Raw genomic sequence first — 57,671 nt, forward strand, 5'->3', positions numbered from 1 at the left:
AAAAAGATGACTCCCGTACAGTACAGGAATCATCTCCTTGAATCAGCATAAGTTTTTTTATTATTGTCCTTTACAAGGGGTACAGATTATGACCATGTCCGCTTTTTTTGTGCAAAATGTGTTGAATTGTGCGTGAACGGTTAAAAATTCGGGAAGTAAATAAGACTTGTAAAGCGTCGATATTGTTAATCATGCTCAAATGTGAACATTTTGCGAACTCAAGCATTGAGACATTACAGCGCTATATAAAATCATTATGATAAGGGTATCCAAGGGAAATCATCTGTGATGTTGCGCGATAGACATTGGTTTAAAGCGCTAGAGAGAGATAGGAGGTAATCAATAGATGTTTCAAGATCCTGTCCTGATGAGCCGGGCGTTAACGGCACTCACGTTGGGTTTCCACGTGATTTTTGCCACAATCGGCGTCGGGGTTCCACTTTTAATTTTATTGGCAGAGTTTCTAGGCATTAAAAAGAAAGATCCGAAATATACCTTGATGGCCCGTCGTTGGTCACGGGGCTATGTTGTCACAGTAGCGGTCGGTGTTGTGACGGGTACGGCAATCGGGCTTCAGCTGTCCTTACTTTGGCCGAACTTGATGCGGGTCGCCGGTCAAACGATCGCACTCCCATTGTTCATGGAAACGTTCGCGTTCTTCTTTGAAGCGATCTTCCTCGGGATTTATTTGTACACGTGGGATCGATTTAAAAACCCGTGGCACCATATGCTTCTCGGGATTCCGGTCGCGGTCGGTGCCTTGTTCTCAGGTTTCTTCATTACGACCGTGAACAGCTTCATGAACCAACCGGTCGGATTTGATATCGTCGACGGACGGCTTGCCAACGTGAGCCCGCTTGAAGCGATGTTCAGCCCAGCGATGCCAACGAAAATGGCGCACGTCTTGACGTCAGCTATCTTGACGTCGGCGTTCATCCTTGCGGCGATCGCGGCCGTCCAGTTGCTCCGTCAGCGACGGAACCAGCTCGACAAGTTGTCAATCGAGTATCACAAAAAAGGACTTCGCTTGACGATGACCGTCGCACTCATCTTTGCAATCGCGACTGCTCTTGTCGGGGACTTCTCAGGGAAATACTTGGCGAAGTACCAGCCGGATAAATTGGCGGCTGCGGAGTGGCACTTTGAAACCTCCTCGGAAGCTGAGCTTATCCTAGGCGGCTGGCTCGAGGAAGACGGGGAAGGCGGTTACGAAGTACGTGGCGCTTTGAAGATTCCATACGCCTTGTCCATCTTAGCTGGCGGCGTACCGAACTACGAGGTAACAGGTCTTGATGAATTCGCGAAAGAAGACCAGCCACCGCTATTCATCCACTATCTGTTTGATGCGATGGTCGGGATCGGGATGCTCCTCGCACTGATTTCGTTCTTGTTCGTCCTCGGACGTTATATCAAGCGGCTACCGCAATTCAGTAAACCGATGCTCATCGCCATCGCAGCGGGTGGTCCGCTCGCGATGATGGCCATCGAGTTCGGCTGGTTCTTCGCCGAGTTCGGTCGTCAACCTTGGGCGCTTTATGATTTGATGCGCACGAGTGAAGCGGCCACGACATCAGCGAACGTCGGTTGGATGCTTATCGCCTTTGCGATCCTGTATGCAGTTCTTGGCGTAGTCACGGTGCTCGTCTTGACTCGTCTGTTCAAGGACAACCCAGTAGGGAAAGAACTAAAACAATCGGAGCATCGCGGTGAAGCGATGTTCGCGGATGAAGTGTGATCGGAGGGTATGACATGCAGATTCAAGAACTAGGGATTGCCGTACTATGGACGTTTTTGTACGGCTATCTCATCGTCGCATCGATTGATTTCGGTGCCGGCTTCTTCGCTTTCTATAGTAAGTACACGAAGCGTGACCACATGATCAACCGTCTGATTCAGCGGTACTTGTCACCGACTTGGGAAGTGACGAACGTCTTCTTCGTCTTCTTCTTCGTTGGAATCGTCGGGTTCTTCCCGGATACGGCCTACTATTACGGGACAGCACTTCTCGTTCCGGCTTCGGTCGTCTTGATTTTGTTGGCGATTCGCGGGAGCTTCTATGCGTTCGCCAACTACGGTTCAAAAGAGAGCACGTTTTACATGTTCTTGTACGGGGCAACCGGCCTCTTGATCCCAGCCTCGATGTCGACCGTCCTCACGGTCAGTCAAGGCGGGTTCATCAATGAGACCGAGTCCGGCGTCTTCTTTGACGGCATGAAGTTGTTCACCAACTTCTACTCATGGACCGTTGTCTTCTTGGCAATCGTGTCGGTGCTCTACATCAGTGCTATGTTCCTTTTATTCTACGCGGACAAAGCGCGTGACGTTCAAGCGGTCCCGCTCGTTCGGAAGTGGGCCTTGTTCTGGAGCGTGCCGACGATTATTGCCTCGGGCCTCGTCTTCTTCGGGTTGAAGTCGCAGGCGGCTTGGCATTATGAGAGCATTTTGGCAGGCAACTGGTGGTGGTTCGCCGCAAGTTTCATCTTCTTCGTCGTAGCGGTTTCATTCGTCTACTTGAAGCGGAACTACGGCCTCGCTTTCTTGATGGTCATGGGTCAATTCTTCATGGCTTGGTTCGGATATGGTTATACGCACTTGCCATATATCCTTTATCCGTACATCGACATCAACGGAAGCGTCGTCAACGAATCGATGGCGGTCGCACTCGTCGTCGTCTTCATCCTCGGATTGCTCCTCCTCGTACCGGCGCTGTATCTCTTACTTCGCCTGTTCTTGTTCGACAATGACTATGTACGCGGAAAGCGTTCGAGTGGTAAAGCATAAGACCGGATGATTCCGGTCTTTTTTTGTATAGTTTTTTTGGAGGGAATCGGTTACACTGTACGAAGAATCGGGAACAGAAACAGCGTAGGAAAGGGATGTATGAAATTATGACAGGTGAATTTGCAGTCATCGGATTAGGTCGATTTGGCGGCTCAATCGTTCGTGAATTGTCGGCGAACGGGTATGATGTGTTGGCCATCGATGCCGATGAAGAACGCGTCAACGAATTTATGGGACTGGCGACACATGCGGTCATCGCGGATACGACAGACGAGAACGTATTGAAGAGTCTCGGCATTCGTAACTTTGAGCACGTCATCGTGGCGATCGGGGAAAACATTCAAGCCTCGATTTTGACGACGCTCATTTTGAAAGAGCTTGGCGTTCAAATCATTACCGTGAAGGCGACGAACGATTATCACGAGAAAGTGTTGCGCCGCATCGGAGCTGATAACATCGTCCACCCGGAACGCGACATGGGTGTTCGGATCGCGAACGGGTTGATGAGTCAAAGCATCCTCGACTACCTCGAACTCTCGAACGAGCACTCGATCGTTGAAATCAAAGCGTCGGATAAGTTGTCGAACAAGTCGCTCATCGACTTGGACCTCCGTGCTAAATACGGCGTCAACATCGTCGCCGTTCGCCGCGACGACGACGTCATCATCTCCCCGCAAGCCGACGAGATGATTCTGCCAGAAGATATCTTGATTATTATCGGCAAAGATACAGACTTGGACCGACTCGAACGTACCCTTCGGTCTAGATAAAAACGAGAGGCGCGCGCCTCTCGTTTTTTTTAGATGAGCTTCATTTGTTTTAAGCCGTACTCGATGCCATCCTCGAGAATCGACTTTGTGACAAAGTCCGCAACTTCTTTCGCCTCGGTCCGGGCGTTGCCCATCGCGATACCGGTCCCGACGTATTCGAGCATTGCCAAGTCGTTCAAGGCGTCGCCGAACGCATACGTGTTTTCGAGCCTGTACCCGTTCGCCTCGATGAAGTGGCGAATGCCATCGGCCTTGCTCGCCCCGCGATTGATGACGTCCATGGCGTGGGGGTGCCAACGGATGAAATCAAATTCGCCGTACGCGTCCAAGTAGTGATGCTCTTCTTCTGGTGTACAGTAAAGTAACGTCTGGTAGACGGCTTGTTCGATATGGAAGTTCGGTTCGTAAGTCGGGATCGGCATATCGAGTTCTCCAAGCGACTGTTCGACGACATGGTCGTTTGCTTTCGTCGCTCCGCCCCGATCTTGGCCTAGGTAGACGAGCGTGTGGTCGTTCGAGCCCGCATGCGTTGTCAGACGGTGGAGAGCATCTGTCGGTAAGGCATTTCGGTAGACGACCTCACCTTGATGGACGACGATTTGTCCGTTGTAACAGACGAAACTCTCAATCCCGACTTGTGCGGGGATGTCCGACAACATCGCCGGACCGCGACCGGTCGCGATAAACGTCTCGACGCCGTTCGCGCGGAGTTGTTCGATGGCTTTGATTGTCGAAGGTGGAATGTACGACCCTTCGTGGAGCAACGTCCCATCGATATCAAAAAAGACTACTTTCTTATCTTCCATGTTGTTTCACCATGCTTTCTCTGTCTTTATGAAGTCAGTTTTATACTAAAAAGCATAACATGAAATTGAGAAACCGCCCTCAATCTAACGTCATTAGTGAAATATTGTCACAATATAAGCTATAATGAAGAAAGAATCTTACGGAGACATAATTTTAATAGCGAGAATCACTTATGTATCACATAGATGAACATCAACTACTTGTAGTAAGGAGAGATTAAATGAAGTTTGTAAAGAACCACCAAACAGCTGTGTTTGCCTTAGGCGGACTCGGAGAAATCGGGAAGAACACGTACGTCGTTCAATTCCAAGATGAGATTATCGTCATCGATGCGGGCATCATGTTCCCGGAGGATGACTTGCTTGGAATCGATTACGTGATCCCTGATTACTCGTACTTGATTAAAAACAAAGATAAAGTCAAAGGGGTGTTCATCACCCACGGTCACGAAGACCACATCGGCGGTATCCCGTTCCTGTTGAAACAAGTGAAATTGCCGATCTACGCGACGAAGCTCGCGCTCGGCTTGATTAAAGTGAAGTTAGAGGAGCATGGATTGCTCCGCGAAGCGGAACTTCACGAAATCGATGAGGATACGATCGTTAAATTCCGTAAGACGAGCATCTCGTTCTTCCGGACGACCCACTCGATCCCGAACTCACTCGGTGTCGTCGTCAAGACACCACAAGGAAATATCGTTCATACGGGTGACTTCAAATTTGACTTCACACCGGTCGGCGAACCGGCTGACATCGCGAAGATGGCGGACATCGGGAAAGAAGGCGTGCTCTGTCTCTTGTCGGATTCGACGAACGCAGAAGTCGAAGGTTTCACGATGAGTGAGAAAGTCGTCGGCGGGACGATCAGCGAGACGTTCCGGAAAGCGGAAGGCCGCATCATCTTCGCCACGTTCGCCTCGAACATTTATCGTCTGCAACAAGTCGTCGATGCGTGTGCCGAGACAGGCCGCCATTTGGCTATCTTCGGTCGATCGATGGACAAAGTCATGACGATCGGGCAAGAGCTCGGCTTCATCAACGTGCCAAAAGGCATGATCATCGAAGCGAATCAAATGCGGAACTATGAGCCGCACGAAGTGGCAATCCTTTGTACTGGTTCGCAAGGCGAGCCGATGGCAGCGCTCAGCCGCATCGCCAACGGGACACACCGCCAAGTATCAGTTATTCCTGGCGATACGGTCATCTTCTCGTCGTCACCGATTCCGGGGAACGCCATCTCGGTCGGGAAGACGATCGACCAATTGTATAAAGCCGGCGCGGACGTCGTCTACGGCAAGTTGACGAACATCCACACGTCGGGCCACGGTTCGCAACAAGAGCAATTACTCATGATCCGTTTGCTGAACCCGAAATTCTTTATGCCGATTCACGGCGAGTACCGCATGTTGGTGAAACACGCTGAACTCGCAGAGTCGGTCGGCATCCCGAAAGAAAACAGCTTCATCATGGATAACGGAGAAGTGCTCGCCGTCGACGCCGACTCGGCCGCCATCACGGGTAAAATCTCGGCTAACGCGGTTTATGTGGACGGGAACGGCATCGGGGACATCGGCAATATCGTCTTGCGCGATCGCCGCATCCTTTCAGAGGACGGACTCGTCGTCGTCGTCATCAGCATCGACGGCAAGACGCGTAAACTCGTCTCCGGTCCAGACATCATTTCACGTGGCTTCGTCTATATGCGCGAATCGGGCAGCTTGATTCGTGACGGCGAGCGCTTGCTCAAGAAGACGGTCGAGCAAGGGTTGTCGAACAAACAGATGAAGTGGTCGGAGTTGAAACAACTCGTCTCGGATACACTCACGCCATACTTGGCACAAAAAACACGAAGACACCCAATGGTTCTTCCGATCATCATGGAAGTATGACCGAGCGGGCTGTAGGGGACTACAGCCCGTTTTTTAGAGGACTACAATATAAGGAGATGGTGCCTGATGGAACGCAAGAAACGGAAGAAAGGTTGGTTGAAATGGGGCCTGGCCGCATTTGCCTTACTTTTCCTCATCACGATGGTATACCATCAAGTCAAACCGTTGCCGGACGGCGTGTCGCGTGCGTCGGAACCGGTCGCGATTTCGGATGACCAAATCGATTTTTTATTTGATTTGACGTATCAAGGGGAAGACACGGAAGTGAACGAGCAAGAGATCTTTCAAGACGTCGAGCGGTCAATCCGCGAGGCGCGGGAATATATCGTCATGGACTTTTTCTTATTCAACCCATATTCGAATGAAGACCGACAATATCCAGACATCACGGTCAGTCTATCATCGGCCTTGCTCGAACAGATGAAAGCCTATCCGGACATGAACGTCGTCTTGATCACCGATGAGATCAATACGACGTATAACGGTCATGCGTCCGATCATCTCGACGTCTTGAAGGAAGCGGGCGCCGAGATCGTTTACACGAACCTCGATGCGCTCCGCGACCCGAACATCTTATACTCGACGCTGTATCGGATCGGGTTCCAATGGTTCGGGGACAGCCAGAACGGCTGGTTGCCGAACCCGATGGCAAAATCGGCACCGGACATCACGATCCGGTCGTATTTACGGCTGTTGAACGTGAAAGCGAACCACCGCAAAGTGATGGTGACCGAGAATGACGGCTTCGTCTTATCGGCCAACCCACACGATGCGAGCGGGTATCATTCAAACGTCGGGGTGCGGCTCGATGGCCCGATTTTAGCGGACATCCTCGAAGGGGAGGAAGCGATCGCGACGTTCTCGAAAGGGGATGCCGAACGTTTCCCGAGCGAGGAGAAACTCGCGAATCTGCGCGACGAGCCTTCGGAAGGCCCGATGCAAATCCGCTACGTCACGGAATCCAAGATTCAGGACGCCGTCATCAAGGCGATGGAAGAAGCGGAATCAGGTGAGACGATTTGGATCGGCATGTTCTACTTGGCCGACCGAAACATCATTCAAGCCATTCATGAGGCCGCCGAGCGCGGCGTCTTCGTCAAACTGATTCTTGACCCGAATACGAACGCGTTCGGGCGCGACAAGTCAGGATTGCCGAACTTGCCGATCGCCGCGGAATTGAACACGGTGAACCCGGAGCAAATCGAGATTCGGTGGTACGAAGTCGGCGAAGAGCAGTACCACCCGAAGATGCTGTACGTGGAAGGGGACCGTCGAGTCGTCGTCATCGGGTCGGGCAACTATACGACCCGGAACATGAACGACTATAACCTCGAAGCGGACGTTGAAGTCGTCACGACCGAGGAGACAGCGTTCATCCGCGAGGTCGACGGGTACTTCAAGCGTCTCTGGAACAACGAGCAAGGAACATATACGCTCGCCTATGATGAGATTCAGACCGACTTGCCAATCGGAAAGTATGTGATTTATTGGATCCAGAAACTCACTTGGACGATGACCTACTGACACAAGCCCGCCTTCCTGTGAAGGTGGACTTTGTTGTGGACGGGCTACCATCGACATGACGACGAACAAAACCCGCTCTCACAAAGAGAGCGGGTTTTCATCATTTCGTTTCGACTGGATTGAATTCGTTCGTGAACTCGTAAAGGAACCGGCCCGTGTCGCGGAGGACGTCTGTCTTCCGGTGGAGCGAGAAGTGATCGTATGGGACGGTTTTCGTCTCGATGTTGTTCGTATATTCTTCGAGCAAGAGCGAACTCGCTGGCTCAATCAAGTTGAACTCGCCACCGCGTCCCGAGAAGGAGAACACTTGGACGGAGCGTGGCCACGTCTCAAGTTTTTCTTGGAACGCCTGCAACCCGTCAGAACTCGGGGACAAGTCCCGGATGGCAGGACTGCCGGTATTGATCCCGAAATTACTGGCGGACAGACCGAAGTTGGCAAGTCGTGTTCCGGCGAACGGACTATCATACGTCACGAACTTATCGACGATGTATTCGTCTTGATTCAAGATATAGTTCGCTGCCGCCACACCGCCCATGCTGTGACCGATCAAATACATCCGGTCGAACGAACGGTTTCGTTCCTGTTTATAGCGTTCGATGGCGGCGTTCAACCACTTCGTCTGGTTGTTGAGCGATGCCTCGGCATCCTCATATTCAATCCGGACAATCGGTCGGTTCGAGCTGTAGTCATTGATGACGCAATCGGCCGCGCCTTTCACCGTCACGGTACAGAGGGCACCATCTTTCGCCAGCCCACGCTGTTCCATATACTGCGAGAAGCGGAGGAATGTGCGGTCGGTCCCGAGCAAGCCGTGAACGGCGAACGTCGGGATGAACTCGTCCGTCTGCGCCGCTTGGCGAATCGCCTCAGATTTCCGTTCCGTCGTCAACTCTTCTCGAATCGTCACGATAATCAACGCGAGGGTCAAGACGAGGATGAAGCTTCCGAAGATGCGAGAACGAATCGACGTCTTGTCCGGATTACCGACATTTTGACGATATTTCCGCCAAACAAAGAAAGCGACTAGGCCAAGGACGACGATGATGACGCCTGTGATAATCCACGCCTTGACGTTCGGCACGTGGGCGACGAGCGTCATGTTGTTTTGACGGCCACCGTACACTTGCCACTCGACATGTTTCATCGACCGTACATCGAGTCCAGTACCGTCTTCGACGAACACCCCGGTCGGCACGGTCAGATTGAACCGGATATCGGCTTGACGAACGTAACGTTCGGCCAGTTGTTTCGGGGAGCCGCTTAAATTCAGACCTGGCAAATCGACGCGGTCGAGCCGCAGGTCGAGGTTCGTGTTCATGACGTATGAGTCAAACCAAATCCCATCTTCTTTGTCGACATCAAACTTCATATCAGGTGGGACGAGGATACCGGCCGGACCGGTCTTCCACTCCTCTTTAATGTTTTGGAGGTCATCGACGTTGTCGAACGTCTTCTTGAGCACCATGCCTTCATAGTCGTCTTGACTCGAGTAGTCACGTGTCGCATATCCGTTCTCATTCGCCTGTTGTTTCCATGTATCCCAATCGAGCCGCAAATTGAGCAGCTTCATGACCGGATGGTCGCGGAAAGCATACGTCGTCTCTAACGTGACCGATTGGTCGTAGTGGACGGTCGCATCATATTCGATTCGGACACATCCCCCGATTAAAAGAAACAGAAATGGGAATACTAACAACAGTGCCTTTTTCTTCAAGCTCGTCACCTCAAATCGGCTCACCGTAGGTCTCTAACGGGTTGGTCGTGTTGATGCGGTCGTAAAAGAGCACCCCATCTAAATGGTCGAGCTCATGTTGACAGACGATGGCGCGCATACCGCGGAGCCGCAATTTAATCGGGGCGCCGTCACGGTCGAACCCTTCAATCGTGATGCGTCGGTATCGGGGCACGTTGCCTTTGACGACACGGTCGACAGATAGACAGCCTTCACCGCCATTCAAGTACGTCTGTTCGACCGAGTGGCTCGTAATCTTCGGATTGAAGATGGATAGTTTGAACGTCTCTTCTTCTTCGTGGAGCAGGACCGTGAAAAAGCGGCGATTGACGCCGAGTTGTGGTGCGGCGATGCCGACACCGCCCCGAAGTTCATACTTCGCGCTCATCTCTGGATCCTGACTATTGACGAGGAACGTCTCCATCTCGTCGAGTAGTGCGAGGTCTTCTGCCGTCGGTGGGACCGGCACTTCGATTGAGCGGGCGCGGAGCCGCTCGTCTCCTTCACGAATCACATCTTTCATCGTTAACATGCAAAACTTCCTTTCCCATTGCGATATGACCAATTATATCATATTTATTAGTCATTTCGCTTAGATGGTACAGAAGGTGAAATGAAAATGATACAGAGGCGAAATAAGGGAAAAGATGTGTTGATGTAAGCGTTTTTATAGAGTGAGCATATTTTTTGCGTTATTATAACAACCCGTTTTATACTGACTAGGAAACGGCAGGATAAGTGTAACTTTCCTGAATCACGTTAATACAGATTGCTTTTTTGGACAGATACACTTAAGATTTGAGGTAGTGTTTGATCACAAAAAAGACAATTGTCTCATAGTTGAAAGGATGAGGTGAAACGAATGAACAACGTTCAGGTACTTCAAAACGTGGAAGAAAACTTCCAAACGTTCCGTATTCTCGACGAGAAGGGCGAGGTCGTCAACCAAGACGCAATGCCCGATGTAACGGACGAGCAACTTCAGGAGCTTATGCGCCGCATGGTTTATACACGAATCTGGGACCAACGTGCCATCTCGCTCAACCGTCAAGGACGCCTAGGTTTCTACGCGCCAGTGGCTGGTCAAGAAGCAACGATGATCGGGACGCAATATGCGCTCGACAAACAAGACTGGATTCTTCCAGGCTACCGTGATATCCCGCAACTCGTATTCCACGGACTTCCGCTTTATCAAGCGTTCTTGTTCTCACGTGGTCACGTCGCAGGTAACCGTATTCCTGAAGACGTTAACGTCTTGATGCCACAAATCATCATCGGGGCACAAATCATCCAAACTGCGGGTGTGGCGATGGGCCTCAAACGCAACGGCAACACAAACGTCGCCATTACTTACACGGGTGACGGTGGTTCATCACAAGGTGACTTCTACGAAGGATTGAACTTCGCAGGTGCATTCAAATCACCAGCCATCTTCGTCGTTCAAAACAACCGCTTCGCTATCTCGACACCTGTTGAGAAGCAAACTGCAGCTAAAACGATCGCGCAAAAAGCTGTCGCAGCGGGAATCAACGGAATTCAAGTTGACGGAATGGACGTTCTTGCTGTCCTCGCCGCAACACAACAAGCGCGTAAAGACGCACTTGATGGAACTCCGACGCTCATCGAAGCACTCACATACCGTTACGGACCACATACACTCGCTGGGGATGACCCAACACGTTACCGTACGAAAGAACTCGATACAGAGTACCAAGAGAAAGATCCGCTCGTACGTTTCCGCCTCTTCCTCGAAGGCAAGAAGCTTTGGAACGAAGACATGGAAAACGAAGTCATCGAGCAAGCGAAAGCAGACGTGAAAGAAGCGATCAGCCTCGCCGACAAAGAACCAAAACAAAAAGTTTCGGACTTCATCAACAACATGTACGAAACACTTCCTTCAAACTTGAAAGAGCAGCTTGAAGAATATACAGCAAAGGAGTCGAAGTAAGTTATGGCTCAAATGACAATGATCCAAGCGATTACTGATGCGATGCGCGTAGAAATGAAGCGCGACGAGAAAGTACTTCTCTTCGGAGAAGACGTTGGTAAAAACGGTGGGGTCTTCCGTGCGACGGAAGGACTTCAAGATGAGTTCGGCGAAGACCGTGTCTTCGATACGCCGCTCGCTGAGTCGGGTATCGGTGGTCTTGCAATCGGTCTTGGTCTGACAGGCTTCCGTCCAATCATGGAAGTTCAGTTCTTCGGATTCGTTTTCGAAGTCTTCGACTCGGTTGCTGCTCAAATGGCACGTATGCGTTACCGTTCAGGCGGCGCTTACAGCCAACCGGTTACAATCCGTTCACCATTCGGTGGCGGTGTTAAAACACCAGAACTTCACGCGGACAGCCTTGAAGGCTTGATGGCTCAGACACCTGGTCTTAAAGTCGTCATCCCGTCAACGCCTTACGATGCTAAAGGTCTTTTGATCGCATCGATCCGTGACAACGACCCAGTCGTATTCCTCGAGCACATGAAACTTTACCGTTCATTCCGTGGCGAAGTTCCTGAAGGCGACTACACGATCGAGCTTGGAAAAGCAGACGTGAAGCGCGAAGGAACTGACGTTTCGATCATCACTTACGGTGCAATGGTCCACACGTCACTCAAAGCGGCAGAAGAGCTTGAGAAAGAAGACATCAACGTCGAAGTCATCGACCTTATGACAGTTAGCCCGCTTGATATCGACACAATCGTCGAATCAGTCAAAAAGACTGGTCGCGCCATCGTCGTTCAAGAAGCACAACGTCAAGCAGGTATTGCGGCAAACGTCGTAACTGAAATTCAAGAACGCGCAATTCTTCACCTCGAGGCACCAGTGCTTCGTGTAACTGCACCAGACACGGTCTTCGCTTTCGCACAAGGGGAAGACGCATGGTTACCTGACCATAAAGATGTCGTTGCAAAAGTTAAGGAAGTTATCAACTTCTGATCGTGTTCAAGTAACGATGAGGGAGAATTGTCTCCCTCGTTGTGTTTACATGATGAATTGATGGGAGGAAAAACCAGTGGCAGTATTTGAATTTAAATTACCAGACATCGGTGAAGGAATTCACGAAGGTGAAATCGTCAAGTGGTTCGTAAAAGCAGGGGACACAGTAAAAGAAGATGACATTCTTCTTGAAGTTCAAAACGACAAAGCCGTCGTTGAAATCCCTGCTCCAGTTGATGGTACAGTTAAAGACGTTAAAGTCTCTGAAGGTACAGTTGCGGTCGTCGGTGACGTCCTCATCACGTTCGATATCGAAGGTGACGCGCCAGCAGGCGAAGAGGAAGCAGCTCCTGAACAGCCAAAAGCTGAAGAGAAGACGGAAGACGTGAAAGAAGACGTAAAAGAAGACGGCCCGCGTGAAGTACAACTTCACAAATCGGAGCGCGTCATCGCTATGCCTTCAATCCGCAAGTACGCTCGTGAAAAAGGCGTCGACATCCGTGAAGTCAAAGGTTCTGGCGACAACGGCCGCGTCTTGAAAGAAGACATCGATGCATTCGCAAACGGTGAAGCACCAACAGCCGAAGCTACAACAGAGAAAACAGAATCTGTAGCTCCAGCAGCTGCTAAAACGGAAATCAAGCCTTACGAGTCAGCGACGCCTGAACTCGAAACGCGCGAGAAAATCCGTGGAATCCGTAAAGCGATCTCGAAAGCAATGGTCAACTCGAAGCATACAGCTCCACACGTTACACTCATGGACGAAGTTGACGTCACGAAACTCGTCGCACTCCGTAAAGAGTTCAAACAAGTGGCTGCTGACCAAGGCGTGAAACTCACGTACTTGCCATTCGTCGTTAAAGCATTGACAGCTGCAGCGAAAGCTTACCCAGCCATCAACGCATCAATCGATGATGTCAACGAAGAGATCGTCTACAAAAACTACTACAACATCGGTATCGCTGCTGATACGGACAACGGTCTCGTTGTTCCTGTCGTCAAAGAAGCGGACCGTAAGTCAATCTACGCACTCGCTACAAACATCAATGAGCTTGCCGGTAAAGCACGTGAAGGCAAACTTGCTGGGGACGACATGAAAGGCGGATCGATCACAATCACGAACATCGGTTCTGCTGGCGGACAATGGTTCACACCTGTCATCAACCACCCAGAAGTTGCGATTCTCGGTATCGGCCGTATCGCTGAAAAAGCTGTCGTTAAAGACGGTGAGATCGTCGCGGCACCAGTCCTCGCCCTCTCATTCAGCTTTGACCACCGCCTCATCGACGGTGCGACTGCTCAAAACGCACTCAACATGGTGAAACGCTTGCTTCAAGATCCAGCACTTCTAATGATGGAGGGATAAGAACATGGTAGTAGGAGAATTCGCACAAGAAACTGATTTGCTTGTCATCGGCGCCGGTCCTGGTGGATACGTCGCAGCCATTCGTGGCGCACAACTTGGCCTCAAAGTCACAATCGTCGAAAAAGGTAACTTTGGTGGCGTTTGCTTGAACGTCGGTTGTATCCCATCAAAAGCGTTGATCACGGCTGGTCACAACTTCCAGCACGCAAAAGGTCACTCGTCAATGGGTATCACGTCTGACAACGTATCAGTCGACTTCACAAAAGTCCAAGACTGGAAACAGTCGGTCGTCAACAAATTGACTGGCGGCGTCAAAGGCCTTTTGAAAGGTAACAAGATTGACATCGTTCAAGGTGAGGCTTTCTTCGCATCTGAAGACACAGTTCGTGTTATCACAGAAGACAGCTCGACTCCTTACAAGTTCAAAAAAGCGATCATCGCGACTGGTTCGACACCAATCGAGATCCCATCGTTCAAATGGTCAAAACGCGTCCTTTCTTCAACTGGCGCATTGGCTCTTCCTGAAGTACCGAAGAAACTTGTCGTCATCGGCGGCGGTTACATCGGTATGGAGCTTGGCACAGCGTACGCGAACTTCGATACAGAAGTCGTCGTCGTTGAAGGCGCAAGCGACATCTTGTCTGGCTTCGAGCCGCAAATGACGCAAATCGTCAAGAAGAAACTCAAACAAAAAGGTAACGTCACGATTCACACGAACGCTCTTGCAAAAGGCGTCGAGGAAACAGAAGACGGCGTAACAGTTAAGTTTGAAGTGAATGGCGAAGAGCAGTCTGTTGAAGCGGACTACGTCCTCGTCACAGTCGGCCGTCGTCCAAACACTGGCGACATCGGTCTCGAAAACGCGGAAGTTAAAATCAGCGACCGCGGCATCATCGAAATCGACGACCAGTGCAAGACGTCGAATGAAAACATCTACGCAATCGGCGACATCGTACCAGGACCACCGCTCGCGCACAAAGCTTCTTACGAAGCGAAAGTTGCAGCGGAGGCAGCTGCCGGTAAGCCATCATACCTCGACTACTCAGCAATTCCAGCGGTCGTCTTCACTGACCCTGAACTTGCAACAGTCGGTTACACAGAGCCACTCGCAAAAGAAGAAGGACTTGAGATCACTGTATCGAAATTCCCATTCGCAGCGAACGGCCGTGCCCTCGCTCTCGACGAGCCAGACGGCTTCATGAAGCTCATCACGCGTAAAGAGGACGGTCTCTTGATCGGTGCTCAAATCGCGGGTACAGGCGCTTCAGATATGATTGCTGAGCTTGGTCTCGCCATCGAAGCAGGCATGACTGCAGAAGATATCGCGCTTACAATCCACGCTCACCCATCACTCGGTGAGATGGCAATGGAAGCGGCAGAAATCGCAATGGGTATGCCAATCCACGTCGTTAAATAAGTCAAAAGCTCTCTCGCTTACTCGCGAGAGAGCTTTTTCACGTAATGAACGGTCCGTTCGACTTCTTGAAAGCCAATCCGTTCATGGAATTGTTGGCTGCCGAGGTTTTCGATTTCCGTATCCGAAGCGAGCTCGTCGCATCCTTTCGACCGGGCGAACGCGGAGGCCGCTTCGACGAGGCGTGTCGCCACGTCCTGCTGCCGCGCGGCTTCGACGACGTAAATCCCTTCTATAAACGCGGTCGGGGAGGTGGAGGTGCCAGGGACATAGTCATGACGGAAGCTGAGCTGACAAAATCCGACCGGTTCATCCGTTTCCGCGATAAAATAGTGCATCTTGCCGGAGCGGATCCCGAGCCGGACCTCAGGGGTCAGTTCAGCAACGGGGGCGTCTGGCCATAGTTGTCGCATGAGAGCTACCAGGACAAGGCAATCTTGTTCATTCGCTTTTCGAATCTTCATCAGTCGTCCTCCTTATGTTTCGTACGTTCAGTATAAAGGAAAATAAAGAATGAAGTGAGAAAGGAGGGAACGATGATGGCGTTCGATGAAGAATTGTTATACACCGTCTCTGAGACGAGCCGCGTCCGATTCACGGGGATCGAGACAGAGACGTCACGTTATGATTTCGGTTTTGTGTACACACATCAATTTATGGGGAAAGTGCTCGTCGTCTGCATGCAGACCGGACAGTCTGCCCTTCTTGACGTCCATGCGCTCGAAGAACCGAGACAGCTCTATCCGATGCTCGGCATCGCCTTGCGAGACACCGGACACGTCGCCGAGTTTTTACGCCTTTGTCTAACTGAAAATGAGACTGAATCCAACCAAACTGAAAATTCACCCCTTGAAAAAATGTAAGCGTTTTCTTATAATGGAACGTAGGGGAAGCAATTCGATCATCATAAGCCACCTTTTCTTCTGATGACACAAAGCGAGCCGGTCCATTGGACCGGCTCGCTTTCGTCTTAGCGGATAGCTTTTGTTTGTTGGATGACTTTAATCATTTGGAGCGACTCGTCTTCTAGACCTTGGACCGGTAGACCGGCCTCGATGTTGGCCATAATATATTCGAGCGTCGATGTCGTGATGAGCTCTCCCGGAATAATGATTGGGATTCCTGGTGGATATACCATGATGAACTCGGCCGAGATGCGTCCGACGGCGTTCTCGAGTGGAATCGTCTCCGTTTCCTCGTAGAAGGCGTCACGCGGGCTGAGCGCGAGTGGCGGGATCTCAGGGAGCATGATCGACAACGAATCGTTTCCAGACTGGTCGTAGACCGATACGACGTCACGCATCCCGTCAATCAACGCTTGAATCGTCGACTCGTCGTCGGCGCTCGTCACGATGAACAAGACGTTCAACAGATCTGACATCTCGACTTCGATGCGGTGCGTCTCGCGCAAGTACTTCTCGACTTCAAAGCCGGTGATCCCGAGCTCGCGGACCGAGACGAGGATTTTCGTCTCGTCGAGCGCGTACGTCGACTCTGAATGGAGTTCGGCGTGACCGTAGACCGACAAGTGCGGCATGTTGTCGATGGCCGTACGAGCCGTACGTGCGAGCGTGAGGGCACGTTCGTTCATCGACTCTCCTTTTGTCGCCAATTGGCGACGGGCCGCATCGAGCGACGCGAGGAGGAGGTAAGACGTCGATGTCGTCGTGATCATCGAGAGCATCGCGTGAATCCGTTCTGATGAGACGAGTCCGCGGCGGACGTTCAAAATGGAACTCCCGGTCATCGAGCCGCCGAGTTTGTGCACACTCGTTGCCGCAACGTCCGCGCCGGCCTGCATCGCCGAGAGCGGGAGTTCGTCGTGGAACGGCAAGTGGACACCGTGTGCCTCATCGACGAGGACAGGTACGTCTTGGGCATGGGCGACGGCGACGATCCGTTCTAAATCACCAGCGATCCCGAAGTAAGTCGGGTTGATGACGAGGACGGCTTTCGTGTCAGGGTGCATCTCGAGGGCGCGTTCGACGGCACTTGCCGTGATTCCGTGGGCGATTCCGTATGTCTCATCATATTCAGGGTGAATGAAGACAGGGTGGGCCCCGGTCAAGACGAGCGCGGACATAACAGATTTATGGACGTTGCGCGGCACAATGATCTTCTCGTTTGGTCCGACGACGCCCATGATCATTGCCATGATGGCGCTTGATGTCCCTTGAACTGAGAAGAACGTCTCGTCGGCACGGAACGCTTCGGCTGCGAGGCGCTCGGCCTCGGCAATCGCCGCTTTCGGATGATGAAGGTCATCGAGCGGGGCGATGTTGATCAGGTCGATCTTCAAAGCGTTCTCGCCGATGAAGTCGCGGAACTCAGGGTCCATTCCTTTCCCGCCTTTATGGCCTGGGATGTGGAATGCGATTGGATTCGTGTCCACGTGCGTGAGCAACGTGTCAAAGAGCGGTGTCTCGAGCTGTGTAGCACCTTTAAGTTTCAATAGTAAGTCCTCCTTGATGCAGTGTGTATATGGGTTGTCGGTTTAAGTTCAATCTCATGTCATTTTAGACGTTTCGTTTTAAAAAACAATGCAACAAAAAAACTATAGTGATTTCTATCCCAACTTGCAATAGTTTTTTTTGTTGATACAATGGTTGTCGAGGTGAAGAATATGCAAATCAACTATCCGATTAATCCGGACTGGACGACGGATGAGCTCATAGAAGTCGTCGAGTTCTATAATCAAGTCGCCCTTGCCAATGAAGGCGGTGTCGACCGCGAAACGTTTTTGGATGCGTATCGGTCGTTCAAACAAATCGTGACATCGAAATCAGAAGAAAAACAACTGAGCGCCGTGCACGACGAACAGACGGGATACTCTACCTATCGTACGGTCCAAGCGGCCTTAAAATCAAATGCAAAGATTATAAAATTGTAACTGCTGGAAAGCATGGGAGAACAGAACAGTTTTCTCATGCTTTTTTTGTTATTTGTCTTTTAAATAGGGTACATATTATTAACAGTTATTTCAGGTTTAGCGTCAGTTGAAATGGGAATATACTCACTAAGATAAAAAATTCAAAATAGTCAGACAATTATCTTTCCTTTTTGAATCTCATCTGATATACTCAATTCAACTCACTAAACCGTAACTTGTAGCCCAACTAAAGGAGTGTGGCATCTCATGAAACAAGTGATCGAGGCATTTAAAAGAAAAGACGCAGAAAAACGGATTCCGGTGCTGCGCTTAGAGATTGATTATGAATTGGCAACTCTCTTCGATGCGATGGCGTCACAAGACGATGCCACTGTCCAGGCTAGCAAGCATCGGTTAGAGAAATATCGCCAAGAACTTTTGCGTCTCGAAGCCTGACCCACAACCACTCATTCAACCAGTATTCCATGCGGATACTGGTTTTTGTTTGGTACAATACATAATAGAGGTGATAAATATGTTGGAATGGTTCGCGATTGACTTGATTAAACAAGCAGGGGAATATATTCGGCAAAAAATCGATGAGAGCTATCGCATCGAACGAAAGACAGGTAAAGGGGATTTGGTCACAGAAATCGATCGAGCCGTCGAACAGTTGATTGTCGACCGTATCCGTGAAACGTACCCCGAGCATCACATTATCGGGGAAGAAGGGATCTCGACAGGACCGGACGACTTGTCCGGAACGGTCTGGTTTGTCGATCCGATCGATGGGACGTTGAACTTCATCCATCAGAAGCGCATGTTCGCCATCTCAGTGGCCGTCATGATCGATGGGGTCGTCGAATACGGCTTCGTCTATGATGTGATGGCGGATGAGCTGTTCGTGGCACGTCGCGGCGTTGGGACGACGCTGAACGGTCGTAAGCTTCCGGCCATCCAAGAACATCATGTCCGTGACGCCTTCCTGAGCATGAACGCGACTTGGGTCACACCGAATCAGCAGATCGCTCCGGAAGTACTCGCCCCAATCGTGCGCGACTCGGTCGGCACGCGGGCCCATGGCGCCGCGTCACTCGAACTTGCGTGGCTCGCCGCGGGTCGGGTCGACGGGTACATCACGATGCGGAATATGCCGTGGGATTATGCGGCTGGAAAACTGCTCGTCGAGGAAGTCGGAGGCAGAGTCGTCTCAATTTACGGGGAACCGGTCCGTTATGACGGGAAGACGTCGGTCCTTGCCGGTAGCGAGACGTTCGTCAAAGATGTCGTCAAACACTATGTCATCGCCAAAGGAGTGGCGCCGGAAGTGAGACCTGATCTTCAGATTGGGATCAACGGCTCCTACGACCGTGTCCGGGACTTGCTCGTCTTGGCCAATCCGAATGAGGCGATGGTGCGTGACCAGTATGAAGCGGGAGAGACATATGAAGCGACGCTCGGCGGAGAACGCGTCGGAGCGTATATGTTGGTGCGGCGCAGTGAAACGCTGCTCGAGCTCGTCAATATCGCCGTGAAGCCGGAGCGGCAAAACCAGACGATCGGACAACGGCTGCTCCAAGACGCGATTCGTCGGGCCGAGCAAAGCGGTGCGAAGCAGATGCTCGTCTGTACGGGCAACTCGAGCATCGTCCAGTTGCGATTTTATCAACAAGCTGGCTTCCGCTTCGACTCGGTCGAGCGCGACTACTTCCCGAGCCATGGTTATCCGCCAATCGAAGAGGACGGGCTCGCCTTGCGTGACCGCATCTGTCTGACACGCGACTTATAAGCGTGTCAGACAGAAGGACAAGCTCATAAACAAGGCCCGGGCGCTTCGCCCGGGCCTTCTGTTATGGACGTCGGTCAGAGAGGACGCGACGGCGTAAGTTGATACCGAAGAACGTGGCGATGCCGCTCAAGGCGAGACTGCCGATGATGATGGCGGCACTTCCTTCGGCCACCCCAATTCCGATGCCGACGAAACCGGCGACGACCGCGGTCGCGATTAAAACGAACATGAGTTGCATGGAGATTCCCCCTTTTTCTCTAGTCTTCTTTATTGTAGTCAAAAATGATGCGTTTGGAAACGTTAACAGTTGATAACACTCGACAAAGGTGGTGGGACGTGTGCTATACTCTTAAAGTTGAATAAAAGATGAAACTTTTTTAAATAAGAGAGGACTAACTACATGAATGTAAGAACTAACCTTCGGAACGTAGCCATCATCGCCCACGTTGACCACGGTAAAACAACGCTCGTCGATGAATTATTGAAACAGTCTGGTACTTTCCGGACAAACGAAATGGTCGCAGAACGCGCCATGGACTCGAACGACATCGAACGTGAGCGCGGAATCACGATTCTCGCGAAAAACACGGCAATCGATTATAAAGATACACGTATCAACATCGTTGATACACCAGGTCACGCCGACTTCGGTGGTGAAGTTGAGCGGATCATGCGTATGGTTGACGGCGTTATCCTCGTCGTCGATGCACGTGAAGGCTGCATGCCACAAACGCGTTTCGTATTGAAGAAAGCACTCGACCAAGGTCTCCGTCCAATCGTTGTCGTTAACAAAATCGACAAGCCGATGGTACGCCCACTCGACGTTGTCGATGAAGTTGTCGACTTGTTGATCGACCTTGGAGCAGATGAAGATCAACTTGAATTCCCTGTCGTCTACACGTCTGCTGTCAGCGGTTCAAGTTCGTTCGATCCTGATCCAGAGAAGCAAGAAGATACCATCACGTACGTGCTCGACACGATTCTTGAGAACACACCGGCACCAATCGATAACTCGGATGAGCCGCTTCAGTTCCAAGTCACGATGCTCGACTATGACAACTACCTTGGCCGGATCGGTGTCGGTCGCGTCTTCCGTGGGAAAATCAAAGTTGGCGAGTCAGTCTCACTTTGCAAAACAGACGGATCAATCAAACAATTGCGCGTCACTAAATTGTTCGGTTACTTCGGCCTCAAACGTGTTGAAATCGAAGAAGCCAAAGCTGGTGACTTGATCGCCATCGCCGGGATGGAAGACATCAACGTCGGTGAGACGGTCACGCCAGTCGGTAAAGAAGAGCCACTTCCGCTCCTTCGCATCGATGAGCCAACACTTCAAATGCGTTTCATGACGAACAACTCTCCATTCGCAGGGCGCGAAGGCGATTTCGTGACGGCACGTAAAATCGAAGAGCGTTTGATGAAACAACTTGAGACGGACGTTTCACTCCGTGTCGAGAACACAGATTCGCCTGACCAATGGATCGTATCAGGACGCGGTGAGCTTCACCTCGGGATCTTGATCGAGAACATGCGTCGTGAGGGCTACGAACTTCAAGTTTCGAAACCACAAGTTATCATCCGTGAAGACGAAGATGGTACGAAAATCGAACCGTTCGAGCGCGTCATCGTTGACGTCCCAGAAGAGTACACGGGTTCAGTCATGGAATCAATCGGTCTCCGTAAAGGTGAACTTGCCAACATGAACACGAACGACAACGGTCAAACACGTATGGAATTCATCGTTCCTTCACGTGGCCTCATCGGATATCGTAACGAGTTCTTGTCAGCGACACGCGGATACGGAATCTTGAACCACACGTTCGAAGAGTACCGTCCGTTCATCTCTGCTGACATCGGCGGCCGCCGCAGCGGTGTCATGGTTTGTATCGAACCCGGTAAGTCGACGGCTTACTCGATCGGTGCCCTTGAAGATCGTGGAACGATCTTCATCGAGCCAGGTGTAGAAGTATACGAGGGAATGATCATCGGTGAATGTAACCGCGACGTCGACCTCGCGATCAACGCTGTCAAAGGCAAACAGTTGACGAACATGCGTGCTTCAGCAAAAGACTCGACACAAGTCTTGAAACGTCCACGCGTCTTCTCACTCGAAGAGTCGCTCACGTTCTTGAACGATGACGAGTACTGTGAAATCACGCCGGAGTCAATCCGTCTCCGTAAAAAAGTCTTGAACAAGAACGAACGCGAGAAAGCTGACAAGCGTCGTAAACTTGGTAAAGAATAAGTCAGAAAAAAAGGGAGCGCCTAGGCGTTCCCTTTTGTTTTGGATAGTGTAGAATGGTTGTGAAGGAAATAAAGGGGGATTATCAGCTTGAAAGCTTCTCAAACGATGGACATCACACAAATCGATGTGCCGTGGATTGCCTCGCTACTTGGCGTCGGCAGTGACGCGAACGACTTCTCGGTCGGGTTTAACGCCTTGATCATCACGGTCATCTTATTGACGATACTCGTGTTTAAATTAGGTTTTGCCAAACAATTGACGTGGTGGAAGTCGCTCGTCGTCTATATGTTGCTCGCACTTGGGGCAGGCACGATGGCGCTCGTCTTCTTCACATGGCCGATTCCAGAAGTTCTCCTTGTCATGGCTGTCGTCTTGGCGATTTACCGGGGCCGCCTTTGGTGGAACCGTCGACAAGGCGTCGAATCACACTGAAAAAATGGACGTTTCGCCCGAGGGCGAAACGTCCATTTTTGATTACCATCTCCGTTTTTGACGGAACGATGGATATAGGTGGAATTGGCCGGTCGCGGCACGCTCCGCGGTTCGCGCGGTGATGCGTTCTTGACACGTCTGGCACATGTACGTTTTAGCAGGTTTATTACGAAGTCGTTTCGCTTCGAACGACCACGAATCAATCGTATCGATTTTGTCACAAAGAGAGCACTTTACGCGCATGGTCTCACCTTCCTCTTCGTTGATTATAGCATGATTTCAGGAGAGAAAAGCAGGGAAAGAGGTTTGTAAGGGCGAATCCATTTCGTATACCCGTTCGGGAGGAGGGGAGTATATGGCGAGCAAAGCCGCGTTCGAACTCTCAAAGGCACAACAAGGTACGTTGAATGATATGCCATTGACATTTTTAACCACATTTGACGAACCGAAACGGTGGCCGATCACCCATGCCATCAGCTGGGTGCAAGCGCCGAATGAAGTAACGATACGTTTCGCCTTGACGAAAAATTCGCATTTGATCACGTTGCTTGGGAATGAACGGACCGCAAGTCTCATCTTTATAGAAGGAGGCCTGGCTTACAGTGTGGCCTTGTCGCATGTGGCCGAGTTCGAGCCAAGCGTGAAGCCGGGATTGCACCTTTGCTTTTTTGAAGGGCACGTTGAAGAAGTCCGTAACGTCTCCTTTTACGGGGCGACATATGGACAACCGGACATCGTCAAGACGTACGATGTCGAAGCAGCAGAAAAGCTGGACCGTGAAGTCAAGGAGAGTTTGAATTCTTGATCACCATCCTATTTTCGAGGGGCGGCAAAGTCTATGAAAAAAACGTATGTGCTCGATACGAACGTACTCTTACACGATCCACTATCCTTGTTCCAATTCGATGAGCACGATGTCGTCATCCCCGCCATCGTATTAGAAGAGCTTGACGGCAAAAAACGCAATATGGACGAGGTCGGACGTAACGCCCGTGAGACGGCGCGTGTACTCGACCAACTCCGCACGACCGGGAAACTGCATGACGGGGTGCCGCTCGAGAATGGCGGTCACTTGTTTGTCGAGATCGGCCATGAACATACCGTCGATTTCCCGTTCGACGTCATGACGAACGATAACCGCATTTTGACCGTGGCGCTCGCCCTGATGAAACAATACGAGCACGACCGGACCCGTAAAGTCGTCGTCGTCTCGAAAGATATACTTGTTCGCGTCAAGGCGGACGCGATCGGTATTGAAGCCGAAGACTATTTGACCGACCATATCGTCGATACGACGAACCTATATGCCGGCTACCGGGAAATCGAGGTCGATCAAGCCGTCATCGATGAATTTTACAAAGTCCGGCAGCTGCCGCTGTCTGCGTTGACGAAAAATCAACTGTACCCGAATTCATTCGTCGTTTTAAAAAGCAACGTCTCGAAAGCGAGCGCAGTCGCGGTCGTCGATGCGCTGCAACCGATCCTTCGTCCGCTCTCCCTAGACGTCGAACACGTTTGGGGCATCCATCCGCGCAACGTCCAACAGCGGATGGCACTCGACTTGTTGCTTCGTGACGATATCCCGTTCGTGACGTTGCTCGGGAAAGCCGGAACCGGGAAGACACTTCTCGCGCTCGCGGCCGGGTTGTCTCTCGTGGAAGACGAGCGTCGTTTCAATAAGCTTGTCGTCGCCCGTCCGGTCGTCCCAATGGGGAACGATATCGGCTACTTGCCGGGGGAGATGGAAGAGAAGCTGCGGCCTTGGATGCAACCGATTTACGATAACTTAGAGTTTTTGTTTAATGCCAATTCGAAAGACGAGCTCGGGAACATCTTGGCCGGCATCAAATCGATTCAGCTCGAGGCGCTCACGTATATCCGTGGCCGCAGCATGCCGGACCAGTTCATCATCATCGATGAGGCCCAGAACTTGACGAAACACGAGATCAAGACGATCCTGACCCGCGTCGGGGAGAATTCGAAAATCGTCCTCGTCGGCGACCCGTATCAAATCGATCACCCATATTTGGATGAATATTCGAACGGTCTCACGTACGCCGTCGAACGGTTCAAAGGGCAAAACGTATTCGGCCACGTCCAACTCATCAAAGGGGAGCGCTCGTCGCTCGCCCGGTTGGCAGCCGATTTACTATAACGAAAAACGCCGAGCGGCTGCTCGGCGTTTATTTCGTATTCGGATGAAGTGCCACTTGCACGTTCGATTTTTCGAGCAAGGCGTTCGTCAACATAATCAAACCGGTCACGATGAAGAGGGCGGAGAAGCCGAAATGCGCGACGACTTGAGACCCGAACAACGGTCCGAGCAGGTTACCCATGAACTGGGCCGACTGATTATAAGAGAAGATGCGCCCGGCCGCTCGGCTCGGCGTGTGTTGTCGCAAAAGCGACTGCACGGACGGCATGAGCGCCGCGGTGGCAAAACCGAGGCCGAATCGCAACACGACGAGTTGCGTCGTCGACGTCACGAACGCCTGTGGAATCAAAAAGGCACTATAGACGATGAGCGCCCAAAACAATATGCGTTCAGCCCCGTACCGGTCCGATAGCCGCCCGAGCCGCTGTGCGGAAATGAGCGCGGCCACACCCGGTGCCGAGGCGACGATGCCGGCGATAAAGGCGAGCGATGTCGTATACGGGTTCAATTCCCGGACATACAGTGTCAGTAACGGACCGACCGACTGCGTCGAGAAGGTGATTAAAAACGTCGTTAAAAAGAGACTTAAGATCAGTTGCGGATGGCGGAGCGAGGCGATGATCGATTTGGTCGAATCTAGCCGTTCGCGCGCCACCGGGACGAAGTCCTCTTTGACGAACACGAGTGTGATGATGAACGTGATAAATAGGGCACTGCCGGTCAAGAGAAAAACGGGTCGAAGCCCAATCCAGTCGGCGAGGAGTCCTCCAATCAATGGACCGAGGAGTCCGCCGGTGATGCCACCGGTCGACAAGGTACCGAGCGCCCAGCCACTTTTCTCTTTTGGCGTTTGTGAAGCGACGAGGGTGATCCCTGCCGAGATGAACCCGGAGACGGCACCCATGAGGAGCCGAAGCCCGACGAGTTGATACACGTCTTGGACGAAACTGATGAGCGTCATCACGACAGCCATGCCGAGACTTGCCCGAATGAGCATCAGTTTGCGGCCTTTTTGGTCGGCGAGCCTTCCCCAGAGCGGGGAGACGATGGCGGCCACGAGGAATGTGGCCCCGAAAGCGACGGCTGACCAGGTGACGACGTGATCGGGATTCGTGACCCCCAGCTCTTCGATAAATAAGGGGAGGAACGGTAAGACGAGGCTCATCGAGGCCGCCGTCAAAAAGCTACCAATCCAAACGATGATTAAGTTTTTCTTCCATAAAGGATACGTAAGCGTCACGACCTTTCAAACATGAAGTTTTTCCATAACCTATATGTTACACTTTGTGAAGTAAAAAGTCCAAAAAAATGAGAAGGCGCTATGGCCTTCTCGATCAAGCTTCTGTTCGCACTGCGATATGGTGGACGCCGCGCAAAACTTGCTGATTATGCAAGACGTATACCGGGCCGTCCGTGAGCACTTTCCCGTCCTTCGAGAACTGTAGATAGACGGTGCGCGCCTCATCGATTGGTAGCGTGAGCACCGATTCCCCATAAAAGCTGACGTGTGTCGCCGTAGCGATTGGTTCAGCGTTTTGCAGGAACGGAGCGAACGGCATCGCGAACGAGTCGCGAAGCGCCGCGTCTTTATCGGCCCGAGTCATCGGTTTATTGTGGTCGACACGTGTCCCTTGTGTCAAGCCGTCGTCCCATGCCTTCCCCATCTTGGCATAATACGCTTCATTATCATTCTCAACCGCGCGGTCGAGTTCCTCGATGTTCCGCTTGCGGTCGTCGAAAATCCATACGGTCGGGTCGATCGTCAACGCGTGACGAACCGCTCCGTCTAGTGGAAAAATCATTGATACGCCCCCTTTATTCACGATACACTGTACATTATACAGCTCTTCCGGGGAAAAAGGGAAACTGCGAGAAACTCGTAGTGAATCCAGACTGTTCATTGAATTATGATGAAATATAATGTACAGTTGAGTTATGACAAACAGTCTGTCATTGTACGGAGGAGGGGTCGTAGTGGCGACAAATTTGGCTGCAGTCCAACGGGAGCAAGCGCTTCAACTATTAGAGGCAGACGCTGAAAAAATCCGTTGTTTGATTGAAGTGCAGTTAGAAAACCTAAAAATGCCGAAGTGCCCGCTTTATGAAGAGGTGCTTGATACACATATGTTCGGTCTATCACGCCAAATTGATTTTGCGGTCCGTCTTGGACTCATTTCAGACATTGAAGGTAAAGGACTGCTCGATTCATTGGAACAAAAGCTGTCCGCCCTCGCGGAAGCTTCAGATTTATGAACCTTATACTCAAACTGTGCAAGCGGCGCTGTTTGAGTATTTTTTTATAATGGGTCAAGGATTGTTGTACATAAGGAAGTGAAAACATGAAAACTCGGTTTCGGTACTTTGATTTCTCACTGTTCATTGCGGTGCTCATGCTTGTCGGAATCAGCTCGATCATGATTTACAGTGCGAGCGTATGGAATCGCGGGGATTACGCGAACAGCGGTTTGTTCTATCGGCAACTCTTCTACGCCGGACTCGGGATTGTCGTCTATTTGATTGCGACGATGTTCCGCTATGAGAACTTTCGAAAACCAAATATTTTGTACGGCCTCTATTTCGTATCGGTCGTGCTCTTGTTCATCACGTGGGCGATGATACCGCTCAACGGGGCGCGGGCGTGGCTCATCATTGGCGGATTCACGATGCAACCGGTCGAGATCGCCAAGTTCGTGTTGATTTTATTGCTCGCGAACTATTATCACCAGCTGTGGAACAATGAACTGAAAGGGTTGCCGGGACGACTCGGCCGAGCCGCGATCACGAAAAAAGGATTACGGGCCCAAGCCGGTGCCTTCTTCGTGATTCCGGTCATCTATTTCTTTCTCCCGTATGCGATTGCCATCAACGGCCAACCGGATATGGGGGGGTTGTTCGTTCTCGGCGCCATCATGTTCCTCATGTGGCTCGCTGTCGGGGCGCCGCTCCGAATCATCATCCCGTCGGTGCTCGCTGGGATTGGGGCCGTCTATTTGATGTTCACGACCATCTTCTCGGAAAACCAGCGCAGTCGAATCGAAGTCGTCTTCAATCCGTTCATGGACCCTGAAGGCTATGGTCACCAATTGCTCATGTCGATCATCTCGATTGTACATGGTGGGTTGACCGGTGTCGGTCTCGGCAACAGTTATCAGAAGTATGGGTATCTGCCCGAACCGGAGACGGACTACATCATGTCCATCATCGCGGAAGAGCTCGGTTTTGTCGGTGTCGTCGTCGTCCTCGTCCTGCTCTTTTTCATCGCGTTCCGCGCCGTCAATATCGCTAACCATAGCGATAGTCACTTCGCGATGTTCGTTTCATTCGGCATCGCTGCCCAAATCATGGTCCAAACCGGGATCAATATCGGGGCGATGTCGGGCTGGTTCCCGGGGACGGGGGTCACGCTTCCGCTCGTCAGTTACGGCGGGACGTCACTCATCATGACGATGGGCATTCTCGGAGTGCTCAGCAGCATCTCGATGCGAAACCGGCACCGGGAAGCGACAAGACGGGCTGAGATTCGTGAGAAGTCAGCCGAAAACGTGCAAGGTTCATCGTTACATGTTGTCAGGTAAGAAGGTTCGAACTACTTAAATGGGGGGATTTATGTTGAAACCAATTAGCAAATTACTTGTAGCCAACCGTGGAGAAATCGCCATTCGTGTATTTAGGGCAGCCACTGAACTAGGAATGCGCACAGTCGCCGTTTATTCACAAGAAGACAGCGGCTCGTTACACCGCTTTAAAGCGGACGAGGCATATTTGATCGGTCTCGATAAAAAGCCGATTGACGCCTATCTCGATATCGAGGACGTGATTCGAATCGCGAAACAGTCGGGGGCTGACGCGATTCACCCAGGATACGGTTTCTTATCTGAGAACATCGAGCTCGCACGTCGTTGCCGCGAAGAAGGTATCATCTTCGTCGGTCCGAATGAATCGCATCTTCATGCGTTCGGGGATAAAGTTCGGGCCCGTCAAAGTGCGATCGCGGCCGGACTCCCGGTCATTCCAGGTTCAAACGGACCGCTCACATCATACGAAGACGCGCTCGAGTTTGCGAACGAGCACGGGTTCCCACTCATGGTCAAAGCGGCGATGGGCGGAGGCGGCCGCGGGATGCGTGTCATCCGTACGGAAGCCGAGATGAAAGATTTGATTGAACGTGCCAAGTCAGAGGCGAAGCAAGCGTTCGGTTCAGACGAAGTGTACATAGAAAAATTAGTGGAGCGTCCAAAACATATCGAGGTTCAGATTCTCGGGGACGATCACGGTAACATCATTCATTTGTTCGAACGTGACTGTTCGGTCCAACGTCGACATCAAAAAGTCGTCGAGGTCGCACCGTGTGTGACGTTGTCTGAGGAATCGCGCCAAGCGATTTGTGACGCGGCGGTTAAGCTCATGCGCTACGTCGGCTACATCAACGCCGGGACGGTCGAGTTCCTCGTCACGGAAGACGAGTCGTTCTACTTCATCGAGGTCAACCCGCGCATCCAAGTCGAGCACACGATCACAGAGATGGTGACCGGCTTCGATATCGTGCAGACCCAGCTCATGATCGCGCAAGGTGAGTCGCTCCACGGCGACGTCATCCATATGCCGAAACAAGAAGACATCAAATTGCTCGGTTACGCGATCCAGTCACGTGTCACGTCAGAAGACCCGGGCAACAACTTTATGCCGGACACGGGCAAAATTATGGCGTACCGCTCTCCGGGCGGCTTCGGGGTCCGACTCGACGGCGGGAACGCTTACGTCGGGGCCGAGATTTCACCGTATTATGACTCGCTTCTCGTGAAGCTGTCGACACACGGCATGACGTTCGAACAGGCGGCTTCGAAAATGGTCCGTAACTTGAACGAGTTCCGGATTCGCGGCATCAAGACGAACATTCCGTTCTTGATTAACGTGATGAAGCACCAGAACTTCATCAGCGGTGACTACAACACGTCGTTCATCGACGAGACGCCAGAATTGTTCGTCTTCCCGAAACGGAAAGACCGCGGAACGAAGTTGCTCAACTATATCGGCGACGTCACCGTGAATGGATTCCCGGGTGTCGGATTGAAAGATAAGCCGATTAGCCGCTCGGTCCGGATTCCGCAAGACCTTCCGGCTGAAGCCAAACCAGGTACGAAACAGATTTTGACGGAGCTCGGTCCGGACGGCCTTGCCGATTGGATCAAACGTCAACCTGAACTGTTGTTGACGGATACGACGATGCGAGACGCGCACCAGTCGCTTCTTGCGACGCGGATGCGGACACAAGACATCGTCAATATCGCCGAACCGACGAGTAAACTCATGCCAGAGTTATTCTCGGTCGAGGCATGGGGCGGGGCCACGTTCGACGTCGCCTATCGTTTCCTCTCGGAAGACCCATGGGTTCGCCTCATGCGGCTCCGCGAGAAGATGCCGAACGTCTTGATTCAAATGTTGCTTCGCGGCGCCAACGCGGTCGGGTATAAAAACTATGCCGACAACGTCATCGAACAGTTCGTCCATGAGGCGGCCTATGCGGGTGTCGACGTGTTCCGGATCTTCGACAGCTTGAACAACCTCGAGTCGATTCAACTTGCGATCGACGCGACGTTACCGACAGGAAAAGTCGCGGAAGCGGCCGTTTGTTATACAGGCGACCTGTACGATGGCAACCGTCCGAAGTACCACTTGCCGTACTATGTCGATTTGGCGAAGAAACTCGAAGCGAGCGGGGCTCATATTCTTGCGATTAAAGACATGGCCGGTCTGCTCAAGCCAGAGTCGGCGTACGCGCTCGTCTCAGCCTTGAAAGATGCCGTCGACTTGCCGATCCACTTGCACACGCATGACGCTTCCGGCAACGGAATCTTCACGTATGCCCGGGCGACGGATGCGGGCGTCGACATCGTCGACGTGGCTGCGAGCTCGATGTCAGGCATGACGTCACAACCTTCAGGCGGCAGCTTGATTTATGCGCTCGATCACCATGAACGTCAACCGAAAATCGATGCGAAGCATTACGAGGTCATCAGCGACTACTGGCAAGACGTGCGTCATAACTATGAGCCGTTCGAAAGCGATATGCGTGCCTCGAACCCATCGGTTTATGAGCATGAGATGCCAGGCGGTCAGTATTCAAACTTGCAACAACAAGCGAAAGCGGTCGGTTTAGGCGACCGTTGGAGTGAAGTGAAAGCGATGTACGCCCGCGTCAACATGTTGTTCGGCGATATCGTCAAAGTGACGCCATCGTCAAAAGTTGTCGGGGACATGGCACTGTTCATGGTCCAACATAACTTGAACGAACAAGATGTGGTCGAGCGGGGTCACCAACTCGACTTCCCAGACTCGGTCGTCGAAATGATGCGCGGTGAGCTCGGAACGCCTCCAGGCGGATTCCCGACAGACGTGCAACAAGCCATCTTGAAAGGCGAAAAACCGCTCGACGTACGTCCGGGTAAACTGATCGAACCGTATGATTTCAAGGCGGCGCAGACGAAGTTGTTCGAGAAGCTCGAGCGCCCGGTGACGGACTTCGAACTGCTCTCGAACGCGTTGTATCCGAAAGTGTTCGAGGATTACGTCACCCATTCGACGACGTATGGCGATGTATCCGTCCTCGACACGTTAACGTTCTTCTACGGCTTGAACGTCGGAGAGACGATTCAAGTCGAGATCGAGACCGGGAAGACGCTCATCATCAAACTCGTTCAAATCAGTGCGGCGAACGAGGACGGTATCCGTATTGTCTCGTATGAGATGAACGGGGTACCGCGTGAAATCGAAATCAAAGACGTGAACGTGAAGTCGGCGACGACGAGCCGACCGAAAGTTGATCGGACGAACCCGAAACAAGTTGGTGCTTCGATGCCGGGATCGGTGTTGAAAGTGCTCGTCGAACCTGGTAGCCGTGTCCATCGCGGGGAACAGCTCCTCGTCACGGAAGCGATGAAGATGGAGACGACGGTCCAAGCCGCTCAAGACGGTGAAGTCAAAGCGGTCCATATTAAAGAAGGCGACACAATCCAAAGTGACGACTTATTGATTGAGTTTGTATAATGGAAAGAAGCATAGCGCGGCTATGCTTCTTTTTTAGATAGGAGTGGGAGAGATGAGACGAGTCTGTTGGTTTCGATCGGATTTTCGATTGACTGATAATCATATGTTACACCGGGTATTGAAAGACGCTGCTTCAGGCGATGAATTGGAGTTCGTCTTTTGGCTCAATCCGAACTATTGCGAGCCGTTCGAGACGCGGCACGATTACTTTTTCGCGACGATGCGACAATTTATGGGTGAGCTCAAGGAGAACGGCCTCGGCCTGCGTGTCATCGTCGCCGACACGGCCGAAGCGTTCGTCGAAGCGCTCGGTCAGTTTGACACGCTGTACTTCAACGCTGAGTATGTTGAACCGTTCAAGCAGCGCGACGATGCCGTCATCGAGGCGCTCGGGCAAGACGTCAAAGTCATCCGTCTGCTCGATCGGCATTTGTTTGCCCCGAACGCGTTCACGAAAAAAGACGGCGACCCTTACAAAGTGTATACGCCGTTCAAAAAGGCGGCCTACGCCGAAACGCCGCCCGCACCGTATGATGTCGATGTGACAGCGCTGAAGCAACTCGTCGCGACCGAACATGTCGTGCCTGCTGAGTTACGGCGTCAGTTCGACCGGTGCGAGCGTTCGTGGAAAGCGCTCGGAGAAGCGGCCGCGAAACGACGTTTGCATGACTTTGTCGCCAACCGGATCGACGCCTACAATGAGGACCGCGATATCCCGGCGATCGCCGGCACGAGCCGGCTCTCTCCATATCTACGGACCGGGGTGTTGTCGATCCGCACCGTGGCGGAAGCGGTGCTGTCGGCGCCGAAATCGAGCGGACGCGACACGTATTACGATGAGCTGTTATGGCGCGAATTTTATTATATGGTCATGGTTCAATTCCCGGGACTGAAAGACCGTCCGTTCAACGACAAGTATAAGCATCTCGACTGGGAAGACGATGCCGAGAACTTTCAGGCGTGGTGTGAGGGGAAGACAGGTTACCCGATCGTCGACGCGGCGATGCGGCAACTGAACGAGACAGGTTGGATGCACAACCGGCTCCGGATGATCGTCGCCTCGTTCTTGTCGAAGCATCTGATGATCGACTGGCGGAAAGGGGAACGCTATTTCGAACAGAAGCTGATCGACTATGAAGCAGCCTCGAATATCGGGGGTTGGCAATGGGCGGCTTCGGTCGGGACGGATGCGGTTCCGTACTTCCGCATCTTCAATCCGACGACGCAATCCGAGAAGTTTGATACCGAAGGGACGTTCATTCGGAAGTATGTGCCTGAACTCGCCGACCTCGACAAAAAGTCGATTCACTTTCCCGACCTCAGCGAGCGGGACGGATACATCGACCCAATCATCGACCATAAGGAAGCGCGGGCCCGAGCGCTCGAACGGTTCAAGGATGCACAGTAAATAGGCATAGAAAAAAGGAGCGATGAACGTCGCTCCTTTTCGTGTGTTCGATTAAACTGATTTTTGTCGAGCGGACGCGGTCGTCTGCTTCTGACTCCGATACGCATGATATGCCAAGTACGAGACAATCCCGAAATAGCAGGTAATCAAGAACGCGTGGAGGAGCGGTACGTATGTGGCATGTCCCCCAAGGACAATCCACGCCCCCGTGCCGACTTGGAGCAAGATGAAGAACAAGGACGCCCACATCCCGGTCTCGACGAGTCGATTCGTCTCCCGTCGCGCCAAGTACAACACGTACAGCGTATAGAAGACGAGCAGTCCCGCCATGATGCGGTGTCCCATTTGGACGTACGACTCGAACGTCCACGCGTTCTGGTCACAGATTGGCCAGCCCACGCACGCATACGTCGCGCCGAGGTGACGGACATAAGCACCCGTGTAGACGACGACCATCGTATAGATCGTCAAGCCGTAAAGGTGAATCTTCAACCGTTCGGAGACGGCCCGATGCAGACGTTCTCCTTCGAACAAGAGAATCGTCAAAATGAGAAGCGACGCGAACGAGACGAGCGAGATGCCGAAGTGGAGCGCGAGAATCGCGTCCGACTGTTGCCAGATGACGGCACCGGCGCCGATGATGGACTGGATGAGCATAAAGATGAACGCGAGGAACGCGAACACTTTGACGTCATAGCGGTTTTTGACGACCGCGAACGTCCAAACCGTCAATGCGATGATGAGGAGTCCTTCGATGCCGGAGACGACACGGTGACTGTACTCGATCATCGTCTCGACGCTCGGATTGGTCGGAATCAGTTTCCCGTGGCAGAGCGGCCAGTCTGTACCGCACCCGTCGCCGGAGTCGGTCTTCGTCACGGTTCCACCCATGATGAGAACGAGCATCATCCCGAGCGTGACGAGTGCTGAAAATAGTGCGAGTTTTTTATGCATTCGTTTCCACCTGCTTTTGAGAAAAATCACTAGAATTGTGCCTTGTCAGTTTACATTTTTTTCGCCATACTTATTATACGGCTTTACGTTGTAAAAACGAAACGGAAAAGCTTGCAATCGCTATCAAAATCGTTATTCTAGTATTAGCGTAGCGTTTTTACTGTGACAATTATCACACGTCTGTCACAAAAAACTAGCTATTTTACAAGCATAAACGACGTATTCTTTTTGAAAATATGGTATCTTTGTTATGAGTTAGGTGAACTTTGTTCATATTGTGTTTTTTCTGTGAAAAGAATACGAGGATTTCGTGATTAGTAGGGGGGGTCAGTATGACAAAAGTCAACCCAGGGACAATGGCAGAAGTAGAATATACAGAATCCGCCTCGTTCCGCGACTATGTTGCTCTGGCAAAAATGGGAATCGTCCGCGCCAATCTTTTGTTGGTGTTCGCCGGTTTCTTTGTAGCAGCAACATATCAGAGTGATACGCCAGTACTTTATTTGTTTGAAGTTTGGCCACAACTCTTATTAACGATGTTAGGAAGCGCGCTCGTCATCTCCGGGAGTTGTTACCTAAACAACTTCGTGGACCGTGATATCGATTACTTGATGGGACGTACAGACAACCGACCAAGTGTCACCGGGAAAATTTCGGGAGAACGGATTTTGCTCCTTGGATTAACGCAACTCGCGATCGGGACATTGCTCTTATTGATCGTGTCGTATGTGGCAGCAGTCTTCGGTTTAATCGGGGCATTTTTTTATGTCGTCATTTATACGATGTGGCTTAAACGAACGCACACGTTGAACACAGTCGTCGGCAGCATCTCCGGAGCGGTACCACCGCTCATCGGTTGGGCAGCCATCGATCCCGCGCTTCATATCGATGCGTGGCTCATGTTCCTCGTCATGTTCTTGTGGCAACCGCCACACTTCCTCGCGCTCGCCATGCGGCGTGTCGAGGAGTATCGAGCGGCCGGCATTCCGATGCTACCGGTCGTCAACGGCTTTGCGATCACCAAGCGCCAAATCATTTGGTGGATCGCGACACTCATTCCAGCGTCGCTCTTGTTCTTGCATTACGGTTTGATCTACGTGATCGTCGCGGCCGGTCTTGGGGGCTACTGGTTATATCTCGGCTTGAAAGGTTTCAAGGCCGAAGATGAGATCAAGTGGGCAAACAAAATGTTCTTTTATTCATTGATTTATTTAGTCGTGTGGATTGTCACGCTGGTATTTACGGCACTTTGATAGTCGCACTCACTATATAGAAACCATTGCACATCATTTTGGGAGAAAGTGGGGATTGTTGTGAAATCATTTAAGAAGCTTCTGTTTGGCATCGTCCCGATGATGATGTTCGCACTACTGTTATCAGGGTGCGGCGTAGAGGGATTGTCTGCATTGAAGCCGATGGGAGAGGGAGCTGAGATTCAGCTTCGTATCATTCTCATCAGTTTGGCAATCATGCTCTTTGTACTTGTCATCGTAACGATTATTTACGTGTACGTGCTCATGAAATTCCGTCGGAAAGATGAATCAATTCCGAAGCAAGTCGAAGGAAGCAGCACGCTCGAAATGATTTGGACAGTCGTTCCAATCATTTTATTGATCATTCTCGCTGTTCCGACGATCACAACGACAGTCGAGCTCGCAAAAGCGAAAGAAGCGAAAAAAGAAGAAGAAATCAATGTCACGGCCAACCTTTACTGGTGGGAATTTGAATATCCGAACGCAGGCGTGGTCACGGGTCAAGAACTCGTCATCCCAGTCGGTAAGCGTGTCGGCATCAACTTGACATCGAAAGACGTCATTCACTCGTTCTGGGTACCGGCCTTGTCAGGTAAGACGGATACGAACCCAGGCCTTGATAACGAAATGTGGTTGCATGCAAATGAGCCAGGTACGTTCTACGGGAAATGTGCCGAGCTTTGCGGACCTTCACACGCACTCATGGACTTCAAAGTCATCGCACTCGAGCAAGAAGAGTACGACCAATGGCTCGAAGACATGAAAGCACAGCAGGACGCAAACACAGAAAACCTCGTTGCAGATAACCAAAACTTGACGACAGGCGAAGCCGTGTACGTCGAGAGCTGCTTGAGCTGTCACGGTGGCGGGAAAGTCGCGCCGAGCTTGACGAACTTTGGTGATCGCGAATGGTTGGCGGGCTACCTCGAAAACAACGAAGAGAAGTTGAAAGAATGGATTCGCGACCCACAAGAATTGAAACAAGGCGCGCTCATGCCTGGCTTCGGTGAAGGCCAAATCAGTGATGAAGAGTTAGATGCACTCGTTGACTTCTTGTACGATCAGAAGATTGACTAACGGGAAAAGGGGGACTTCACGTGGCACAGACCACTGCTATGCAGCAACCGCGTAAATACAATGGCATCATGGATTGGGTTACGACGGTTGACCACAAAAAAATCGGTATTTTGTATTTGTTCTCAGGAATCTTCTTCCTCCTTCTCGGTGGAATTGAAGCTTTACTTATTCGTTGGCAACTCGTTCGTCCGATGAACGACTTCGTCAGCGGCGAAACGTTCAACCAATTGATCACGATGCACGGGACGACGATGATCTTCCTAGCGGCCATGCCGATGCTATTCGGATTTATGAACGCCGTCGTACCGCTACAAATCGGGGCACGCGACGTCGCGTTCCCGTTCATTAACTCACTTGGTTTCTGGTTGTTCTTCTTCGGTGGTGTCATGCTGAACCTTAGCTGGTTCTTCGGCGCTGCACCGAACGCAGGGTGGACGGCGTACGCGCCGCTCTCGACACAACCTGAAGCATCAGGGGTCGACTTCTACGCCCTCGGTCTTCAAATCTCAGGTTTCGGTTCACTCATGGCCGGGATTAACTTCCTCGTCACGATTTTGAACATGCGTGCACCAGGCATGAAACTCATGCGGATGCCGCTCTTCACGTGGACGACGTTCGTCGCTTCGGCGTTGATCGTCTTCGCGTTCCCGCCGCTCACAGTCGGCTTGTTCATGTTGATGTTCGAGCGCTTGTTCGGTGCCGTCTACTTTGATCCGGCAGCCGGCGGTAACGTCGTCATCTGGGAACACCTTTTCTGGATCTTCGGACACCCGGAAGTATACATCTTGATACTCCCTGCGTTCGGTATTTTCTCGGAAATCATTCCGACATTCGCTCGTAAACGTCTGTTCGGTTACACAACGATGGTCTTCGCAACGATGCTCATCGGTTTCCTCGGATTCATGGTTTGGGTCCACCACATGTTCACGGTCGGTCTCGGACCGGTCGCCAACTCGATCTTCGCTGTCGCCACAATGGCCATCGCCGTTCCGACAGGGGTCAAGATCTTCAACTGGTTGTTCACGCTATGGGGCGGACAAATCAAGTTCAACGTCGCGATGCTCTACTCGGTCGCATTCATTCCATCGTTCCTCGTCGGGGGGATGACAGGGGTCATGCTTTCGGTCGCACCGGCCGACTATCAGTATCACGATAGTTACTTTGTTGTCGCTCACTTCCACTACGTTATCGTAGGTGGGGTTGTCTATGGTCTATTCGCAGGACTTTACTACTGGTTCCCGCTCATGTTCGGCAAAGCGCTCTCTGAGAAGCTTGGCTACTGGCAGTTCTGGTTGTTCTTCATCGGGTTCCACTTGACGTTCTTCCCGCAACACTTCCTCGGATTGTTCGGGATGCCACGCCGCGTCTTCACATACCTTCCTAACCAAGGGTTTGAGACGATGAACTTACTGTCGACGATCGGTGCCTTCTTCATGGGTGTATCGACAATCATCTTGCTCGTCGCTGTTGTCAAGGCATTCTTGTCGAAGCAACGCGTCAAGCCAGACCACTGGGAAGATGGACGTACATTGGAGTGGACGCTTCCTGTACCGACACCAGAGTACAACTTTGCACAAACACCGCTCGTCAAAGGTCTCGATACGTTCTGGCTCGAGAAAATGGCGGGCAACAAACGGGTCTCTGTCGCTGAACCAGTAGCAGATATCCACATGCCGAACAACTCGTTGATTCCATTCTTCATGTCACTCGGTCTTTTCATCGCCGGACTTGGAGCGATCTTCCAAATGGATAACGCGGTTGTCGGTTGGTCACTCATCGTGATCGGATTACTCATCACATTCGTGTCGATGTTCCTCCGTTCATGGATCGACGACCATGGCTTCTATATTCCAAAATCACAGATTGAAGCGGATTTGAAAGCGATTCGTGAGAAAGGAGACCAATAAATGGCACATGCAGTCGAAAAACACCCGGTGACCGGTATTCCGGCCAATCCAGAGAAAGCCACGCTGGAAGGGAAAAATAAATATGTGGCCTTCTGGTTCTTCCTCGGTGGAGAGACTGTTCTCTTCGCCTCGCTATTCGGAACGTACGTCGGTCTACTGAACTCTGGTGCGCCAGAGGAACTTCGTTCGTACAATATCTTTGAGATGGGGCTCGTCTTCTTGATGACGATGCTCCTCCTCACAAGTTCGCTCACAAGCGTTCTCGCCATGATGAACATGAAAGCGAACAATCCAGGCCGCATGAAGTTTTGGTTGGTCGTCACGCTTCTCCTCGGGGCTGGATTCCTTGGAGCAGAGATTTATGAGTTCATCCACTACTACCACATCGGTCACACGTTCACATCGAGCGCGTTCGGATCTGCGTTCTATACGCTCGTCGGATTCCACGGCGCACACGTCACGTTCGGTCTCCTTTGGATCACGACGCTGTTGATTCGCAACTGGAACCGTCCAATCGATGTGTACAACGCACCGAAGTTCTACGTGTCGAGCCTGTACTGGCACTTCATCGACGTCGTATGGGTTTTCATCTTCTCAATCGTCTACCTCTTAGGGATGGTGAGCTAATATGGAAAAACAACCAATGAACGAAACGCACAAACAGTTAGAACTTGAAGTAAAAGCCGAATCAAGACGCGAGTATCAACTTCAGTTGATCAGCTTCGCGATGATGATTTTGCTCACATTCGTCGCGTTCGGCGCCGTATACGCTGAACTCATGCCGGTGTGGGCGGCAGGTGGCTTCTTGATCATCCTCGCCATCATCCAAGTGTTCTTGCAGCTTTATATCTTCATGCATATGAACAACCGTGGCAACACGTGGATCGTCGGAATGATGTGGCTCGGCATCTTTGTCGCCATCATCACGGTCGCGGCCCTTCGCTTGCTCATTTGGTAAATGTGACAAAGGATTGAACATCTGTGGAAACATAGATGATTCAGTCCTTTTTGCTTTACTTCAAAAATAAAGGAATAGTAATCTTGAAGTGAACGGTTTCATCGGTTTGGGAGAGAAAGAAAAGGGGTGAAGGGATGCTCTGGAATACATCAGAGCTACTCAAACAGTTCGATTGGACGACGCTTTGGAGTCCATGGTTCGGATTGTTGATGGTAGGGTTGTACGTCCTCTATGCGGTCGTCACAGAGAGCATGGCGAAGCGAGGGTACGAGTCGACCACGTTGCTACAAAAGTTCAGCATGTTATCCGCTATTTTATTGTATTACATCGGTTTCGGTAGCCCGGTCGATGTGCTCGCGCATATCATCTTCTCGGTGCATATGTTACAGATGGTGCTCGTCTACGTGCTCGCACCGGCGCTCGTCGTGTACGGGATGCCATATTGGGTGTTTGAAAAATTATTTAGCTATAAGGTGATTGGGCCGACGCTCAAATTTATGACAAAACCTTTGATCGCACTCGTTTTGTTCAATGCATTATTCACGTTCTACCATATGCCATTCATTTTTGACTACGTGTTGACGAACTATGGTGTGCATCGCATCTTCCACGGCGCTCTCGTCGTCTTCAGTTTGACGATGTGGTATCCGGTCATTGCACCATTCCTCTCGGAAGAAGAGGAAGGCATGTCTGATTTGAAGCGGATGGTATACATCATCGCGAACGGGGTGTTGTTGACGCCGGCGTGTGCGTTCATCATCTTCAGCCAAGGCATCTTGTATGACGCCTATACAGACGCAGAAACGTTTGCGACCGTGCTCGGCTACTGTATGCCGAACGGGGACGTATCCGGCCTTGATTTGAACGCGCTCATGGGCGCGACGAACAGCGCCCTTGAAGACCAACGCTTCGGTGGGGTATTGATGAAGCTCGGTCAAGAAGTTGTCTACGGTTTCTTCTTCGGCTGGACGTTCTTCGGCTGGGTGCGCCGGACAAAATCGCTTGCGCTCGATGAAGGCATGTCGTTCACACCGCAAGAACCAAAAGAGAAAAAATGAACTAAGTCAAAGGGGAAACTACGATGAACTATCTTGCCTTGATCAGTGTGACATTCATTGTCATCAGTGCTATTTTAGTCGCAATCGGATGGACGATCATCGCGCGTGATCGTCGCAACGTCGACAAACATAAAAAAGTCATGACGGCTGCCGCGATTGCCGCGACAACATTCTTCATTCTTTACGTCTCGCGTACGATTTTTGTCGGCAATACCGCCTTCGGCGGACCTGATTCAGTGAAGCCATACTACTTGGCGTTCATGATCTTCCATATCTTACTCGCGACGACAGGCGGGGTCCTCGGCTTGATCACGCTTTACCTCGGCTATAAAAACAAAGTCGAGAAACACCGAAAAATCGGACCGAAAGCTTCGGTCGTCTGGTTCTTTACGGCAATCACAGGGGTGACGGTATACGTCCTCCTCTACGTCGCCTATGACCCAGGTGAGACGACGAACGTCTTCCGTGCCATTATCGGTGGGTGAATCGAGAGAGGGGGAAGAGGATGAAACGGAATAGCTATATGACGGTCGGTTTGACGGTCGCCATTTTGGTGGCAATCGGCGTGGCCTCGTACTTCTTATTCTTTAAAGAAGAGGACTTGCCCGTCATCCAAGAGCCGACCCCGTTCACGTTGACGAACGCGCTCGACGGTCAGTCGTACAATTCGGACAACGGTAAAGTTAAAATCGTCACGTTCTTTTACACGAACTGCCCGGACATTTGTCCGCTCACGTTGCGCGACTTCATGAAGCTCGAGCAAGAGCTGAAAGCGAACGATCTATACGGGACGGACGTTGAGCTCGTCGCCATCACGGTCGACCCGGAAGTCGATACGGTCCCCGTCTTAGAGAACTACGGGGCGGCGTTCCAAGCCGAACCGACGGGCTGGAAGATGTTGACCGGAGACAAAGCCGATATCGACCGTATCACGCGTCAGCTTCAGTTCTACTATTCGAAAGCGAACAGTGGTCTCGTCACGCATGCGACGACGATGTATATCATCGATCGCAAGCATGACGTGCGCGCGGTCGCCCAAATGGCGACGGCAGGAGAAAAACCTGTCGACATCGAAACCATTATGGAGGACGTGTTAGTACTCGCGGCAGAAAAGGAGTGAAGAAGATGAATGATACGATGGCTGTCATCGGAAATGATTATTCCTACGGAGATGTGACGATTGCCGAACGGGCGATCGAGGATTTGATCGCTTGCAGCGCGATCGAATTCGGATTGCGTGAAGTGAAAGTCGTGTCTCTGTCGAAAGAGCAATACGATTATCAAATCATCGCACCCGTCTCGCTCGTCGAGGCTGAACGCTTGTATCGGTATGTGCGTGATCAGTTCGACTTGTTGCTCGGACAGGTCGATGTGACGCTCAACGTCATCGGAGTATAAAAAATGGAGAACCCCAGCCGGGTTCTCCATTTTTTTGAGCGCACAAAAGAAAAACCCCTTCGCTTATGCAAGGGGTTTTACTTCGAGTGTCTCAGCGAGTGCGGCAAGACGACGCTCGCAATCACGGACGATTTCTTCCGGGAACTCTTCGTCGTACTCGACGCCGTGCGGGTAGTAATGTTTTCCGAGAATCGGTGTCAACATTTTAACGACCGCATGACGGTCCTCGATTTGTCCTTCAATCGCATATACCGGTAAGCGAAGGTAGAACGTCTCGCCTGTCGATTGTTTCTCGTACTTCATGTCATACGTTGCACGCTCATAGTCCCAAGCGCCTTCACGGATGAAATGATGATGATCCATGATCGTCTCGAGCAAACCGAAGCGGATCTCTTTTCCCTCGATGTGGAACTGCTCAAATTTCATCATAATCCCCCTTTTCCCTAATAAACCTCATATGTCATCATATCATATTCGAAAACGTTCTTGGAATAACGTGTGTTCAAATTGTGAAAAAAAGATGAACGCCTCAAGCCTGGGTGTCGAGGTAGTGGGCAATCTTGTCTGTAAGCCTCACACCGAGCGGCAGGAGCCCTTCCGAACCGAAGAAGACGTTGAACTCTAAAATGTAAAATTCACCGTCTGCGATGATGACGTCGAAGGCAGCGTGATTGATGTGAAGCGTCTTGGCGATGTCGAGCACTTCCGCGACGACGTTTTCCGGGATGTCGTCATACGAGAAGTGGGCACCTTGGGCGACGTTGTTCAAGAACGCTTCGCTGACGCGCCAGTACGAACCGACGACTTCTTCACCGATGACGATGATCCGTAAGTCGCGGTCATTCGGGATATATTGCTGGACGTAGAACGTCTCGTGCTTGTCGACGTATTCGAGCCAGTCCTGTTCATGCTTGATGAGCCAGACGCCTTGTCCCATCGACGACTTGGCCGTCTTGGCGACGAACGGGTACTCGAACTCTTCCAAGACGCGCTCAATCGTGTAAGGGTTTTTCCCGTAGATGAGCGTCTTCGGGATGCGGTGCGGGAACGTCGCCTTGAAGGCGCGCGTCATCTCAATCTTATCGTGCCCGAGGTGATACGTGGCCGGAGACGGGAAAATCGGTTTATTCAGTCCGTAGATGATCGAGTTGACCATCCAATATTCAGGGAACAAGACGAGGTCGGCCGCTCTTACTTTATCGAGCTGGTCGTAATAATATTCAGGTTTCGCATAGTCGGTCTTGATGCCGGCCGAACGAATCATGTTAAATGAGACTTTTTTCATAGCGAGGTGCACGGATGCACCTGTTCACTTCCTTTCTGGTTGGACGCTTCACAGTCACGTTCAATTATAAAGCCGATTGCTTACAGAGGGAATCAAATGTGTTAAAATCATGGCAGAAAGGGTGAAAGCCATGATTATTACTGAACAGACGATCGCCCTGCTCGATCAAACGGAATCGTTAGCCGATTTGATTGAAGCGAGCGAGTCGTTCCAAACATATATCGCCACGAAACAAGCGCGAGCCCAATCGGAGGAAGCGCGCCTCGTGGAACGTGAGTTCTTGCGGATGAAAGAAGATTACGAGTACGTACAGCGGTTCGGGAAACATCACCCGGACCACGATCGCATTAAAAAAGAGATGCATCTCGTCAAACGGCGTCTCGATGTCCAGCCAGAAGTGGCCGCATTTAAAAAAGCGGAACGCAGTTTAGATAAACTGCTCGGGGAAGTGAGTGAGCTGTTGGCCTTCTCGGTTTCTCCAAAAATCAAAGTCCCGACCGGAAACCCGTTCTTCGATGAAGGCGGATGTTCAGGCGGAGGAAGTTGTGGAGGCGGAAGCTGTGGATGTGCCATCTGAGACGTTTGAGTTGAATGGTCGAATCGGGTTCGTCGTCTACGTCCAATCGTTGAAGCAAGTGAAGGCGTTGCGTCGCTATGCGAACCTGTATTACGTGTCAAAGCGGGAGAAGTACGCCTTCTTGTATACCGACCTCGATGGACATGAGGCGATTCTCGAACAAGTGAGCGCGTTGCCGTTCGTCGAAGCGGTCGTCCGCAGTGAGCGGCCGTTCGTCGCGGAGACGTACGAATCGAAGCAGAAATAACACAAAGATGAAGGCGGCACCGCCTTCATCTTTTGTGGTGAAGGAGAACGGAGATGCGAGTGATTTCAGGAGAACGAAAAGGGACCCGACTCAAGGCGGTCCCTGGGTCGGCGACACGACCGACCACAGATAAAGTGAAAGAATCATTATTCAACATCATTGGCCCTTATTTCGCCGGGGGAGATGCGCTTGACCTATACGCCGGGAGCGGCGGGTTAGGGATTGAGGCGTTGTCACGGGGATGTGACCATGCCGTGTTCGTCGACAAGCAACGAAAGGCGATCCAGACGGTCACAGACAATTTGAAGACGACACACTATGAGTCAAAAGCGACGGTGTTACAACAAGACGCCCGGTCGGTCCTCGACCAACTCGTCTTAAAAGGACAGCCGTTTAAATTGATTTTTATGGATCCGCCATATCATGCGGAAGAACATGTGCCGTTTTTACACATCATTGAGTCGAACCGACTATTGACGGACAACGGGGTCGTCGTCTGCGAACATGGCAGCGATGTGACGTTACCGGATCAGGTCGGGCAGTTGGGAAAAATCAAGGTGCAGCGCTACTCGGACGTGATCACGATCAGCTTCTATGAGTATGCGGCGACCGAGGAGTGAGAACATGTCAAAACGTATCGCGATTTGCCCGGGGAGCTTTGACCCGATTACGAACGGTCATTTAGATATCATCGAGCGGGCGGCAGCCATCTTCGACGAAGTCATCGTCGCCGTGCTCGAAAATTCGAGCAAGGCACCATTGTTTAATGTAGAAGAGCGTTTGTCGCTCATCCGTGAAGTGACGACCCATTTGCCGAACGTCACCGCCGACGCGTTTGGGGGATTGCTCGTCGAATATGCAGCGAAGCGTGAGGCGGCAACGATCGTCCGGGGCCTTCGGGCCGTCTCTGATTTTGAATATGAACTTCAAATCGCATCCATCAATAAAAAGTTGAATGAGAACGTGGAGACGCTCTTTATGATGACAAACAGCCAATATTCGTTCCTAAGCTCGTCAATCGTGAAAGAAGTCGCCAAATACGGGGCGCCCGTCGCTGAACTCGTCCCTGAACAAGTCGAGCACGCCTTGCGTCAAAAGTATAAAGTGAGCCAAGGGCAATGAAGTCGCTCAAAATCGGCTTCGGGTTGCTCGTGGCCGTCTTGATTTTCTTGTTTGTGCCGCTCCCGTATTACATCACCTACCCGGGGGAAGCAACGACGATTGAAGAATTCATGACGGTCGAAGGCGGGGACAAAGAACCCGGCGAGCTACAGATGGTGACCATCTCGCAACGTCGGGCGACTCCGCTTTGGCTCGTCGGCAGTTGGTTCACGCCGTTCACCGATGCCAGCCCGGCCAGTCGATACTTGTATGAGGGAGAAGGGGAAGCAGACTACGAGCGAAGACAAGAACTGTTGATGGCATCGTCCCAGCAGGCGGCGATTCAATACGCCTATGAGTTGGCGGACGCCGACGTGACGGTTTCGTTCGAAGGGATGTATGTCTCCGCCCCAATCAGCGGGTCGCTCGCGGCGAACGTCTTGAAACCGGGTGACGTGATCACCGCCATCGACGGCCAGTCGTTCGCGTCGCGTCTCGACTTCATCGAACGTGTCGCTTCGTTCGAAGCCGGCGATGAAGTGTCCGTCACGCTCGAACGGGATGAACGGGAGCTTGAGGTCGATACGCTTATCCAGCCGCTCGACCGGACCGGCGACCGGGTCGGTCTCGGGATTTATGAACCGTTACCGATTCAAGACGTGCGCACAGTCCCGGAAGTCTCGTTCGAACTGACGAACGTCGGAGGACCTTCGGCCGGTCTTATGTTCACGCTTGAAATCTTTGATCAGTTGACACCGGGTGATTTGACAGGTGGGGCTGTGATCGCCGGTACCGGCACGGTCGATGAGACCGGGACCGTGGGACCAATCGGCGGGGCGTGGCAAAAAATCGTCGCCGCCGATCGGGCCGGTGCGTCGGTTTTCTTCGTGCCGGACGGATCAAATTACGATGAGGCGATGGAATCGCTCGACCGCCTAGACAGTGACATCAAAGTCGTTCCGGTCAAGACGGTCGAGGAGGCCATCGATTATTTGGAGTCAATGAATTGAGGGGTTTGTACGTGTTCGACGAGTGACCGATTTCCGAGAGGAAGGCGATACGCCTCGGTCACTCGAGCTTCGAACGCAAGGTCAGGATGGTACTTGCTCATGAGCGGTACGTCTTTTTTTATGCCTTTCAACACGGTTCGTCCAATCGCGTTGAACGCGAGCGGGCGGACGTAAGGCACCTCATCGAAACGCTCTGGCAGCTCATCGCGGCGCCAATGGACGAGAACAGAGACGAGAGCACGTTGAATGGCGGTCCGAGTGTAGCGTCTCGTCAACAGTCGAGCGAGCGCCTGCTCGAACGTCGGCTCGAGACCGGCTTGAATCAAACGCGGTGATAACGAACTGTCGATGCCGACAAGTTGGTCGAGTACGTCTTTCGGGGTCGTCCGTAACTTGTACTGCAAGACGGGCCAATAGAGTGACCAGTGTGCCATCGACACGTCCGCAAACAGGGCTCTCGTGGCGTCAGGGACGGCCCGGACCATACCTGTCTCCAAGTAGTGGCCGCGCACCCCCGTGGCCGACATGACGTCTGAGACGCTTGGGTCATGGTATCCCGCACCGAGGCGACGAATCGTATGGAGCTCGATCGTCGTCGCCGCTTTCGCATAGTGATAGGCGAGGATATTGTTCGGGAGCGTCAAGTCGAAATCGGGATAGAGCGCACCGAACGCCTCACTCGACGCTTTGGCCGAGGATCGTCCTTGGTCAAGCGCTTCTTTTAGTGCCGTCTGATAAGCTGGCGTCGCCTCGATGTTTGCGGCCGCGGCCCGTTTCACGGCTGTGATGTCTCCGCTCTCGCTTCCGAACGACAGCGTTTGGCACTGCATGCGTTCGGCGATGGCGACGGCGGCGCTTGCGAACCGGTCGGCACGTTGTACCCCGTAACGGGTCGGCAGTTCCACGACGAGGTCAATCGCGCCCGTCTGGACGGCCGCTTTCGCGCGGCTCCATTTGTCGAACGCCGCCGGTTCCCCGCGTTGGGTGAACTGGGCGCTCATGACGGCGATGACGGCATCGGCGCCCGTTTCGATCCGTGCTCGTTCAGCTTGATGGAGATGCCCGTTATGGAACGGGTTGTACTCAGCGATGATGGCCGTTTTTCGCATAAAATTACTCCTTTGCATTGTCGATTGGATTGGTGTAAGATGGATAAGTACGCTTTGGCAAAGCGCCGTCGTCAACTGATTTTAGTGTAAAGAAAAAACATTGACAAAACAAGTTGGCCTATCTATAATTCATATTGTTGCAATTGAGGTGATTCGGATGAAGTGGTCTATTGCACAGCTACTTAAGCTACGAAACCAGGGTGACAGTTTTGCCATCGATGAGATGGTCGAACTACCAGAGCTTACTCAGCTCCATCCGGATATCCGTTCGATTCGCCCGGTGCATGTGCACGGGGATGCGTCGTTCACATCTAATCAAGTTACATTCAATTTGAAGGTTCAAGGTGACCTGACGTTGCCAGATGCGCGTACGTTGGACGATGTCATCTATGAATTTGATATTGAATCGCTCGAGCCTTTCTTTTTGGAGAATGGGCGTTATACGGAGCAATTCGATGATGTCAATTTGCCAGAAGGAAATACGATTGATCTGCGACCAATCGTAAGAGAGCTCATCATGTTAGACGTCCCGATGCAAGTTTTCGGGAACGAAACAGACAAAACTCAGGTTGAAGGGGAAGGCTGGTCCGTCATTGACGAGCAGCCGGACGACCAACCAAAAATTGACCCGCGCCTCGCGGGCCTCGCCGACTTGTTCTCTAAAAAAGAGGACGAGAACGGCTAACTTTTCAAGGAGGTGGACAACGATGGCAGTACCATTCCGTAGAACGTCGAAAACTCGCAAACGTCTTCGTCGTACTCACTTCAAACTCAACGTACCTGGTATGAACGAGTGCCCGAACTGTGGCGAAATGAAGCTTTCTCACCGTGTATGCAAATCTTGCGGACACTACAACGGTAAAGAAGTAACAAGCAAATAATGCGAAAAGAAGCGGTCTCCTCGGAGATCGCTTCTTTTTTTTCTTTTTGGGTCGTGGAAACAGATTGTGGTAAACTTTTGAGTGCAGACTAGACGTGGAGGGATGGCAATGAAGCCGATTAAACGAATTGGGATTATCGGGAACGGCGCCGTCGGCATGCTGATGGCTTCGCTGTTCGAACCGGATTACACGGTGACGCTCTATGGCCGTGTCGACGAGGCGACGACCGTGACGATCGAACGAATCGGCGTCACGAACGGGACGGCTCATGTAAGCCTTTGTCCGGTGACGACACTCGTCGAGTCGGAGCAGGACGTTTTTTTTGTGACGACGAAAGCACACCAGGTCGAGGCGGCGACGGAACGATTGTCAGGGGACGTGCCCGTCTTCATCTGTTCGAACGGGATTGCCCATCTCGACTACGCACGGAAACGAGGGTTTCATCTCGGCGTGGTCGAACATGGCGTGAGCCGCGACGGCGACCGGCTCCAGCATACCGGGCTCGGGCGCATCCGGATTGGCAGCCTCGGCTCGCTCGAAGAGATGTCGTTCAACGCATCTCCACTCGATGTCGTCTGGGAAGCAGACATCGACCAAGTCGTCACCGAGAAGCTATTCGCGAACGCGATCATCAATCCGATCACAGCGCTCTGTCGTGTCGAAAATGGTGCGGTCGCTTCGCCGCCTTGCCGTGACATCGCCGATGCCGTCTATGCGGAATTGTCCACATTGTTCGACCGGCACGTGCCTTATACATATATCGAGACCATCATTGAAAAAACGGCCCATAACCGGTCTTCCATGTTACGTGACATCGAAGCAGGGCGCCAGACCGAGGTCGACGCCATCTTGACACCGCTGTTGAAACGGGCCGACGAGCGAGGCATCACGTTAACCGTCATTCCCGTCCTACAAAAATTAATTTTAGGAGCGAGCGTATCGTGCTAGTGTATATCGTTTCATTTCCACTCGTCATTTGGTTTATGGTGTATATGATACTTAGAAAAATTATGCCGAAATCGGTTAATACGTTCAAACTCGTCTGTGATGCCGGCGTGGTCCTATGGTTCTACGCGTGTGGGATTTTGCTCGAGGCGATTGTCGGGGTCGATGTGTTCTGGCTGCTGCTAGCCGTCTGTGCCGCCATCTTCCCTGCCAACGCTATTTGGCAGCGGGTGCGTCATAAGGATGTCGTCTATTCGAAGATGTTCGTGCACGGGTGGCGCCTATTGTTTTTGTTGCTCGTCCCGGCCCACTTCGTCTTGTTCACGATCGGCATCGCACGCGAGATGATGTATTAATCGTTTGAAAGGAAGTCGTTATACGTGAGGATAGAGTCGCTAGATGCCATGTACGCCCCGTCGTCTCCGATGATGCAGGTGGAGACAGGCTATTCGAAATGGCTGGACTATAAAGGAATGGACGAACTCGAGGCGAGGGCTGACGAACTGACCGGACGTTCGTTCACGCATTTGCCCGCGCTTGTAACTATATTGCGAGACCAACAAACCGTCCACGGTCCGATCTCTCCCGCGCTCGAATCAAAGCTCGACGCGTTGGCTCGAGGTGAGGCGTTGACGATGGTGACCGGACAGCAAGTCGGGGTATTCGGTGGTCCGTTGTTCGCGGTGTATAAACTGTTGACCGTGATCAAAAAAGCCAAACAGGCAGAAGCGAAACTGAACAAACCGGTCATCCCGATCTTTTGGATGGCGACCGAGGATCACGACTATGCGGAAATCAACCACGTGTTCGTGAGCCAACCGTTGTCGCGGCAATTGCGTAAAGAGGCGCTATCGACGGTCCCGCTCGCCGGCAAGGCATCGATCGGGGAGTTAGAATTCGATCGACTGAAAATTGAGCTCGTGCAAATGCTACAGCGTGTGCTGTTATCAGAGACGGAGACGCCATACACGACGACACTTTATCATGAGCTCGTCGCCGTGCTCCAAGCGAGCCATTCGTTCGCCGAATTTTTCGGGCGGATGATGCGCCGGTTCGTCGGAGAAGACTTCATCCTGTTCGACCCGCACCAACCGGAAGTCCGGGCGCTCGAGCGCGACGCATTCAAGCGGTTGATTCGTGAACACGATCGTCTGAACACGGCGCTACGAGAGGCTTTCGAGGATGGCATGCCACACGTCGACTTGAACCGGGACGCGGCCCATCTGTTCTATCACGACGGCACACGCGAGTTGTTGACGAAACAAGACGGGGTGTTCACGACGAAACGAGGCCATCGATTCACCGAGGCCGAGTTGCTGCAACAAGTCGAGGAGCACCCGGAGCGGTTCTCGAACAACGTCGTGTCACGTCCGCTCATGCAAGACTTCTTGTTCCCGACGCTCGCTTATATCGCCGGTCCGGGGGAAATCGCCTACTGGCTTCAGTTGCGCCCGCTGTTCCATCTCTTTGGTTGGAACATGCCGCTCCTCATCCCACGGCTCGGGGCCGTCCTCGTTTCGACGAACGATGAGAAGAAGCTTGCCCAAGAAGGCGTGACGCTCGTCGATTACTTGACGAACCCGTTGCCGGACCATACGTTCGATGACGAGGCGTTCGACCAGAGTCTTTACGCCTATCGAACGCTCACGGAAGCGCTCGGTCGCGAAGCCGGGAAGCGGGGCCATCGATTTGACGCCAAGGCGCGACACGTACTTGATCGGCTCGCTGACGAGATGCGGGCCGAGGCGAAACGTGACCAATATCGGTTGAACAGTCGGCGGATTCATCTGTCGACAAGGCTCTTACCGATGGATGCGCCACAAGAACGGATCTGGTCGATGGTACCGCTCTTGAATCGTCATGGCCTCGATGTGTTCAAACGGCTATTTGCCGCCTACGAACAGTCTGAATCGGAGCGATGTCTCGTTAAACTGTAAAATAAATACCAATGTTTTTTGATGGTTCCCTGAGCAATCAGGGAATCTTTTTTGTTTGTTACCTTTTTGTTTCCTCTTTTCGCTAAAAACCTATGCGGCGCTTGACATTTTTATGATAAAGTAAACGTAATAAAATAGTTGAAAAATGTAGGTTGAGAGGGTTTTTGTATGTTTGAGCATGAAACGGTTTTAAAAATGGAGTCCATTGAGGGATTGAATATTAAGCCAGACGGGATTTATGTCGATTGTACGTTAGGAGGAGCCGGTCACAGCGAAGAGATTGTCAAGCGTTTGACGACAGGCCATCTGTACGCCTTTGACCAAGACGACGTCGCGCTCAAGCACGCGAGTGAGCGGTTGGCTCCATATGAGGACCGGGTTACGTTCATTAAAAGCAACTTCGTCCATTTGAAAGATGAACTGCTGGCACGTGGAATCACCCAGGTCGATGGGGTATTGTTTGACCTTGGCGTGTCTTCGCCGCAGCTCGATGAGGCCGAACGTGGCTTTAGCTACAATTACGACGCGCCGTTAGATATGCGCATGGACCGTTCGCGTGAGCTATCGGCTTACCATGTCGTCAACGAATGGCCGTTCGGGGACCTTGCCCGCATCTTCTTTACATACGGGGAAGAGAAATTCTCGAAACAGATCGCCCGCAAGATCGAGCAAGCCCGTGCCGTCAAGCCGATCGAGACGACGTTTGAACTCGTTGAGTTGATTAAAGACGCGATTCCGGCGCCGGCACGACGAAAAGGCGGACACCCTGCGAAACGAACGTTCCAGGCGATCCGCATCGCCGTCAATGATGAATTGAACGTGTTCGACCGCGCCGTCCAAGACGCGATCGATCTACTCGCCATCGGTGGACGGATTTGTGTCATCACGTTCCACTCGTTAGAAGATCGGATTTGTAAGCAAGTCTTCAAAGAGAGAAGCCAGCATCCGCCGTTACCACCAGGATTGCCGGTCATCCCGAAAGAGTTTGAACCCGAGTTGAAGTTGATCACGCGCAAGCCGATCACGGCCGGGGACGTTGAACTTGAAGACAACCGCCGGGCCCGTTCAGCCAAGCTTCGGGTCGCAGAAAAACAAAAATAGACTGTACGTAGGAGGGATACCTGATGCCAGAAGCTGCTCGCAAGGCTTTGCAGCCTCAAATTTCGCCGAATCGCAATCCGATTCCGCAAGAACGACCAATACCAGCTCCAAAACGACGTACGTTGACTTTGTTCGAATCCATCCTGTACCCGACCATGATCTGTTCAGTTGTCTTGTTCGGTGGTATCACGGTATCGAAACATAACGAAGCGTACAACATCATGCGCGACACGGCTCTGATCACACAAGAGACGAATACGATCGCGAAAGAGAATGAAGAATTGAAGTATGAGATCGCCCAACTAAGCTCACCTGAGAGAATCTATGCGATTGCTGAAAAGCTCGGAATGCAATTCAATGAGAACAACGTCAAGGTGATTGACTGATGAATTCTCTACAACAGAGTAAAAAAAGAGTGGCGTGGGTGGCGATTGTTTGCTTCACACCACTCTTTTTATTTTTTGTCGGTTGGTTCCTTTATTTGTCCGTCTTCCAGACGTACAAAGGGGAAAACATGCTCGCCTTCGCCGAGGAAGAACGCTGGAAAGCGGTCAGTACGTTAAAAGCGGAGCGGGGCGAGATTTTTGATCGGTTTGGACAACCAATCGCCATCAACATCCCGTCGTACCGAGTCGTGGCCGTGTTGAAGCTCGGCGGCGAGCGGGTAGAAAACAAGACGCTCATGCCCGAAGCGTTTCCTGAGGCCGCGAAGCAACTTGCGACTGTGCTTCCGATGACGGAAGGTGACATCTTGAAACGGCTCGAGCAAAACAAAGACCGTGGACAAATCGAGTTCGGCGTGCCGGGTCGTGATTTGACGGTCGAACAAAAAGAAGAGATTGAAACGTTCAAGATTCCCGGGATCACGTTCGTCGAAGAACCGAAACGCTATTATCCGAACAAAGTGTTCGCATCAAGCGTCGTCGGATACGCCCAAAAGATTGACCAGAATGGGCGGATCGAACTCGTCGGAGAACTCGGGATTGAAAAGTCACTCAATGACGTCTTGAGCGAGTCGTATGGGCTGTATCGGTTCGAGAAAGATTTGGCCGGCCGTCAACTCGTCTCGAGTGACGAGCAATTGAAGGTTGACCCGGAAGATGGGGCGGACGTCCAACTGACGATCGATCACCGCATTCAACAGCTGCTCGATACGAAGATGGAAGAGCTGTATAAAGAGTACAAGCCGAAGAACGCGACGGCGATCATTATGGACCCGAAGACCGGCGAAATCATCGCCTTGTCGGACCGCCCATCATTCGATCCGAACACGCGTGAAATCAGCTCATACAGCAACTTCTCGGTATCGTCCCGCTTCGAGCCGGGGTCGACGATGAAGATCTTCACGTTGGCCGCTGCCATCAACGAAGGTGTCTACAACCCGAACGAACTGTACAAGTCGGGTTCATATAAGTATGGCAAGACCGTATTCAATGATTACAACATTACCGGATGGGGTACGATTCCTATGGTAGAAGGTGTCTGGCACTCGTCGAACGTCGCCTTTTCGATATTGGCGAACGAACGGCTCGGACTCAGTCGCTACGAGGATTATTTCAAAGCGTTCAAGTTCGACCAACGCACGGGCGTCGATTTACCGGGCGAGGTCAACAGCCAGTTCGATTTCGAGAGCCCGCTCAACGTCTTGATCACAGCATGGGGTCAATCGACGGCCGTCACGCCAATGCAAATCTTGCAAGCGACGTCGGCCATCGCGACCGATGGGACGATGAAGCAACCTCATGTCATTAAAAAAGTCGTGAACCGTGAGACGGGCGAGACGATTCGGACGACGAATCCGAAAGTCGTCGGGCAACCGATCACGGCCGAAGCGGCAAAACAGACGCGGGAAGCACTTGACGGCGTCGTCAATAGTGACGTCGGGACGGGGCAATTGTACGCCCTTGACAACTACCGCGTCATCGGGAAAACCGGGACCGCGCAAATCGCGGAGAACGGGAAGTATTTGAGTGGACAATATATCCATTCGTTCGTCGGCATGGCGCCGGAGGACGATCCAGAACTCGTCATGTATATCGCCGTCGACCGTCCGAACAGCGACTCGTCGACGACGGGACCACGCATCATGGCACCGCTGTTCAAAGACGTGATGGACGTCGCGCTCCGTTACCGGAGTGTCGAGCCAGACAAACAGGCGAAGACGATCGATGCGTCGACGAAGACGACAGAGTCATTCGTCGGGCAAGGCCGTGACGAGGCGGTGAAGGCGGCCAAGGCGGCGGCATTCACACCGGTGTCACTCGGCAGTGGCGAAACGGTCATCGCGCAAAGTCCGGTCGAGGGTCAACCGTACGTCGTCGGCGAGCGCTTGCTGTTGAAGACGGATGAGTCGTTCAAGATGCCGGTCTTGAAAGGTTGGTCGCTCCGTGATGTGAAACGGTTGGCGACACTTTACCAATTGAATTTAGAAATAGACGGTACCGGCTTCGTCACGTCCCAGTCGATTGGGAAAGGCAAGCCCGTCAAGACCGGGGCGACGTTAAAAGTGAAGCTCCAGTCACCGTCGAACTAACGCAAAGGGATGAAGAGGGCCTCGGCTCTCTTTTCCTTTGTCACAGGAGGAAATGGTTATGGAACAGTTGACGATACAAACACTCGCATCTTGGTTCGGCATGAAGACAGATGATACGCGTGAGGTGCGCCACGTCGCAACCGACTCGCGAGACGATAACGCCGACGGCTTGTTCGTCCCAATCATCGGGGCGCGTGTCGATGGACACGATTATATCGAGGCTGCCGTCAAACAAGGTGCGATCGTGACGTTTTGGGAGCAAGACCGGCCGTTGCCGGAAGGGATTGTCGCCATTCCGGTCGCATCGCCGCTTCAGGCGCTTCAAGAGGCGGCAGCCCGCCACTTGGCAGAGATTGATCCAAAAGTCGTCGCCATCACCGGATCGAACGGAAAGACCTCGACGAAAGATATGATCGCCGTCGTGCTCGGCGAGACGTTTAAGACACACAAGACGGCAGGCAATTTCAACTCGGATGTCGGCTTGCCGCTCACCGTGTTACGGATGCCACGCGATACGGAAGTCGCCGTCCTCGAGATGGGGATGAACGGATTCGGTCAAATTGAATTGTTGTCGAAGCTCGCTAAACCGGATATCGCTTTCGTCACGAATATCGGAGAGTCGCACGGAGAACAAGTCGGGGGGCGCGAAGGGATCGCGAAGGCGAAACTCGAGATCAAAGCCGGTCTGAAACCGGATGGCGTCTTGATCGTCGATGCCGACGAGCCGCTCCTCAGTGAAGCTGGCGGGTACCGCGTCGGTTATGAGGCGACGGCTGACGGGAAGCTCGAGGTCGTGGAGGCGACGTTCGATGCTTCGATTTTCCGTTACAACAACGACTTATATGAATTGAAAGTGCTCGGCGCCCATCAAATCCGCAACGCCGCCTATGCGATCGCTTGCGGACTCAAGTTCGGATTGGGACACGATACGATCCAACGCGGACTCGATCGGGTCCAGTTGACATCGATGCGGATGGAGAAGCGGATGTTCGGTGATGCGCACTTGATCAATGATGCCTATAACGCCAGCCCGACTTCGATGATCGCCGCCATCGAGACGATGAAAACACTTGAAGGGTTCACGCGGCGTGTCCTCGTCCTCGGTGACATGTATGAACTTGGCGCAGATGAAGTCACGCAACACGAAAGTGTCGGCCGTGTCATCACGGCCCCGGTCACGGATTGCGTGCTCATCGGAGAGAAGGCGAAATGGATTGCGAACGGCATTACCGACCCGCGTGTGAACGTGACAACGGTGCCGACCGTCGAGGAAGCGAAAGTGCTTCTCGGCAGTTATCAACGCCCCCAGACTGTGATATTGTTAAAAGCATCGCGAGGACTGGCGCTTGAGCGCTTAGTTCAATAAAGAGAGTAGTGAGGTACGAACATGCTAATCAGTTTAATCGTCTTAATCAGTTCATTATTGACCGTATTGGTCGTCATGCCGCGGGCCATCCCGGCACTGCGTAACTTAAAGTTTGGCCAAGAAATCCGTGACGAAGGTCCGGGTTGGCATCAAAAGAAATCAGGCACTCCGACGATGGGAGGCATCGTCATCTTGCTCGCCCTCATCATCGGATTCCTCGTCTCGGTCGTCTTCGGAGAAGCCGTCGCCGGATTCGGGACGCTCTTGTTCGTGACACTCGCCTTCGGTGTGATCGGCTTCCTTGACGACTACATCAAAGTCGTCAACAAACGTAACCTCGGTTTGACATCGCTCCAGAAATTGATCGGTCAAATCGTCGTCTCCGTCCTGTTCGTCTGGTTCCTCTCACTCGGTGGGGAGCTCGACACGACGATTCAAATCCCGTTCACCTCGATCGCGTTTGAAACGGGTTGGTTCTATGTGGCCATCGTCATCTTCTGGCTTGTCGGTTTCTCGAACGCGGTCAACTTGACGGACGGTCTCGACGGTCTCGTCTCGTTCTCGGCCATCCCGACGTTCGCCTTCTTCGGCATCTATGCCCTCGGGCAAGACGAAGCCGGAATTGCTTGGTTCGCCTTCAGTGCCGTCGGCGCCTTGCTCGGTTTCCTCGTCTTCAATAAATATCCGGCAAAAATCTTCATGGGCGACACGGGGTCGCTCGCCCTCGGCGGTGCGGTCGCAGGTCTCGCCCTCATGCTCAAACTCGAGTTGTTGCTCGTCTTTGTCGGTATCATCTTTGTCATCGAGACGCTCAGCGTCATCTTGCAAGTGCTCTCGTTCAAGACGACGGGCAAACGAATCTTTAAGATGAGCCCGATCCATCACCATTTCGAAATGGTCGGTTGGTCAGAATGGCGCATCGTCTTGACGTTCGGTGGAATTAGTTTGATCACGGCAGTCTTGTCGTTACTACTCATGTAATGGATGGTGGAAGACATGCAACAACAGTGGAACGATAAACGAGTCCTCGTACTCGGCGCGGCACGGAGCGGCATCGCCGCTGCCGCTTACTTAAGAAATGTCGGCGCGAACGTGACCATCAATACCGGGAGCGAACCGTCAACGGAAGAACGGATGAAAATCAAAGCGCTCGGCATCAACGGCGTCTTCGGTTCCCATCCGCTCGAATTGCTCGACACGACGGACATGATCGTCAAAAATCCGGGTATCCCGTATCACATCCCGCTCCTCCAAGCAGCGCTTGAGCGGAACATCCCGATCTATACAGAAGTGGAGCTGGCCTACTTGGCGACCGATGCCACGTTTGTCGCCATCACCGGTTCGAACGGGAAGACGACGACGACGACGCTCGTCCACGAATTGCTCAAAGGGGGAAGTCGTCCGGTGCATGTGGCAGGGAATATCGGTTTCCCGGCCATCGAAGTGGCATCGAAAGCGAAGCAGGGTGACGTCATCGTCATCGAGCTGTCGAGCTTCCAACTGATGGGCGTCGAACAGTTCCATCCGCAAGCGGCGGCACTGTTGAACTTGTCACCGGCGCATTTGGATTACCACGGCGACTTTGACTCGTATGCCGATGCCAAAGGAAACTTGTTCCGGAACATGACGGCCGCAGACCGTGTCGTCGTCAAAGGCAGCGACACGGAAGTGATGAAACGTGTCCCGTCCGGTCTTCCCGCCTCAATGTTCGGTTACGACAGTGGAGACGCACACGTAGTGGACGGTTGGATCACGCTTCATGGAGAACCGGTCATCCGCGTCGAGGACCTTGCCCTTGGTGGGGCCCATAACGTCGAG

Annotated in this window: 59 protein-coding genes (1 of these 59 running past the window's edge); 46 read left to right on the forward strand and 13 right to left on the reverse strand. The window is 52.1% G+C overall.

Translation table 11 applies throughout. The annotated features are described in order from the left end of the window. The first annotated feature begins 346 nt into the window (after positions 1-346). The 3 genes from KNP02_RS04615 (at position 347) to KNP02_RS04625 (ending at position 3,551) form a co-directional block, all read left to right on the forward strand. Positions 347-1,735, forward strand: coding sequence for a cytochrome ubiquinol oxidase subunit I (locus tag KNP02_RS04615; protein WP_034777000.1), 1,389 nt, complete (start codon positions 347-349; stop codon positions 1,733-1,735). Between the two features lie 14 nt (positions 1,736-1,749). Further along, the gene (locus KNP02_RS04620; RefSeq protein ID WP_034777001.1) at positions 1,750-2,781 is read left to right on the forward strand and encodes a cytochrome d ubiquinol oxidase subunit II; all 1,032 of its coding nucleotides are present in this window, start codon (positions 1,750-1,752) and stop codon (positions 2,779-2,781) included. 107 nt (positions 2,782-2,888) lie between these two features. Next, complete coding sequence (locus KNP02_RS04625) at positions 2,889-3,551, forward strand: potassium channel family protein (RefSeq protein ID WP_034779811.1); 663 nt, start codon at positions 2,889-2,891, stop codon at positions 3,549-3,551. A 29-nt stretch (positions 3,552-3,580) separates the two neighbouring features. On the opposite strand, the gene KNP02_RS04630 is transcribed toward KNP02_RS04625, so the two are convergent. After that, entirely contained in the window at positions 3,581-4,357 is a 777-nt protein-coding gene (locus KNP02_RS04630) for a Cof-type HAD-IIB family hydrolase (protein ID WP_034777002.1), read from the reverse strand. Between the two features lie 221 nt (positions 4,358-4,578). Between KNP02_RS04630 and rnjA the strand changes: the two genes are divergently transcribed. Next, complete coding sequence (gene rnjA / locus KNP02_RS04635; protein ID WP_214707361.1) at positions 4,579-6,246, forward strand: ribonuclease J1; 1,668 nt, start codon at positions 4,579-4,581, stop codon at positions 6,244-6,246. A 66-nt stretch (positions 6,247-6,312) separates the two neighbouring features. Then, positions 6,313-7,770, forward strand: a complete 1,458-nt coding sequence (locus KNP02_RS04640; protein ID WP_214707363.1) for a phospholipase D family protein — start codon at positions 6,313-6,315, stop codon at positions 7,768-7,770. A 100-nt stretch (positions 7,771-7,870) separates the two neighbouring features. On the opposite strand, the gene KNP02_RS04645 is transcribed toward KNP02_RS04640, so the two are convergent. Then, entirely contained in the window at positions 7,871-9,496 is a 1,626-nt protein-coding gene (locus tag KNP02_RS04645) for an alpha/beta hydrolase (protein ID WP_214707533.1), read from the reverse strand. A 1-nt stretch (position 9,497) separates the two neighbouring features. Next, a complete protein-coding gene (def, locus tag KNP02_RS04650; RefSeq protein WP_021066993.1) occupies positions 9,498-10,037 on the reverse strand; it encodes a peptide deformylase in 540 nt (179 codons plus the stop codon). A 330-nt stretch (positions 10,038-10,367) separates the two neighbouring features. On the opposite strand from def, the gene pdhA reads away from it, so the two are divergent. The 4 genes from pdhA to lpdA all read left to right on the forward strand — a co-directional run bounded on the left by pdhA (position 10,368) and on the right by lpdA (position 15,217). Further along, positions 10,368-11,453 (forward strand): pyruvate dehydrogenase (acetyl-transferring) E1 component subunit alpha, encoded by a 1,086-nt coding sequence (pdhA, locus tag KNP02_RS04655; protein WP_034777009.1) that lies wholly within the window; start codon positions 10,368-10,370, stop codon positions 11,451-11,453. A gap of 3 nt (positions 11,454-11,456) precedes the next feature. Continuing rightward, complete coding sequence (locus KNP02_RS04660; RefSeq protein ID WP_034777010.1) at positions 11,457-12,434, forward strand: alpha-ketoacid dehydrogenase subunit beta; 978 nt, start codon at positions 11,457-11,459, stop codon at positions 12,432-12,434. 76 nt (positions 12,435-12,510) lie between these two features. Further along, a complete protein-coding gene (locus tag KNP02_RS04665) occupies positions 12,511-13,800 on the forward strand; it encodes a dihydrolipoamide acetyltransferase family protein (protein WP_214707364.1) in 1,290 nt (429 codons plus the stop codon). Between the two features lie 4 nt (positions 13,801-13,804). After that, positions 13,805-15,217, forward strand: coding sequence for a dihydrolipoyl dehydrogenase (lpdA, locus tag KNP02_RS04670; RefSeq protein WP_214707366.1), 1,413 nt, complete (start codon positions 13,805-13,807; stop codon positions 15,215-15,217). A gap of 17 nt (positions 15,218-15,234) precedes the next feature. Here lpdA and aac(6') read toward each other — a convergent pair whose 3' ends face one another. Further along, entirely contained in the window at positions 15,235-15,678 is a 444-nt protein-coding gene (gene aac(6') / locus KNP02_RS04675; RefSeq protein WP_214707368.1) for an aminoglycoside 6'-N-acetyltransferase, read from the reverse strand. A gap of 75 nt (positions 15,679-15,753) precedes the next feature. On the opposite strand from aac(6'), the gene KNP02_RS04680 reads away from it, so the two are divergent. Further along, entirely contained in the window at positions 15,754-16,077 is a 324-nt protein-coding gene (locus KNP02_RS04680; protein ID WP_052090094.1) for a DUF3055 domain-containing protein, read from the forward strand. A gap of 107 nt (positions 16,078-16,184) precedes the next feature. Here KNP02_RS04680 and KNP02_RS04685 read toward each other — a convergent pair whose 3' ends face one another. Beyond that, positions 16,185-17,666 (reverse strand): aminotransferase class I/II-fold pyridoxal phosphate-dependent enzyme, encoded by a 1,482-nt coding sequence (locus KNP02_RS04685; RefSeq protein ID WP_214707370.1) that lies wholly within the window; start codon positions 17,664-17,666, stop codon positions 16,185-16,187. A gap of 171 nt (positions 17,667-17,837) precedes the next feature. On the opposite strand from KNP02_RS04685, the gene KNP02_RS04690 reads away from it, so the two are divergent. From KNP02_RS04690 to KNP02_RS04700, 3 genes are all read left to right on the forward strand, one after another. Further along, positions 17,838-18,104, forward strand: coding sequence for a UPF0223 family protein (locus KNP02_RS04690; RefSeq protein ID WP_034777021.1), 267 nt, complete (start codon positions 17,838-17,840; stop codon positions 18,102-18,104). Between the two features lie 246 nt (positions 18,105-18,350). Further along, positions 18,351-18,539, forward strand: coding sequence for a hypothetical protein (locus tag KNP02_RS04695; RefSeq protein ID WP_015881266.1), 189 nt, complete (start codon positions 18,351-18,353; stop codon positions 18,537-18,539). A gap of 79 nt (positions 18,540-18,618) precedes the next feature. Beyond that, positions 18,619-19,872, forward strand: a complete 1,254-nt coding sequence (locus KNP02_RS04700) for an inositol monophosphatase family protein (protein WP_214707372.1) — start codon at positions 18,619-18,621, stop codon at positions 19,870-19,872. A gap of 61 nt (positions 19,873-19,933) precedes the next feature. Here the strand turns inward: KNP02_RS04700 and KNP02_RS04705 are convergent, their stop codons facing one another. Then, positions 19,934-20,110, reverse strand: coding sequence for a hypothetical protein (locus KNP02_RS04705; protein WP_034777025.1), 177 nt, complete (start codon positions 20,108-20,110; stop codon positions 19,934-19,936). Between the two features lie 162 nt (positions 20,111-20,272). On the opposite strand from KNP02_RS04705, the gene typA reads away from it, so the two are divergent. Together typA and KNP02_RS04715 are read left to right on the forward strand one after the other, a co-directional pair. Next, positions 20,273-22,117 carry a translational GTPase TypA gene (gene typA, locus KNP02_RS04710; RefSeq protein WP_034777027.1) on the forward strand — a complete coding sequence of 615 codons (1,845 nt, stop codon included), beginning with the start codon at positions 20,273-20,275 and terminating at the stop codon, positions 22,115-22,117. A gap of 87 nt (positions 22,118-22,204) precedes the next feature. Further along, positions 22,205-22,549 carry a YlaH-like family protein gene (locus KNP02_RS04715; protein ID WP_232939276.1) on the forward strand — a complete coding sequence of 115 codons (345 nt, stop codon included), beginning with the start codon at positions 22,205-22,207 and terminating at the stop codon, positions 22,547-22,549. A gap of 42 nt (positions 22,550-22,591) precedes the next feature. Here KNP02_RS04715 and KNP02_RS04720 read toward each other — a convergent pair whose 3' ends face one another. Beyond that, positions 22,592-22,792: a YlaI family protein gene (locus KNP02_RS04720; protein WP_021067006.1), complete on the reverse strand. Its 201-nt coding sequence runs from the start codon at positions 22,790-22,792 to the stop codon at positions 22,592-22,594. A 112-nt stretch (positions 22,793-22,904) separates the two neighbouring features. On the opposite strand from KNP02_RS04720, the gene KNP02_RS04725 reads away from it, so the two are divergent. After that, the gene (locus KNP02_RS04725; protein ID WP_138859666.1) at positions 22,905-23,354 is read left to right on the forward strand and encodes a PNPOx family protein; all 450 of its coding nucleotides are present in this window, start codon (positions 22,905-22,907) and stop codon (positions 23,352-23,354) included. Positions 23,355-23,387: 33 nt separating this feature from the next. Further along, a complete protein-coding gene (locus KNP02_RS04730; protein WP_138859665.1) occupies positions 23,388-24,704 on the forward strand; it encodes a PhoH family protein in 1,317 nt (438 codons plus the stop codon). Between the two features lie 28 nt (positions 24,705-24,732). Here KNP02_RS04730 and KNP02_RS04735 read toward each other — a convergent pair whose 3' ends face one another. Further along, a complete protein-coding gene (locus KNP02_RS04735; RefSeq protein WP_034777035.1) occupies positions 24,733-25,944 on the reverse strand; it encodes a multidrug efflux MFS transporter in 1,212 nt (403 codons plus the stop codon). A gap of 94 nt (positions 25,945-26,038) precedes the next feature. Next, on the reverse strand, positions 26,039-26,506 hold the full coding sequence (locus KNP02_RS04740) for a hypothetical protein (RefSeq protein WP_138859664.1): 468 nt from the start codon (positions 26,504-26,506) through the stop codon (positions 26,039-26,041). 172 nt (positions 26,507-26,678) lie between these two features. Here KNP02_RS04740 and KNP02_RS04745 point away from each other — a divergent pair, with 172 nt between their 5' ends. The 4 genes from KNP02_RS04745 to KNP02_RS04760 all read left to right on the forward strand — a co-directional run bounded on the left by KNP02_RS04745 (position 26,679) and on the right by KNP02_RS04760 (position 33,156). Next, positions 26,679-26,957 (forward strand): Fpa/YlaN family protein, encoded by a 279-nt coding sequence (locus KNP02_RS04745; RefSeq protein ID WP_021067011.1) that lies wholly within the window; start codon positions 26,679-26,681, stop codon positions 26,955-26,957. An 86-nt stretch (positions 26,958-27,043) separates the two neighbouring features. Further along, on the forward strand, positions 27,044-28,279 hold the full coding sequence (locus KNP02_RS04750; RefSeq protein ID WP_138859663.1) for an FtsW/RodA/SpoVE family cell cycle protein: 1,236 nt from the start codon (positions 27,044-27,046) through the stop codon (positions 28,277-28,279). 31 nt (positions 28,280-28,310) lie between these two features. Continuing rightward, the gene (locus tag KNP02_RS04755) at positions 28,311-31,748 is read left to right on the forward strand and encodes a pyruvate carboxylase (protein WP_214707374.1); all 3,438 of its coding nucleotides are present in this window, start codon (positions 28,311-28,313) and stop codon (positions 31,746-31,748) included. A 52-nt stretch (positions 31,749-31,800) separates the two neighbouring features. Next, positions 31,801-33,156 (forward strand): cryptochrome/photolyase family protein, encoded by a 1,356-nt coding sequence (locus tag KNP02_RS04760; protein ID WP_214707376.1) that lies wholly within the window; start codon positions 31,801-31,803, stop codon positions 33,154-33,156. A 51-nt stretch (positions 33,157-33,207) separates the two neighbouring features. Here the strand turns inward: KNP02_RS04760 and KNP02_RS04765 are convergent, their stop codons facing one another. Then, positions 33,208-34,110, reverse strand: coding sequence for a COX15/CtaA family protein (locus tag KNP02_RS04765; protein ID WP_214707379.1), 903 nt, complete (start codon positions 34,108-34,110; stop codon positions 33,208-33,210). Between the two features lie 332 nt (positions 34,111-34,442). Between KNP02_RS04765 and cyoE the strand changes: the two genes are divergently transcribed. From cyoE to KNP02_RS04810, 9 genes are all read left to right on the forward strand, one after another. Beyond that, positions 34,443-35,363 (forward strand): heme o synthase, encoded by a 921-nt coding sequence (gene cyoE / locus KNP02_RS04770; RefSeq protein ID WP_214707381.1) that lies wholly within the window; start codon positions 34,443-34,445, stop codon positions 35,361-35,363. Positions 35,364-35,423: 60 nt separating this feature from the next. After that, complete coding sequence (coxB, locus tag KNP02_RS04775; protein WP_214791563.1) at positions 35,424-36,440, forward strand: cytochrome c oxidase subunit II; 1,017 nt, start codon at positions 35,424-35,426, stop codon at positions 36,438-36,440. Positions 36,441-36,478: 38 nt separating this feature from the next. Next, the gene (gene ctaD / locus KNP02_RS04780) at positions 36,479-38,347 is read left to right on the forward strand and encodes a cytochrome c oxidase subunit I (protein WP_034777043.1); all 1,869 of its coding nucleotides are present in this window, start codon (positions 36,479-36,481) and stop codon (positions 38,345-38,347) included. After that, on the forward strand, positions 38,348-38,974 hold the full coding sequence (locus KNP02_RS04785; protein WP_034777044.1) for a cytochrome (ubi)quinol oxidase subunit III: 627 nt from the start codon (positions 38,348-38,350) through the stop codon (positions 38,972-38,974). Position 38,975: 1 nt separating this feature from the next. Further along, positions 38,976-39,305, forward strand: a complete 330-nt coding sequence (locus KNP02_RS04790) for a cytochrome C oxidase subunit IV family protein (RefSeq protein ID WP_034777045.1) — start codon at positions 38,976-38,978, stop codon at positions 39,303-39,305. 134 nt (positions 39,306-39,439) lie between these two features. Then, positions 39,440-40,363: a cytochrome c oxidase assembly protein gene (locus KNP02_RS04795; protein WP_034777047.1), complete on the forward strand. Its 924-nt coding sequence runs from the start codon at positions 39,440-39,442 to the stop codon at positions 40,361-40,363. A gap of 23 nt (positions 40,364-40,386) precedes the next feature. Further along, on the forward strand, positions 40,387-40,848 hold the full coding sequence (locus KNP02_RS04800; RefSeq protein WP_034777049.1) for a DUF420 domain-containing protein: 462 nt from the start codon (positions 40,387-40,389) through the stop codon (positions 40,846-40,848). Positions 40,849-40,868: 20 nt separating this feature from the next. Beyond that, positions 40,869-41,483: an SCO family protein gene (locus KNP02_RS04805; RefSeq protein WP_034777051.1), complete on the forward strand. Its 615-nt coding sequence runs from the start codon at positions 40,869-40,871 to the stop codon at positions 41,481-41,483. A 5-nt stretch (positions 41,484-41,488) separates the two neighbouring features. Next, positions 41,489-41,761: a hypothetical protein gene (locus KNP02_RS04810; protein ID WP_128122992.1), complete on the forward strand. Its 273-nt coding sequence runs from the start codon at positions 41,489-41,491 to the stop codon at positions 41,759-41,761. Positions 41,762-41,824: 63 nt separating this feature from the next. Here KNP02_RS04810 and KNP02_RS04815 read toward each other — a convergent pair whose 3' ends face one another. After that, on the reverse strand, positions 41,825-42,187 hold the full coding sequence (locus tag KNP02_RS04815) for a YugN family protein (protein WP_021067026.1): 363 nt from the start codon (positions 42,185-42,187) through the stop codon (positions 41,825-41,827). 103 nt (positions 42,188-42,290) lie between these two features. Continuing rightward, a complete protein-coding gene (locus KNP02_RS04820) occupies positions 42,291-43,025 on the reverse strand; it encodes an ATP-grasp domain-containing protein (RefSeq protein ID WP_251129130.1) in 735 nt (244 codons plus the stop codon). Positions 43,026-43,176: 151 nt separating this feature from the next. Here KNP02_RS04820 and KNP02_RS04825 point away from each other — a divergent pair, with 151 nt between their 5' ends. From KNP02_RS04825 to KNP02_RS04845, 5 genes are read left to right on the forward strand one after another with little or no spacing between them, the layout of a single operon-like run. After that, on the forward strand, positions 43,177-43,623 hold the full coding sequence (locus KNP02_RS04825; protein WP_034777059.1) for a YlbF/YmcA family competence regulator: 447 nt from the start codon (positions 43,177-43,179) through the stop codon (positions 43,621-43,623). Then, the gene (locus KNP02_RS04830; protein ID WP_021067029.1) at positions 43,607-43,870 is read left to right on the forward strand and encodes a DUF2129 domain-containing protein; all 264 of its coding nucleotides are present in this window, start codon (positions 43,607-43,609) and stop codon (positions 43,868-43,870) included. The genes KNP02_RS04825 and KNP02_RS04830 overlap by 17 nt, the downstream gene beginning before the upstream one ends. 53 nt (positions 43,871-43,923) lie before the next feature. Then, the gene (gene rsmD, locus KNP02_RS04835; RefSeq protein ID WP_138859659.1) at positions 43,924-44,490 is read left to right on the forward strand and encodes a 16S rRNA (guanine(966)-N(2))-methyltransferase RsmD; all 567 of its coding nucleotides are present in this window, start codon (positions 43,924-43,926) and stop codon (positions 44,488-44,490) included. 4 nt (positions 44,491-44,494) lie between these two features. Next, positions 44,495-44,992 (forward strand): pantetheine-phosphate adenylyltransferase, encoded by a 498-nt coding sequence (gene coaD / locus KNP02_RS04840; RefSeq protein ID WP_214707385.1) that lies wholly within the window; start codon positions 44,495-44,497, stop codon positions 44,990-44,992. Continuing rightward, positions 44,989-45,981 carry a SepM family pheromone-processing serine protease gene (locus tag KNP02_RS04845; RefSeq protein ID WP_214707387.1) on the forward strand — a complete coding sequence of 331 codons (993 nt, stop codon included), beginning with the start codon at positions 44,989-44,991 and terminating at the stop codon, positions 45,979-45,981. The genes coaD and KNP02_RS04845 overlap by 4 nt, the downstream gene beginning before the upstream one ends. Here KNP02_RS04845 and KNP02_RS04850 read toward each other — a convergent pair. Then, positions 45,960-47,090 carry a tRNA(Met) cytidine acetate ligase gene (locus KNP02_RS04850; RefSeq protein ID WP_214707388.1) on the reverse strand — a complete coding sequence of 377 codons (1,131 nt, stop codon included), beginning with the start codon at positions 47,088-47,090 and terminating at the stop codon, positions 45,960-45,962. The two genes, KNP02_RS04845 and KNP02_RS04850, sit on opposite strands and share 22 nt — an antisense overlap. A 157-nt stretch (positions 47,091-47,247) precedes the next feature. Here KNP02_RS04850 and KNP02_RS04855 point away from each other — a divergent pair, with 157 nt between their 5' ends. The 11 genes from KNP02_RS04855 to murD all read left to right on the forward strand — a co-directional run. After that, positions 47,248-47,775 (forward strand): YceD family protein, encoded by a 528-nt coding sequence (locus KNP02_RS04855; protein ID WP_034777064.1) that lies wholly within the window; start codon positions 47,248-47,250, stop codon positions 47,773-47,775. Positions 47,776-47,797: 22 nt separating this feature from the next. After that, positions 47,798-47,971: a 50S ribosomal protein L32 gene (gene rpmF, locus KNP02_RS04860; RefSeq protein ID WP_015881300.1), complete on the forward strand. Its 174-nt coding sequence runs from the start codon at positions 47,798-47,800 to the stop codon at positions 47,969-47,971. A 108-nt stretch (positions 47,972-48,079) separates the two neighbouring features. Then, the gene (locus tag KNP02_RS04865; RefSeq protein ID WP_214707390.1) at positions 48,080-48,919 is read left to right on the forward strand and encodes a 2-dehydropantoate 2-reductase; all 840 of its coding nucleotides are present in this window, start codon (positions 48,080-48,082) and stop codon (positions 48,917-48,919) included. Beyond that, a complete protein-coding gene (locus KNP02_RS04870) occupies positions 48,913-49,272 on the forward strand; it encodes a DUF3397 domain-containing protein (protein WP_214707392.1) in 360 nt (119 codons plus the stop codon). The genes KNP02_RS04865 and KNP02_RS04870 overlap by 7 nt, the downstream gene beginning before the upstream one ends. A 24-nt stretch (positions 49,273-49,296) precedes the next feature. Then, positions 49,297-50,853: a bacillithiol biosynthesis cysteine-adding enzyme BshC gene (gene bshC, locus KNP02_RS04875; protein WP_353047343.1), complete on the forward strand. Its 1,557-nt coding sequence runs from the start codon at positions 49,297-49,299 to the stop codon at positions 50,851-50,853. A gap of 168 nt (positions 50,854-51,021) precedes the next feature. Continuing rightward, complete coding sequence (gene rsmH, locus KNP02_RS04880) at positions 51,022-51,954, forward strand: 16S rRNA (cytosine(1402)-N(4))-methyltransferase RsmH (protein WP_034777067.1); 933 nt, start codon at positions 51,022-51,024, stop codon at positions 51,952-51,954. Positions 51,955-51,977: 23 nt separating this feature from the next. Continuing rightward, entirely contained in the window at positions 51,978-52,340 is a 363-nt protein-coding gene (ftsL, locus tag KNP02_RS04885; protein ID WP_235420168.1) for a cell division protein FtsL, read from the forward strand. 38 nt (positions 52,341-52,378) lie between these two features. Continuing rightward, positions 52,379-54,487: a penicillin-binding transpeptidase domain-containing protein gene (locus KNP02_RS04890; protein WP_353047344.1), complete on the forward strand. Its 2,109-nt coding sequence runs from the start codon at positions 52,379-52,381 to the stop codon at positions 54,485-54,487. Positions 54,488-54,545: 58 nt separating this feature from the next. Continuing rightward, the gene (locus KNP02_RS04895) at positions 54,546-55,853 is read left to right on the forward strand and encodes a UDP-N-acetylmuramoyl-tripeptide--D-alanyl-D-alanine ligase (RefSeq protein ID WP_251129131.1); all 1,308 of its coding nucleotides are present in this window, start codon (positions 54,546-54,548) and stop codon (positions 55,851-55,853) included. 21 nt (positions 55,854-55,874) lie between these two features. Then, positions 55,875-56,834 (forward strand): phospho-N-acetylmuramoyl-pentapeptide-transferase, encoded by a 960-nt coding sequence (gene mraY / locus KNP02_RS04900; protein WP_034777072.1) that lies wholly within the window; start codon positions 55,875-55,877, stop codon positions 56,832-56,834. Between the two features lie 15 nt (positions 56,835-56,849). Continuing rightward, a protein-coding gene (gene murD / locus KNP02_RS04905) for a UDP-N-acetylmuramoyl-L-alanine--D-glutamate ligase (protein WP_251129132.1) crosses the window boundary here: on the forward strand, positions 56,850-57,671 show its 5' portion. Its footprint extends 516 nt past the window's final position; 822 of the gene's 1,338 nt are visible here — the first part of the coding sequence; its start codon is at positions 56,850-56,852; its stop codon lies beyond the right edge, outside the window.

Origin of the sequence: Exiguobacterium sp. s40 (genome assembly GCF_018617905.1) — a bacterium.
GTDB lineage: Bacteria > Bacillota > Bacilli > Exiguobacteriales > Exiguobacteriaceae > Exiguobacterium > Exiguobacterium mexicanum_A.

Coding starts and splice junctions, on each gene's coding strand:
- KNP02_RS04795 (WP_034777047.1), top strand. CDS start 39,440: ATGCTCTGGAATACATCAGAGCTACTCAAACAGTTCGATTGGACGACG.
- KNP02_RS04725 (WP_138859666.1), top strand. CDS start 22,905: ATGGCGAGCAAAGCCGCGTTCGAACTCTCAAAGGCACAACAAGGTACG.
- rsmD (WP_138859659.1), top strand. CDS start 43,924: ATGCGAGTGATTTCAGGAGAACGAAAAGGGACCCGACTCAAGGCGGTC.
- cyoE (WP_214707381.1), top strand. CDS start 34,443: ATGACAAAAGTCAACCCAGGGACAATGGCAGAAGTAGAATATACAGAA.
- KNP02_RS04800 (WP_034777049.1), top strand. CDS start 40,387: ATGAACTATCTTGCCTTGATCAGTGTGACATTCATTGTCATCAGTGCT.
- KNP02_RS04660 (WP_034777010.1), top strand. CDS start 11,457: ATGGCTCAAATGACAATGATCCAAGCGATTACTGATGCGATGCGCGTA.
- ctaD (WP_034777043.1), top strand. CDS start 36,479: ATGCAGCAACCGCGTAAATACAATGGCATCATGGATTGGGTTACGACG.
- KNP02_RS04850 (WP_214707388.1), bottom strand. CDS start 47,090: ATGCGAAAAACGGCCATCATCGCTGAGTACAACCCGTTCCATAACGGG.
- KNP02_RS04810 (WP_128122992.1), top strand. CDS start 41,489: ATGAATGATACGATGGCTGTCATCGGAAATGATTATTCCTACGGAGAT.
- def (WP_021066993.1), bottom strand. CDS start 10,037: ATGTTAACGATGAAAGATGTGATTCGTGAAGGAGACGAGCGGCTCCGC.
- rnjA (WP_214707361.1), top strand. CDS start 4,579: ATGAAGTTTGTAAAGAACCACCAAACAGCTGTGTTTGCCTTAGGCGGA.
- typA (WP_034777027.1), top strand. CDS start 20,273: ATGAATGTAAGAACTAACCTTCGGAACGTAGCCATCATCGCCCACGTT.
- KNP02_RS04895 (WP_251129131.1), top strand. CDS start 54,546: ATGGAACAGTTGACGATACAAACACTCGCATCTTGGTTCGGCATGAAG.
- KNP02_RS04815 (WP_021067026.1), bottom strand. CDS start 42,187: ATGAAATTTGAGCAGTTCCACATCGAGGGAAAAGAGATCCGCTTCGGT.
- KNP02_RS04705 (WP_034777025.1), bottom strand. CDS start 20,110: ATGCAACTCATGTTCGTTTTAATCGCGACCGCGGTCGTCGCCGGTTTC.
- KNP02_RS04630 (WP_034777002.1), bottom strand. CDS start 4,357: ATGGAAGATAAGAAAGTAGTCTTTTTTGATATCGATGGGACGTTGCTC.
- lpdA (WP_214707366.1), top strand. CDS start 13,805: ATGGTAGTAGGAGAATTCGCACAAGAAACTGATTTGCTTGTCATCGGC.
- KNP02_RS04750 (WP_138859663.1), top strand. CDS start 27,044: ATGAAAACTCGGTTTCGGTACTTTGATTTCTCACTGTTCATTGCGGTG.
- KNP02_RS04825 (WP_034777059.1), top strand. CDS start 43,177: ATGATTATTACTGAACAGACGATCGCCCTGCTCGATCAAACGGAATCG.
- pdhA (WP_034777009.1), top strand. CDS start 10,368: ATGAACAACGTTCAGGTACTTCAAAACGTGGAAGAAAACTTCCAAACG.
- KNP02_RS04820 (WP_251129130.1), bottom strand. CDS start 43,025: ATGATTCGTTCGGCCGGCATCAAGACCGACTATGCGAAACCTGAATAT.
- KNP02_RS04805 (WP_034777051.1), top strand. CDS start 40,869: ATGAAACGGAATAGCTATATGACGGTCGGTTTGACGGTCGCCATTTTG.
- rsmH (WP_034777067.1), top strand. CDS start 51,022: ATGTTTGAGCATGAAACGGTTTTAAAAATGGAGTCCATTGAGGGATTG.
- KNP02_RS04845 (WP_214707387.1), top strand. CDS start 44,989: ATGAAGTCGCTCAAAATCGGCTTCGGGTTGCTCGTGGCCGTCTTGATT.
- rpmF (WP_015881300.1), top strand. CDS start 47,798: ATGGCAGTACCATTCCGTAGAACGTCGAAAACTCGCAAACGTCTTCGT.
- mraY (WP_034777072.1), top strand. CDS start 55,875: ATGCTAATCAGTTTAATCGTCTTAATCAGTTCATTATTGACCGTATTG.
- KNP02_RS04785 (WP_034777044.1), top strand. CDS start 38,348: ATGGCACATGCAGTCGAAAAACACCCGGTGACCGGTATTCCGGCCAAT.
- KNP02_RS04640 (WP_214707363.1), top strand. CDS start 6,313: ATGGAACGCAAGAAACGGAAGAAAGGTTGGTTGAAATGGGGCCTGGCC.
- KNP02_RS04765 (WP_214707379.1), bottom strand. CDS start 34,110: ATGCATAAAAAACTCGCACTATTTTCAGCACTCGTCACGCTCGGGATG.
- KNP02_RS04690 (WP_034777021.1), top strand. CDS start 17,838: ATGCAAATCAACTATCCGATTAATCCGGACTGGACGACGGATGAGCTC.
- KNP02_RS04755 (WP_214707374.1), top strand. CDS start 28,311: ATGTTGAAACCAATTAGCAAATTACTTGTAGCCAACCGTGGAGAAATC.
- KNP02_RS04620 (WP_034777001.1), top strand. CDS start 1,750: ATGCAGATTCAAGAACTAGGGATTGCCGTACTATGGACGTTTTTGTAC.
- KNP02_RS04700 (WP_214707372.1), top strand. CDS start 18,619: ATGTTGGAATGGTTCGCGATTGACTTGATTAAACAAGCAGGGGAATAT.
- KNP02_RS04695 (WP_015881266.1), top strand. CDS start 18,351: ATGAAACAAGTGATCGAGGCATTTAAAAGAAAAGACGCAGAAAAACGG.
- KNP02_RS04790 (WP_034777045.1), top strand. CDS start 38,976: ATGGAAAAACAACCAATGAACGAAACGCACAAACAGTTAGAACTTGAA.
- KNP02_RS04625 (WP_034779811.1), top strand. CDS start 2,889: ATGACAGGTGAATTTGCAGTCATCGGATTAGGTCGATTTGGCGGCTCA.
- KNP02_RS04740 (WP_138859664.1), bottom strand. CDS start 26,506: ATGATTTTTCCACTAGACGGAGCGGTTCGTCACGCGTTGACGATCGAC.
- ftsL (WP_235420168.1), top strand. CDS start 51,978: ATGCCAGAAGCTGCTCGCAAGGCTTTGCAGCCTCAAATTTCGCCGAAT.
- KNP02_RS04760 (WP_214707376.1), top strand. CDS start 31,801: ATGAGACGAGTCTGTTGGTTTCGATCGGATTTTCGATTGACTGATAAT.
- KNP02_RS04680 (WP_052090094.1), top strand. CDS start 15,754: ATGGCGTTCGATGAAGAATTGTTATACACCGTCTCTGAGACGAGCCGC.
- coaD (WP_214707385.1), top strand. CDS start 44,495: ATGTCAAAACGTATCGCGATTTGCCCGGGGAGCTTTGACCCGATTACG.
- KNP02_RS04720 (WP_021067006.1), bottom strand. CDS start 22,792: ATGCGCGTAAAGTGCTCTCTTTGTGACAAAATCGATACGATTGATTCG.
- KNP02_RS04855 (WP_034777064.1), top strand. CDS start 47,248: ATGAAGTGGTCTATTGCACAGCTACTTAAGCTACGAAACCAGGGTGAC.
- KNP02_RS04730 (WP_138859665.1), top strand. CDS start 23,388: ATGAAAAAAACGTATGTGCTCGATACGAACGTACTCTTACACGATCCA.
- KNP02_RS04615 (WP_034777000.1), top strand. CDS start 347: ATGTTTCAAGATCCTGTCCTGATGAGCCGGGCGTTAACGGCACTCACG.
- KNP02_RS04865 (WP_214707390.1), top strand. CDS start 48,080: ATGAAGCCGATTAAACGAATTGGGATTATCGGGAACGGCGCCGTCGGC.